Origin of the sequence: Ancylobacter dichloromethanicus (assembly GCF_018390645.1) — a bacterium.
In the GTDB taxonomy this organism is placed as follows: Bacteria; Pseudomonadota; Alphaproteobacteria; order Rhizobiales; family Xanthobacteraceae; genus Ancylobacter; species Ancylobacter dichloromethanicus.
Genome location: NZ_JAHBGC010000009.1, coordinates 1 through 54979 on the forward strand (window position 1 = coordinate 1; position 54979 = coordinate 54979).

The 54979-nt window shown below is 67.9% G+C and carries 55 protein-coding genes and 1 tRNA gene (1 of these 56 cut by a window edge); 31 read left to right on the plus strand and 25 right to left on the minus strand.

Translation table 11 applies throughout. The features are described from left to right. Positions 1–80: 80 nt before the first annotated feature. The 3 genes from KHC23_RS04860 to KHC23_RS04870 form a co-directional block, all read right to left on the minus strand. On the minus strand, positions 81–866 hold the full coding sequence (locus tag KHC23_RS04860) for a site-specific integrase (protein WP_213370071.1): 786 nt from the start codon (positions 864–866) through the stop codon (positions 81–83). Positions 867–1515: 649 nt separating this feature from the next. Then, complete coding sequence (locus tag KHC23_RS04865) at positions 1516–2298, minus strand: NAD(P)H-dependent oxidoreductase (protein WP_213370073.1); 783 nt, start codon at positions 2296–2298, stop codon at positions 1516–1518. A gap of 29 nt (positions 2299–2327) precedes the next feature. Next, a complete protein-coding gene (locus KHC23_RS04870; protein WP_246544222.1) occupies positions 2328–2546 on the minus strand; it encodes a zinc-binding dehydrogenase in 219 nt (72 codons plus the stop codon). Between the two features lie 81 nt (positions 2547–2627). Here KHC23_RS04870 and KHC23_RS04875 point away from each other — a divergent pair, with 81 nt between their 5' ends. Continuing rightward, positions 2628–3572, plus strand: coding sequence for a LysR family transcriptional regulator (locus tag KHC23_RS04875; protein WP_246544224.1), 945 nt, complete (start codon positions 2628–2630; stop codon positions 3570–3572). A 272-nt stretch (positions 3573–3844) separates the two neighbouring features. On the opposite strand, the gene KHC23_RS04880 is transcribed toward KHC23_RS04875, so the two are convergent. Beyond that, positions 3845–4426, minus strand: a complete 582-nt coding sequence (locus KHC23_RS04880) for a helix-turn-helix domain-containing protein (protein WP_213370075.1) — start codon at positions 4424–4426, stop codon at positions 3845–3847. Positions 4427–4759: 333 nt separating this feature from the next. Here KHC23_RS04880 and KHC23_RS04885 point away from each other — a divergent pair, with 333 nt between their 5' ends. From KHC23_RS04885 to KHC23_RS04930, 10 genes are all read left to right on the plus strand, one after another. Then, positions 4760–5812 carry a TRAP transporter substrate-binding protein gene (locus KHC23_RS04885; RefSeq protein ID WP_213370077.1) on the plus strand — a complete coding sequence of 351 codons (1053 nt, stop codon included), beginning with the start codon at positions 4760–4762 and terminating at the stop codon, positions 5810–5812. A gap of 4 nt (positions 5813–5816) precedes the next feature. Continuing rightward, complete coding sequence (locus tag KHC23_RS04890) at positions 5817–6368, plus strand: TRAP transporter small permease subunit (protein ID WP_213370078.1); 552 nt, start codon at positions 5817–5819, stop codon at positions 6366–6368. Further along, complete coding sequence (locus tag KHC23_RS04895) at positions 6365–7729, plus strand: TRAP transporter large permease (RefSeq protein ID WP_271188576.1); 1365 nt, start codon at positions 6365–6367, stop codon at positions 7727–7729. Before KHC23_RS04890 ends, KHC23_RS04895 begins: the two co-directional genes overlap by 4 nt. Positions 7730–7760: 31 nt before the next feature. Beyond that, the gene (locus KHC23_RS04900; protein ID WP_213370080.1) at positions 7761–8144 is read left to right on the plus strand and encodes a RidA family protein; all 384 of its coding nucleotides are present in this window, start codon (positions 7761–7763) and stop codon (positions 8142–8144) included. Between the two features lie 7 nt (positions 8145–8151). After that, on the plus strand, positions 8152–8721 hold the full coding sequence (locus KHC23_RS04905) for an MOSC domain-containing protein (protein ID WP_213370082.1): 570 nt from the start codon (positions 8152–8154) through the stop codon (positions 8719–8721). 21 nt (positions 8722–8742) lie between these two features. Further along, positions 8743–9669: a PDR/VanB family oxidoreductase gene (locus KHC23_RS04910; RefSeq protein ID WP_246544235.1), complete on the plus strand. Its 927-nt coding sequence runs from the start codon at positions 8743–8745 to the stop codon at positions 9667–9669. 534 nt (positions 9670–10203) lie between these two features. Then, positions 10204–10386 (plus strand): hypothetical protein, encoded by a 183-nt coding sequence (locus tag KHC23_RS04915; RefSeq protein ID WP_213370086.1) that lies wholly within the window; start codon positions 10204–10206, stop codon positions 10384–10386. Between the two features lie 6 nt (positions 10387–10392). Further along, the gene (locus KHC23_RS04920; RefSeq protein WP_213370088.1) at positions 10393–11970 is read left to right on the plus strand and encodes a hypothetical protein; all 1578 of its coding nucleotides are present in this window, start codon (positions 10393–10395) and stop codon (positions 11968–11970) included. 128 nt (positions 11971–12098) lie between these two features. Continuing rightward, entirely contained in the window at positions 12099–13100 is a 1002-nt protein-coding gene (dusA, locus tag KHC23_RS04925) for a tRNA dihydrouridine(20/20a) synthase DusA (protein ID WP_213370090.1), read from the plus strand. Positions 13101–13150: 50 nt separating this feature from the next. Then, complete coding sequence (locus KHC23_RS04930; RefSeq protein WP_213370217.1) at positions 13151–13987, plus strand: sulfite exporter TauE/SafE family protein; 837 nt, start codon at positions 13151–13153, stop codon at positions 13985–13987. A gap of 9 nt (positions 13988–13996) precedes the next feature. Here the strand turns inward: KHC23_RS04930 and KHC23_RS04935 are convergent, their stop codons facing one another. From KHC23_RS04935 to bluB, 4 genes are all read right to left on the minus strand, one after another. Then, positions 13997–14722 carry a TIGR02281 family clan AA aspartic protease gene (locus KHC23_RS04935; RefSeq protein ID WP_213370092.1) on the minus strand — a complete coding sequence of 242 codons (726 nt, stop codon included), beginning with the start codon at positions 14720–14722 and terminating at the stop codon, positions 13997–13999. Further along, on the minus strand, positions 14719–14901 hold the full coding sequence (locus KHC23_RS04940) for a DUF1289 domain-containing protein (RefSeq protein WP_213370094.1): 183 nt from the start codon (positions 14899–14901) through the stop codon (positions 14719–14721). The genes KHC23_RS04935 and KHC23_RS04940 overlap by 4 nt, the downstream gene beginning before the upstream one ends. A 77-nt stretch (positions 14902–14978) precedes the next feature. After that, on the minus strand, positions 14979–15761 hold the full coding sequence (locus KHC23_RS04945; protein ID WP_213370096.1) for an adenosylcobinamide-GDP ribazoletransferase: 783 nt from the start codon (positions 15759–15761) through the stop codon (positions 14979–14981). A 14-nt stretch (positions 15762–15775) separates the two neighbouring features. Next, positions 15776–16462 carry a 5,6-dimethylbenzimidazole synthase gene (gene bluB, locus KHC23_RS04950; RefSeq protein ID WP_213370219.1) on the minus strand — a complete coding sequence of 229 codons (687 nt, stop codon included), beginning with the start codon at positions 16460–16462 and terminating at the stop codon, positions 15776–15778. Positions 16463–16611: 149 nt separating this feature from the next. Here bluB and cobT point away from each other — a divergent pair, with 149 nt between their 5' ends. The 3 genes from cobT to KHC23_RS04965 all read left to right on the plus strand — a co-directional run bounded on the left by cobT (position 16612) and on the right by KHC23_RS04965 (position 18854). Beyond that, positions 16612–17634 (plus strand): nicotinate-nucleotide--dimethylbenzimidazole phosphoribosyltransferase, encoded by a 1023-nt coding sequence (cobT, locus tag KHC23_RS04955; protein ID WP_213370221.1) that lies wholly within the window; start codon positions 16612–16614, stop codon positions 17632–17634. Beyond that, complete coding sequence (locus KHC23_RS04960; protein ID WP_271188577.1) at positions 17631–18152, plus strand: thermonuclease family protein; 522 nt, start codon at positions 17631–17633, stop codon at positions 18150–18152. Before cobT ends, KHC23_RS04960 begins: the two co-directional genes overlap by 4 nt. A gap of 66 nt (positions 18153–18218) precedes the next feature. Further along, positions 18219–18854: a uracil-DNA glycosylase family protein gene (locus tag KHC23_RS04965; RefSeq protein ID WP_213370225.1), complete on the plus strand. Its 636-nt coding sequence runs from the start codon at positions 18219–18221 to the stop codon at positions 18852–18854. 169 nt (positions 18855–19023) lie between these two features. On the opposite strand, the gene KHC23_RS04970 is transcribed toward KHC23_RS04965, so the two are convergent. The 3 genes from KHC23_RS04970 to KHC23_RS04980 all read right to left on the minus strand — a co-directional run bounded on the left by KHC23_RS04970 (position 19024) and on the right by KHC23_RS04980 (position 21350). Next, a complete protein-coding gene (locus tag KHC23_RS04970) occupies positions 19024–19773 on the minus strand; it encodes an ABC transporter permease (RefSeq protein WP_213370098.1) in 750 nt (249 codons plus the stop codon). After that, entirely contained in the window at positions 19773–20495 is a 723-nt protein-coding gene (locus tag KHC23_RS04975; protein ID WP_213370100.1) for an ABC transporter permease, read from the minus strand. Before KHC23_RS04975 ends, KHC23_RS04970 begins: the two co-directional genes overlap by 1 nt. Positions 20496–20573: 78 nt before the next feature. Further along, entirely contained in the window at positions 20574–21350 is a 777-nt protein-coding gene (locus KHC23_RS04980) for an ABC transporter substrate-binding protein (protein WP_213370102.1), read from the minus strand. A 261-nt stretch (positions 21351–21611) separates the two neighbouring features. Between KHC23_RS04980 and KHC23_RS04985 the strand changes: the two genes are divergently transcribed. Continuing rightward, a complete protein-coding gene (locus KHC23_RS04985) occupies positions 21612–22802 on the plus strand; it encodes an Mrp/NBP35 family ATP-binding protein (protein ID WP_213370104.1) in 1191 nt (396 codons plus the stop codon). Positions 22803–22824: 22 nt separating this feature from the next. Here KHC23_RS04985 and KHC23_RS04990 read toward each other — a convergent pair whose 3' ends face one another. Then, positions 22825–23664, minus strand: coding sequence for an isocitrate lyase/PEP mutase family protein (locus KHC23_RS04990; protein WP_213370106.1), 840 nt, complete (start codon positions 23662–23664; stop codon positions 22825–22827). A 213-nt stretch (positions 23665–23877) separates the two neighbouring features. On the opposite strand from KHC23_RS04990, the gene KHC23_RS04995 reads away from it, so the two are divergent. From KHC23_RS04995 to KHC23_RS05005, 3 genes are all read left to right on the plus strand, one after another. Then, positions 23878–24966, plus strand: a complete 1089-nt coding sequence (locus KHC23_RS04995; RefSeq protein ID WP_213370108.1) for a TRAP transporter substrate-binding protein — start codon at positions 23878–23880, stop codon at positions 24964–24966. Between the two features lie 59 nt (positions 24967–25025). Continuing rightward, on the plus strand, positions 25026–26132 hold the full coding sequence (locus KHC23_RS05000; RefSeq protein WP_213370110.1) for a TRAP transporter substrate-binding protein: 1107 nt from the start codon (positions 25026–25028) through the stop codon (positions 26130–26132). A gap of 98 nt (positions 26133–26230) precedes the next feature. Continuing rightward, positions 26231–26746 carry an ester cyclase gene (locus tag KHC23_RS05005; protein WP_213370112.1) on the plus strand — a complete coding sequence of 172 codons (516 nt, stop codon included), beginning with the start codon at positions 26231–26233 and terminating at the stop codon, positions 26744–26746. On the opposite strand, the gene KHC23_RS05010 is transcribed toward KHC23_RS05005, so the two are convergent. The 3 genes from KHC23_RS05010 to moaA all read right to left on the minus strand — a co-directional run bounded on the left by KHC23_RS05010 (position 26743) and on the right by moaA (position 30136). Continuing rightward, entirely contained in the window at positions 26743–27642 is a 900-nt protein-coding gene (locus KHC23_RS05010; RefSeq protein ID WP_213370114.1) for a DMT family transporter, read from the minus strand. The two genes, KHC23_RS05005 and KHC23_RS05010, sit on opposite strands and share 4 nt — an antisense overlap. A gap of 106 nt (positions 27643–27748) precedes the next feature. Next, positions 27749–28948 carry an MFS transporter gene (locus KHC23_RS05015; RefSeq protein WP_213370116.1) on the minus strand — a complete coding sequence of 400 codons (1200 nt, stop codon included), beginning with the start codon at positions 28946–28948 and terminating at the stop codon, positions 27749–27751. Positions 28949–29089: 141 nt separating this feature from the next. Continuing rightward, positions 29090–30136, minus strand: a complete 1047-nt coding sequence (gene moaA / locus KHC23_RS05020; RefSeq protein ID WP_213370117.1) for a GTP 3',8-cyclase MoaA — start codon at positions 30134–30136, stop codon at positions 29090–29092. A gap of 209 nt (positions 30137–30345) precedes the next feature. On the opposite strand from moaA, the gene KHC23_RS05025 reads away from it, so the two are divergent. Then, positions 30346–30732 (plus strand): gamma-butyrobetaine hydroxylase family protein, encoded by a 387-nt coding sequence (locus tag KHC23_RS05025; protein ID WP_213370119.1) that lies wholly within the window; start codon positions 30346–30348, stop codon positions 30730–30732. Positions 30733–30802: 70 nt separating this feature from the next. Here KHC23_RS05025 and KHC23_RS05030 read toward each other — a convergent pair whose 3' ends face one another. From KHC23_RS05030 to KHC23_RS05055, 6 genes are all read right to left on the minus strand, one after another. After that, positions 30803–31408 (minus strand): L,D-transpeptidase, encoded by a 606-nt coding sequence (locus KHC23_RS05030; protein ID WP_213370121.1) that lies wholly within the window; start codon positions 31406–31408, stop codon positions 30803–30805. A gap of 174 nt (positions 31409–31582) precedes the next feature. Continuing rightward, positions 31583–33496, minus strand: a complete 1914-nt coding sequence (locus tag KHC23_RS05035) for an acyltransferase family protein (protein ID WP_213370123.1) — start codon at positions 33494–33496, stop codon at positions 31583–31585. A 143-nt stretch (positions 33497–33639) separates the two neighbouring features. After that, the gene (locus KHC23_RS05040; protein ID WP_213370125.1) at positions 33640–35541 is read right to left on the minus strand and encodes an acyltransferase family protein; all 1902 of its coding nucleotides are present in this window, start codon (positions 35539–35541) and stop codon (positions 33640–33642) included. Between the two features lie 69 nt (positions 35542–35610). After that, positions 35611–36342: an SOS response-associated peptidase gene (locus tag KHC23_RS05045; protein WP_213370127.1), complete on the minus strand. Its 732-nt coding sequence runs from the start codon at positions 36340–36342 to the stop codon at positions 35611–35613. 60 nt (positions 36343–36402) lie between these two features. Beyond that, a tRNA-Val gene (locus KHC23_RS05050) sits at positions 36403–36477 on the minus strand. 89 nt (positions 36478–36566) lie between these two features. Continuing rightward, a complete protein-coding gene (locus tag KHC23_RS05055; protein ID WP_213370129.1) occupies positions 36567–37253 on the minus strand; it encodes an HAD family hydrolase in 687 nt (228 codons plus the stop codon). 186 nt (positions 37254–37439) lie between these two features. Here KHC23_RS05055 and KHC23_RS05060 point away from each other — a divergent pair, with 186 nt between their 5' ends. The 3 genes from KHC23_RS05060 (at position 37440) to KHC23_RS05070 (ending at position 39415) form a co-directional block, all read left to right on the plus strand. Further along, positions 37440–38015 (plus strand): hypothetical protein, encoded by a 576-nt coding sequence (locus KHC23_RS05060; RefSeq protein WP_213370131.1) that lies wholly within the window; start codon positions 37440–37442, stop codon positions 38013–38015. Positions 38016–38126: 111 nt separating this feature from the next. Then, positions 38127–38828, plus strand: coding sequence for a ribose-5-phosphate isomerase RpiA (gene rpiA / locus KHC23_RS05065; RefSeq protein ID WP_213370133.1), 702 nt, complete (start codon positions 38127–38129; stop codon positions 38826–38828). A 23-nt stretch (positions 38829–38851) separates the two neighbouring features. Further along, positions 38852–39415, plus strand: coding sequence for a DUF2059 domain-containing protein (locus KHC23_RS05070; RefSeq protein WP_213370135.1), 564 nt, complete (start codon positions 38852–38854; stop codon positions 39413–39415). 85 nt (positions 39416–39500) lie between these two features. On the opposite strand, the gene KHC23_RS05075 is transcribed toward KHC23_RS05070, so the two are convergent. From KHC23_RS05075 to KHC23_RS05085, 3 genes are all read right to left on the minus strand, one after another. After that, complete coding sequence (locus KHC23_RS05075) at positions 39501–41012, minus strand: tripartite tricarboxylate transporter permease (protein WP_213370137.1); 1512 nt, start codon at positions 41010–41012, stop codon at positions 39501–39503. A 10-nt stretch (positions 41013–41022) separates the two neighbouring features. Further along, positions 41023–41508: a tripartite tricarboxylate transporter TctB family protein gene (locus KHC23_RS05080; RefSeq protein WP_213370139.1), complete on the minus strand. Its 486-nt coding sequence runs from the start codon at positions 41506–41508 to the stop codon at positions 41023–41025. 82 nt (positions 41509–41590) lie between these two features. Continuing rightward, complete coding sequence (locus KHC23_RS05085; protein WP_213370141.1) at positions 41591–42556, minus strand: Bug family tripartite tricarboxylate transporter substrate binding protein; 966 nt, start codon at positions 42554–42556, stop codon at positions 41591–41593. A gap of 208 nt (positions 42557–42764) precedes the next feature. On the opposite strand from KHC23_RS05085, the gene gor reads away from it, so the two are divergent. The 5 genes from gor to KHC23_RS05110 all read left to right on the plus strand — a co-directional run bounded on the left by gor (position 42765) and on the right by KHC23_RS05110 (position 48392). Further along, positions 42765–44171: a glutathione-disulfide reductase gene (gor, locus tag KHC23_RS05090; protein ID WP_213370143.1), complete on the plus strand. Its 1407-nt coding sequence runs from the start codon at positions 42765–42767 to the stop codon at positions 44169–44171. A 138-nt stretch (positions 44172–44309) separates the two neighbouring features. Beyond that, positions 44310–45695: a class II 3-deoxy-7-phosphoheptulonate synthase gene (locus KHC23_RS05095; protein WP_213370145.1), complete on the plus strand. Its 1386-nt coding sequence runs from the start codon at positions 44310–44312 to the stop codon at positions 45693–45695. A gap of 104 nt (positions 45696–45799) precedes the next feature. Further along, a complete protein-coding gene (locus KHC23_RS05100) occupies positions 45800–46582 on the plus strand; it encodes an alpha/beta hydrolase (RefSeq protein WP_213370146.1) in 783 nt (260 codons plus the stop codon). Between the two features lie 150 nt (positions 46583–46732). Continuing rightward, positions 46733–47551, plus strand: coding sequence for an alpha/beta hydrolase (locus KHC23_RS05105; protein WP_213370148.1), 819 nt, complete (start codon positions 46733–46735; stop codon positions 47549–47551). A 10-nt stretch (positions 47552–47561) separates the two neighbouring features. Beyond that, positions 47562–48392, plus strand: a complete 831-nt coding sequence (locus tag KHC23_RS05110; protein ID WP_213370150.1) for an alpha/beta fold hydrolase — start codon at positions 47562–47564, stop codon at positions 48390–48392. Between the two features lie 10 nt (positions 48393–48402). On the opposite strand, the gene KHC23_RS05115 is transcribed toward KHC23_RS05110, so the two are convergent. After that, positions 48403–49416: a zinc-binding alcohol dehydrogenase family protein gene (locus KHC23_RS05115; RefSeq protein WP_213370152.1), complete on the minus strand. Its 1014-nt coding sequence runs from the start codon at positions 49414–49416 to the stop codon at positions 48403–48405. A 185-nt stretch (positions 49417–49601) separates the two neighbouring features. Between KHC23_RS05115 and KHC23_RS05120 the strand changes: the two genes are divergently transcribed. From KHC23_RS05120 to KHC23_RS05135, 4 genes are all read left to right on the plus strand, one after another. Beyond that, positions 49602–49952, plus strand: coding sequence for a winged helix-turn-helix transcriptional regulator (locus KHC23_RS05120; RefSeq protein WP_213370153.1), 351 nt, complete (start codon positions 49602–49604; stop codon positions 49950–49952). A gap of 134 nt (positions 49953–50086) precedes the next feature. Next, a complete protein-coding gene (locus KHC23_RS05125; RefSeq protein ID WP_213370156.1) occupies positions 50087–52051 on the plus strand; it encodes a rhamnan synthesis F family protein in 1965 nt (654 codons plus the stop codon). 55 nt (positions 52052–52106) lie between these two features. Next, positions 52107–53795, plus strand: coding sequence for an NAD+ synthase (locus KHC23_RS05130; RefSeq protein WP_213370158.1), 1689 nt, complete (start codon positions 52107–52109; stop codon positions 53793–53795). Positions 53796–53800: 5 nt separating this feature from the next. Further along, a protein-coding gene (locus tag KHC23_RS05135; protein ID WP_213370160.1) for a glutamate--tRNA ligase crosses the window boundary here: on the plus strand, positions 53801–54979 show its 5' portion. 171 nt of this gene lie beyond the right edge of the window; the window shows 1179 of its 1350 coding nt (coding positions 1–1179); the start codon lies at positions 53801–53803; its stop codon lies beyond the right edge, outside the window.

Sequence of the window (54979 nt, forward strand, 5' to 3'; positions counted from 1 at the left end):
AGGCCTCCTTCTCGGAGACCGTGAATCACATCTCAAACAGAATTAACAGGTCCTGAGCCTAGTTGTTCGGTCCCAACATGTCATGGCTTGGTTGACGAACGAACAGCTCCGGCTTTTCGGCGCTGATGAGCTTGAGCGCTTCGAGCGGCGTCCTGAACCGAAGCACCTTGAGCTGCTTTGCGTAGTTGTAGGCGAGCAGCCGGTCCCGCACATGGCGTCGCAGGTCGTTGATCGAGGCGTAGTGAAAGGCGCTGATCGTTGCCGTCCTTCCTGCGCGGGTCCTTGCGGTTCCGAATGAGCAGCATCCGCGTTCTCGGATCGAAGTCGCGCCATTCGACGCGGCAGATTTCTTCCTGACGCATGGCCGTGGCCACGGCAAAGCGCACGATCCTTCCGACGGGAATGCTCTGCCGAGGATTCTGGTCCAACGCCGTGATGATGCGATCAAGCTCATCCTGAGTCGGTCGGCGATCCCGCTCCTTGCCTTTCCCGATCAGGCCGAGCCGCTCCAGGGCGATGCGCGCGAGATCGACGGGTTCGGTCGAGAGGGTCACGCCGTGGACCGCCGCAGCGTGGGAGAGCACGGTCTTGATATATTCGAAGTCCATGCCGATCGTGACCGGGCCAGCCCCTTCCTTCGCACGGTCCTTGCCGTATTTGATGAGGCGCTCGCGGTCGAGATCGGCGATCTCCAGGGCGCCGAGCCTCTCGTCGAGGGCGGTGAGGCCGAAGTCCTTGGAACGGCCGATCCTCATCCCCACTTCCGCCATGTCCTGGCGATGGAGAGCCACGAGATCGCGGAAGCGCTTCACGTCACGCGACTTGCGTGTAACGGCGGGCTCCCGTCGTTCGATGCGGGGCTCCATGCCGGGCGCCCGTGCCTCGGCATCCCTGCGGCGCCGGAACGTCTCGCCGACATGCGGACCGTTCCGACGGATCCGGGCTCTCCAGGAGCCGGATTTTAGTTTAGGAAGGTGGCCCCTCCGTGTGCGCGGCGTGTGCATTCGCGCGTCGCAAAATCGGAAACCGGGGCGTATCGTGGCGAATGCCGACCGCGCACGATACGACCCGACGCTTTGAAGTCACAAGAATAATGCCGAAATATCAATCATTTAGATTCTCCGTGGCCCCTATGATGGATGGCAGAAATTTTCTTTATTTTTCAATGATTTGAGCGGTGGGCGTGTGCAATTTCTGTGCACTTGGGGCGCGCTTCTTCGCGCTTTTCTTTTGTGCTCTATGCCGTCCGTGACCCCTATCATACTGTCAATGCGCGTGCCGCCGCCACCTTATTGTTTCGGTTCCTTGCCTTTGGGTAGTTCGAATCCCTCTAGCTCCGCCGCTTCGGCCGATTTCCCTCTACGACCCGAGATTGCCGCCGATCACCGCACACCACCGTGCGGATTATGAACCGCCTCCTCTACGCTATTGTCCCATACTTGCGTGCCCGGGCGGCCGAGCGTCGGTACGTGCGGGCGCGCCGTCGCGACGACCAACTGACATCGGTGTTACTCTTTATGGGTCGACCAGATCGGCAACGTGCGCGTCGAGGCCGGTTTGGCCCGGCGCAACGTGGTCGGCCATGGTGTGGCGATCGGGGAAGTCGCCGCCGTTTTGCGACCGGAAGGGAATTGGCGTGTCGGTGAATAGACCGGCGAGACGCACACGCCATGCTGCCTTGATCGCCTCTACTTCCTCCGCCGTGGAAACGTGACCCGCGCCATAGACCGCGTGCGTCGGGAGCACGTCCATGCCAGGGTAAAACAGCGCGCCATGGGTCAGCGGGAACAGCAGTTGCTCGATAGGCCCGTTGATACCCCGCGGGCCATAGTCGGCCACTGGGCCGCCTGCCTGCACATTGACCAGCGCTCGCTTGCCCTTGAGTATGCCTTCGCCAAAGCGGAACTGGTTGGAGCCGTTTTGATAGCCGTAGGCAAAGCCGAAGGCATAGACCCGCTCTATCCAGCCTTTTAGAATTGCTGGCACGCCGTACCACCACAGCGGGAATTGCAGGACCACAGCATCGGCCGCGAGCAGCTTCTGCTGTTCGGCGATCACGTCGGGCGTCTGATGCCCGTTTCCGTAAGCATGGCCTGACTCCATGATGAACGACAGCCGTTCAGGGTTGTCGCGCACTGGAAAGTCATCGGCGTCGTACACCGCCTTCCACTTCATGCCGTAGAGGTCGGAATGGATCACGGTGTGTCCCGCTGCCGACAACGCCTCAGCGGTCACGTCGACCAACTGCCGTGTCAGCGAAGTGGGTTCAGGGTGCGCGTAAACAATGAGAACCTTCATGATGGCTCACTCCTGATGGTTGGGATTTGTCAGTATTCGACGACGATCTTGCCGAAGCGGCCGCCAGTCTCCTGGAGCCGGAAGGCATCGGCGAGTTCGGCGAGCGGGAAGGATCGATCTATCATCGAGTGTCCGTGGACGGCGTCGATGCTGCGGATCAGCTCCATTTGATGCCGGCGACTGCCGACGATCAGCCCCTGGAGACGATGCGAAGGGCGATGCGGTTCGAGGGCGAGGGCTTCGGGCAACCTGCTATCCGTGTTCTCGATGGAGGCTCCATGATTTGAAGCCCGCTTGGAATATTGCGCTTCACGTTATGTTATTGAAATATGATGTTGAAATCGAACCTTCTGCCTGCTGTTATCGAACAGATGGATACCAAGAACCTCGATCTCGGCCTGCTTGTCACGCTCGAAGCCCTTTTGGCGGAAGGGAACGTCACACGTGCCGCCCGGCGCCTGAACCTGAGCCAGCCTGCTTTGTCGGCACGGTTGGCGCGGCTTCGCGACGCCCTCGGCGATCCCCTCCTCATTCCGGCACAGCGCGGGATGGTCCTGACCCAGCGCGCAGTCGAGCTTCAGCAGCCATTGCATGAGGCGCTGGAGGGTATCCGCAGGGTTGTGGCAGATGGAGCACCGTTCGACCCGGCGACCATGCAGGCCACCCTGGTCATCGCCGCGAGCGACTACCAGCAGTATGCGCTGCTCACCCGGTTCTCGGTCGCGCTCAGGACCGAGGCGCCTATGGTCCGCATCGCTTGGCGTGCCCTTGACGTGCTGGCGCTCGCCGCACAGTTGGAGCGCGGCGAGGTCGACCTAGCTCTGGCAACTCCGGACCATGCACCGGCGGCCATGCGCCAACGTCAACTCTATTGTGAGGATTACACGGTGATTGCCCGGCTGGGACACCCGGCCGTACAGGGATGTGTCAGCTTGGACGTGTTCTGTGCTTTGGAGCACGTTGTGGTGTCTCCCCAGGGCGGCGGGTTCTCGGGCGCTACCGATGCGGCACTAGAGGCCGTCGGCCGCCGCCGCACCGTAGCCCTGTCCACGTCGGGGTTCCTGATCGTGCCGGAGGTCGTGTCGCGGTCCGACATGATTGCGCTGGTTCCTCGGCGTGTTGCCGATGGCTGGTCGGATCGGGTGCAGGTGCTGGACCCGCCGCTCACCATCCCTGGCTTTACCATCGTGAGTGTCTGGCACGACCGGGCCACTTACCATCCGGCACAACGCTGGCTGCGTGAACGGCTGACGACGTTGGCCGCCGAAGGGTAATACCGACTGAACTGAATGCTGCGCACGGCGCTTCCCGTAAAACCATCGTTTTAGGAAAAGCTCGTGGTGATCGCGAATGGCAGCCTATCGCCGTTCTGCTCCGAAAGCTGACCGGAAGCTTCCCACCCCGTTTTGGACGTTTGCCCACTGCCTCGTTTAGAGGGCTATGGCGTACACATAGTTCTCTTCTTGATCACTCGCGGCCCCTCACATGCGCGTTGCGTCTTAAATGCCTTGGCGATGCGACGACGCAGAGAGCGTCCGGCAGCTACTCAGGGGCCGTAGACAGAAATCAGCACGCAGCTGTTATCGGTCAGCCGGCGGACCTTATGGCGAAGCACTCCGGGAAACTGAACGGAATCGCCCTTGTTCAGCACCAGCTTCTGATCGGCAAAACCCACCTCCACCTGGCCCTGGACCACAAACAGTACTTCTTCGCCGCGGTGGGTCGCTTCTGGCTCGTTGGCGAACTCCGCCGGCGGATACATGAGGAAGACCTCCAGCCCTGAGCTGTCGGCGCCCTGGGTCAACACTTCCATGTGGTAGTTGCCGTCATCGGCGGTCAGCGCGTCGCGATCGCCCGCGCGCGTGACGAAAATCAGTTGATGGTTCTCCGCCGCGCCAAACAGCTGCGCTGCGGAAACCTCCAGCGCCGTGGAAATCCGCAGGACGATGGCGACCGACGGGACTTTCAGCCCGCGCTCCACCCGCGAGAGATAGCCCTTGTCCAGAGCCGCGGCCAGCGCGAGCTGCGACAGCGACAGACCGCGCGCGACGCGCAACGCGCGTATGGCGCGCCCCAGGCTCACATCGGTGGTCGCCTTCATCGTCGCGGGGGCTGCAAGCGTGACCATAGGGCTCTCATACTCCTGCGTTTTTCCGGCACGCCGAGACCGCTCGAACCGCATCCTGGCCGGGCCAACTCCCAAATCGAATGGCCCGGGGACGCCAGCACAATTTCCCCACTCGGGTGCCGATTGCAAGTGGGCAGTTGTGCCGCAGTACAATGTTGGCCATTGGGCAACGGCTGAGATGATACCCCACAACGCTGTCACTCAGTGATTTGGCATGGGCATTGCTACGTAACGCTTTGGAAGCTCGAATCATTGGTTCGAGGAACTGAAAATGGTTGCTTAATAGGCAACGTTGTCTAATTTCTGGTCGGCAACAATCGAAGGGATTGCCCCATGAATCTCGCCAAACGCCTGCGCCAGGCCGCGTTGGTCATGATGGTTGCGGCCCTGCCCATGTCCGGGGCAGCGGCGGCGGACAGCACGGTCAAGTGGAAGATGGCCGCGACCTTCCCGAGTTCGCTGCCGCAGCTCGGCACTCTCGGAAAGCGCCTGGAGGATCAGATCGGCAAGGTCTCGGGCGGCAATATCGAGATCCGCTTTTATGAGCCCAACGCACTGGTCCCGCCGCTGGAGGTGTTCGACGCCGTGGCCATGGGCGCGGTCGACGCGGCGTTTTCCACTCCCGGCTTCTGGGGCGGGAAGGTGCCGGCCCTCCAGGTCTTCGCCGCCCTGCCGTTCGGCCCCGCCGCGCCTGAGTACATGGCGTGGTTCTATTTCGGCGGCGGCAAGCAGATCTTCGACGAGATCTATGCCAAGTACGGCATCAAGTCGATCATGTGCGGCATGCTCGCACCTGAGGGCTCAGGCTGGTTCAAGAAGGAAATCCTGAGCGTCGACGACCTCAACGGCATGAAGCTGCGCTTTTTCGGCCTTGGCGCCAAGGCGCTTGGCAAGTTCGGCGTCTCCGCCCAGTTGCTTGCCGCCCCGGACGTCTATCCCGCCCTTGATCGCGGCGTCATCGACGGCCTGGAATTCGTGCAGCCCGCCATCGATCTGAAGATGGGCTTCTGGCAGATCGCCAAATTCTACTATTTCCCAGGCTGGCACCAGCAGTCGACCTTCTTCGACCTGATGATCAACAAAGCCAAGTGGGACAAATTGAGCCCGACCCAGCAGGCGCAGATCGAGAGCGTGTGCGGCGACAATGTGCGCTACGGCATTGCCGAGGGTGAGGCGATCCAGCTTCCCGCACTCAAGGAGCTGCAGGCGAAGGGTGTCACCATCAAGAAGTGGTCCGACGAGGACCTGAAGAAGCTCCGTGTCGCCGTGGACGAGGTGATCGCCGAGCAGGTCGCCGCCGACCCCGATTTCGCGCGGGCCTATGCCAGCTTTTCCGGGTTCCGCAAGGATTACGCGACCTGGAAAGACATCGGGTATTTGAAGTGATCCCATGACCTTTTTGCTGGTCGCGTCAAACCTCCTGAAGGCGAGCGCACGACGGGTGGGGCAGGTGGCGGCGTGGTGCGTCGTCGCCCTCATCCTCACCGTCATGCTCGATGTCATCACCCGCCGCTTCATCGTGCTCGGCTCGACGAAGCTGCAGGATCTGGAGTGGCATTTGCATGCCGCTCTGTTCCTGCTTTGCCTCGGCTACGCCTATGTGGAGGGAGAGCACGTCCGCATCGACGTGCTCCATTCCCGCTTCGGGGCGAAGACCGCTGCAGCCATCGAGCTGATCGGCGCCGCCTTCTTCCTGGTGCCGTTCTGCGTGGCGGTGCTCTACTACGGATGGGGCTTCGTGGCCCATTCCTTCCGGCTGGACGAGGGCTCCCCCTCGCTGACGGGCCTGCCTCACCGCTGGATCATCAAATCCGCGCTCGTCATCGGCTTCACCACCCTGCTTCTTTCCGCCCTCGGCGCCATAACCGGCGCTCTGGCGACGCTTCTGGGCGCCGCCCCGCCCCGGGGCCATCACGACGCGCACCAGGAGGTGGGGCTGTGAGCGTGTTCGAAACCGCCTTGCCGCTGACCATGATGGCCGTGCTGGTGCTGGTGCTGTTCTCCGGCTTTCCCGTGGCGTTCTGCCTGGCGGGCGTGGGGCTGGTCTTCGCCTTGGTCGGCGGCCTGCTCGACATGTTCGTGCCGGCGCAACTCTTCCTGATCGTCAGCCGCATCTGGGGCTCGATCGCCGATAATCTGGTCCTCGTCGCCATTCCCATGTTCATCTTCATGGGCATCATGCTCGAGCGCAGCGGGGTGGCGCGGCATCTTCTGGAAATCCTGTCCGTCCTGATGCGGCGCGTGCCCGGCGGTCTCGCGCTTTCGGTCGTGCTCATGGGCACGATCATGGCGGCGACCACGGGCATCGTCGGTGCATCGGTGGTGATGCTGGCGCTGCTTGCCCTCCCGGTGATGATGGAGCGGGGTTACGACAAGGGCATCACCGCCGGCGTCATATCAGCCTCGGGTACGCTGGGTATCCTCATCCCCCCGTCCATCATGCTGGTCATCATGGGCGACCTCCTGGCCATCCCCGTCGGCGACCTGTTTACCGGCGCCGTCATCCCCGGCTTCATGTTGTCCGGCCTGTACCTCGTCTACATCGTCGTCATGGCGCTGCTGAAGCCGGAGCGCATGCCCCGGCTTGAAAAGACTCCTCTCGACGAAGGGCAGCGCTTCGTCGTGCTGCTGTTGAAGGGCTTCCTGCCACCCACCGCGCTGGTGGTCATGGTTCTGGGCTCAATCATCGGCGGCTTCGCCACCCCCACCGAGGCGGCGGGCGTGGGGGCGTTTGGGGCGACGATGTTGGCCATGGTGAACCGCACATTCTCGTTCCGGCTGCTGAAGGACGTGGTGCAGGGCACGGCGCTCACCAACGCCATGATCTTTGGCATCTTCTGCGGTGCGACCCTGTTCTCCTACGTGTTCCGCGAGCTGGGAGGGGATGACGCCATCGTCCATTTGATCGAGCTGCTCGATCTGCACGACTGGACGCTGCTGCTCCTGCTCATGGTCATTATCTTCCTGCTGGGCTTCTTCTTCGACTGGCTGGAGATCACGCTGATCATCCTGCCCGTGTTCCGACCGATCGTAATGGCGCTGGACTTCGGCGACGCCGTTCCCAAGGACAAGATCCTCCTGTGGTTCGCCATCGCTGTGGCGGTGAACCTGCAGACTTCCTACCTCACGCCGCCCTTTGGTCCGGCCCTGTTCTACCTGCGTCAAGCTGGGCAGGGATATCTGACGCTGGGCGAGATCTACAAGGGTATCATTCCCTTTACGTTGCTTCAGCTCACCGGGCTTTTGCTGTGTCTTCTTTTTCCGGCCCTGGTGCTGTGGTTGCCGAGTTATCTCGGTTACTGAGCTGAACATTTCAACATCAATGGAGATTGATATGTCACGCAATGTGATCACGACCGGGGACGCCGCCCCGGCGGCCGGTCCCTATTCCCAGGGAATCGTGTTTGGCGATCTCGTTTTCGTCTCGGGCCAGTTGCCCGTCGACCTTACCACCGGGGAATTGGCGGAAGGCATCGAGGCGCAGACCAGGGCGTCGCTGGCCAATCTGGAAGCGGTGCTGGCGGCAGGCGGGGCGAGCCTCGCCAGTGTGGTGAAAACCACCGTGTTTCTGAAGAACATGGATGACTTCACCGCCATGAACGCGATCTACGCCACCGCCTTTCCCGGCAGCGCACCGGCCCGCTCCACGATCGAGGTGGCGCGACTGCCCAAGGGCGCGCTGGTCGAGATCGAAGCCATCGCGGCGCGGATCGACTGAGGGCGTCATGACGGACAAAACCAGCGTGAAACAAATCGAGCCCTTCGCCCATCCCGCCGCGCAGGCGGCGATCGGCGTTGAGGGCGGCACTACGGGCTGGAAGGGCGAACTGCTCCACATCCATATCGCCCCCGCCGCCAGTTACGAGATGGAGGAACTCAGCAAGGCGACATGCGTCGCCGGGCGCGGCATCGAGGGGGACCGTTACTTTCTGGGGACCGGCACCTATTCACCCCGGCCGGATGTGCGCGAGATCACGCTTATCGAGCAAGAGGCGCTCGACGCCCTTGCGCGCAACGATCCGCCCCTTCAGGAGGGCCCGGTGGTGCTGGCACCGGAGGAACATCGCCGCAATCTCACCGTGCGCGGGGTGCCGCTTAACCATCTGGTGGGCCGGCGCTTTCGCGTCGGCGAGGTGATCCTGCGCGGGGGGCGCCTCAATTTTCCCTGCAAATATCTCGAAAACCTGCTCGATCGCCCGCTCTTCCTGCCGCTTTACAACCGCTCCGGCCTCAATTGCGGCATCGAGAAGGGGGGCACGATCCAGCCGGGTGATGTTATCGAGTTATTGGACTAGGTGATGAGTGACCGTCTAATCATGAAATTGCGGGTTGTCGGCGCAAAGCTGACGACCCCGGACGTTCTGGTGCTTGACCTGCGGCATCCCAAGCGGCCGGCGCTTCCAGCATGGACGGCCGGCGCCCATGTGGACGTCATGGTGCCGGGCGGTGTCCGCCAGTATTCTCTCTGGGGAGACCCGGAAGATCGCAGCCGTTACCGTATCGCGGTCAAGCGCGAGACGGCCGGGCGTGGCGGCTCGAAATGGCTCCATGAGCACGCGACAGAGGGCCTGGAGCTTCACGTCTCCGCTCCCCGCAATCATTTCGATCTTGATGGGCAGGTCAGGCCATGTGTGCTGGTGGCCGGCGGGATCGGCATAACGCCGATCTTCGCCATGGCCCGCGCGCTAGCAGCCGTCGGGGCGGATTTCACCCTTCACTACTGCGCCAGGAGCGCGGCTGAGGCGCCGCTTCTCGACGACGTCAGGTCGGTGTGTGGCGACCGTCTGACGACATGGTTCTCGCAGGAGGGCCGGCGCCTCGATGTGAACGCGCTTCTCGCCCAGTCGGCCGGCGCCGAGCTTTACGTCTGCGGCCCGTTAGGCCTGACGGCGGCGGTGGAGACCGCGATCGACGCCCAGGGCTTTCCCGTGGAGCGCTACCATCGGGAACATTTCGCCGCCCCGTCGGGTGCCGGCTTCGTCCCGGAGGCTTTCGAGGCGATCATCGCCTCCACCGGCCGCACGCTCCATGTTCCCGCCCACCGCACCTTGCTTGAGGTGCTCCGGGACAATCACGTCGTGCGTGGTTCCTCCTGCGAGATCGGCGTCTGTGGTTCGTGTGAGTGCGACTACCTCAGCGGCGACGTGATCCATCGCGACGCGGTCCTTGGCCTGAAGGCCCGAGGCGCGCGCCTCATGCCTTGCGTCTCTCGGGCCAGAGGTGTCTTGATACTCAATCTCTGATCAGGCGGAGCGTCCTTTGAGCGGACAGGAGCCGCGGTTGGCGGGTGATTGTTCGGACCTGCTGCCGCGCATCCGCCGCACGCGGGCGGCCTGAGGTTGCTGATGCTGCCGGCGGCCGCATTGCCAATCACGATGCGCCGTGCACACGAGGTGGGCGGCCGGGGTGATGCGAGTGACATCCAGTGCTGTCGCCCATCGATCAATTTCCTAAGCGTACGGCAAAGCCCACGCGACGAGTGACGGCGCATTCCGGCGGCTCGGACGGATTGGTGATTTCCACGTTTGATACGCCCAGTTCCGCAGGTTCGCCGGCGCAGCTACAATCTATCGGTGCTATCTTCCTGCCCACAGGCGCGGATCGTCCGCGAGCATGGGAGCTGTTCATGCTGGTCGATTCCCTTTTGTCGCAGGTGCTGATCGCCTTGGGGGGGCGGGGCGGCCGCGGAGCTTCTGCATTGGTATGCTCTGTCCCGCAAACCAGGCGAGGTCGAGAAGTACAAAGTCCATCCGATCTACTGGATCACCACCGCCGGCATGGTCGTTCTCGGCGGGTTAATGCCCGTTTTGTACCTGGAGGGTGCGGCCTCTGCCCTGCTCTGCTTCCATCTCGGTGCCGCCACTCCGGTGATCGTGCAGAAGCTCATCGCCAACGTTCCGGAAGCAGCGGCCAGACAGGGTCCGGGCGAACCGACCCTGCGGCGCTTCTTTCGCTGGTAGCTCGCCATGGAGCAGCTGGGCAGCGTGCTGTTCATCGCCTTGGACGGCGATCCGCCGGCCGGGCTGGATCTCGATCAGTTGCCAGACGTATCGGCGGTCGCCGCGAGGGTCAAGGCGGCCTTCGAATCCTTCATGGCTCCGTCAGCGACCTTCGCTGCCGGCTGTGACGGTGAGGTCATCCCGCCGGAGGCTGGGCTATTCCTCGTCTACGCCTTCGGTCATGCATGGCTGTCGGCGGGCGAGCCGCAGACGGCGATCAAGGCCGGCTCCGGAAGCCGGCTGCTCGTGGCGGATGAACTCCTCCGGTGGCTCGTGCCGGCGGCGGCTGCCGATCGCACGATCCTTTTTCTTGATTGCTGCCATTCCGCGGCATTCGACAGTTATGTCGCGGAACCCCACATTCCCCGCCTCATCGTCTATGCCTGCGGGCGCGACGAGAAGGCCATCTCGCTGCATGGTGATCAGGCGAGCCGGCTCAGCTTGGCCCTTGGGCGCGAGTTGACGCCGCGCGCGGCGCCCCTGTTCAGACCGCAGCTGTCCCGATCGACGCCGGTCGACCTCGTTCATGCCGTCGGCGAGGTCGCGAGGTATCTCGATCGGAATACGGTGCTGACCGGCCAGACGGTCGACTACCGCATGAATGGCCGCGCGATCCTCCTAGGTCGAAGCCATCATGCTGCGGCAGGCGGCCGTGAAGGAGCTGTTGCCAAGATCCGCGGCATCCTGATTGCCGGCGGGGCCACGGCAGCGATCGTGCTGGTGGGTCTTGGCTGGTTCTATTGGAGCCATGTGCTCATCGAGATCGACCTCGCTGGCCTGCCAACAATCGCGAAGGATATCCGCGTCGCCGCGAGCGAGGAAGATCCCTCCACCAACGGCAGCCGGGTGTTTGACGAACGCGGAGTCAGCGGCAACCGCGTGCGCGTGTGGGCCCCGGCTTCAAATGTGCTGATACGAATCGAAGGTCAGTATGCGGACGGCAGCGACCGTGCTTTGGCCTTTCATCTGGATGTACAGCGGGGCTTCGATCCACGCACGAAGATGGTGTCGCTGGCCCTGCCACCCGCGACCGCCGTCACCGCCCATCCGGGGATGGCCTTCGTTCCGGCAACCACCTGGTTCCATGGATTGGACAGCGAATCCCAAGCAAACGAGAGCTCCTATTGGATCGATATCCGCCCACCGACGGTTGCCTCCTACCTCGATGTCGCTCGACGACTTATGAGCGAAGGCAAGATGGAACCGTATGATTCCTATATTCTGCAGGCAATCGACCATCGGCTACGTCAGCCCGATCGAGTTCGAGCGGGAGGTGGGATTAGCTTAACTGCGCGTCCACGAAACCGGCAGCAGGCCAGAGCGGCCGATCCTCATCCCCGCTTCCGCCATGTCCTGGCGATGGAGAGCCACGAGATCGCGGAAGCGCTTCACGTCACGCGACTTGCGTGTAACGGCGGGCTCCCGTCGTTCGATGCGGGGCTCCATGCGGGGCGCCCGTGCCTCGGCATCCCTGCGGCGCCGGAACGTCTCGCCGACATGCGGACCGTTCCGACGGATCCGGGCTCTCCAGGAGCCGGATTTTAGTTTAGGAAGGTGGCCCCTCCGTGTGCGCGGCGTGTGCATTCGCGCGTCGCAAAATCGGAAACCGGGGCGTATCGTGGCGAATGCCGACCGCGCACGATACGACCCGACGCTTTGAAGTCACAAAAATAATGTCGAAAAATCAATCATTTAGATTCTCCGTAGCGCCTATGATGGACTGGACCGACCGGCATTGCCGGGCGTTCCACAGGGTGCTCTCGCGCCGGGCGCTGCTCTATACCGAGATGGTGACGGCGAATGCGGTGATCTTCGGCGACCGCGAGCGGCTGCTGGGTTTCTCGCCGGCCGAGCATACGCTGGCGGTGCAGCTCGGCGGCTCCGACCCGGCGGCGCTGGCGAAGGCGGCGGCGATCTGCGCCGAATGGGGCTATGACGAGATCAACCTCAATGTCGGCTGCCCCTCGGACCGCGTGCAGGGCGGCAATTTCGGCGCCTGCCTGATGCGCGACCCGGCGCTGGTGGCGGCCTGCGTGGCGGCGATGAAGGCGGCGGTGGCGCTCCCCGTCACCGTCAAATGCCGCATCGGCGTCGACGAGCAGGACCCGGAGATCGCGCTCGACGCGCTGGCCGACGGCGTGCTGGCGGCGGGCGCGGACGCGCTCATCGTCCATGCCCGCAAGGCGTGGCTGGAAGGGCTGTCGCCGAAGGAGAACCGCGACATTCCCCCGCTCGACTATGACCGCGTGCACCGCCTGAAAGCCCGGCTGCCCGGCGTGCCGGTCAGCCTCAATGGCGGCATCGCCACGCTGGAGGCGGCCACGGCCCAACTCGCCCATGTCGACGGCGTCATGCTGGGGCGCGCCGCCTACCAGCAGCCGGAACTGCTGCTGCGCGTGGACAGCCTGTTCTTCCGTGAGCAAGACCCGCACGCGGACGCCTTCGCGGCGGTCGTGGCGTTCGAGCCCTATGTCGCCGCCCATCTCGCGACCGGCGGCCGGCTGCACGACATCACCCGCCACATGCTCGGCCTGTTCACCGGCCGTCCCGGTGCGCGGGCCTACCGGCGCCACCTCGCGACCGAGGGCGTGAAGCCGGAGGCCGGCCTCGACGTGCTGCGCGCGGCCGTCGACGAGGTGCGCAGGGCCGAGGAGCGGCGCGCGCTGGTGGCATGAAACGGGGCCATCACCCGGTGGCCCGGAGCGAAGGTGCAGGCGGTGGCGTGATGGTGCAGGCAATTCCCCTTGAACAACTGTTGTGGCTGTCCGGCGTGCTGCTGGTGGCCGGCCTCGCCACCGGCATTCTCGCCGGCCTGTTCGGCATCGGCGGCGGGGCGATCGTGGTGCCGGTGCTCTACGAGGTGTTCGGCGCGGTGCATGTGGACGATTCCGAGCGCATGCACCTCTCCGTGGGCACGGCGCTGGCCATCATCGTGCCGACGGCGCTGCGCTCCTATTTCGCGCACCGGCGGCGCATCAAGGTCGACAACAGCGTGCTGCGGCAATGGGCGGCGCCGTTGATGCTGGGGGTGGTCGCCGGGTCGGTCCTGGCGGCGGTGTCGCCGGACGTGGTGCTGAAGATCGCCTTCGTGCTGTTCGCGGCGCTGATGTCGTCCAAGCTGCTGTTCGGCCGCGACAGCTGGGTGCTGGCGGACACGCTGCCCGGCCGCGTGCCGATGACGCTCTACGGCTTCGGCATCGGCGCCTCGGCGCCGCTGATCGGCATTTCCGGCGGCGGCATCGCCACCGTGGTGCTGACCCTCTACCGGGTGCCGATCCACACCGCCATCGCCACCTCGGCCGGGCTCGGGGCGCTGATCGCGGTGCCGGGGACGATCGGCTACATCATCAGCGGCATCCCCCATCTCGACGCCTTGCCGCCGTTCTCGCTCGGCTATGTCTCGCTGCCGGGGCTGCTGCTGGTGGGCGGCATCGCGACATTCGCCGCCCCGCTCGGGGCGCGCCTCGCGCACGGCTTCACCAAACGGCAGCTGGAAGTGGGGTTCGGGCTCTATCTGCTGATCGTCGGCCTGCGCTTCGTGGTGGCGCTGATCGCCGAGTGAGGCGGCGGGCTATTCGACCACCTTCGCCCGCATCACCAGCTTCTCGCCGCGAATCTCGAAGCTGGCGAGGCGGGAGAGGAAGGTCATGCCGAGCAGGCTGTGCTTGAGCGTGCCGGGGCTGGCGATCAGCGCCGGCACGTCGCGCTCCTCGATCGAGCCGGCGATGCCGATGCGGTCCAGCACCACCGCCGCCGCGCGGGCGCGCCCATTGGCGGTGTCGATGGGGATGTCGTAGCGCAGGAACTCGATCGGCAGGCCGACCGCGACCGCATCCTCGGGCGTCAGCACGACGCTGGAGGCGCCGGTGTCGACCAGCATCGGAATGCGGTTGCCGTTCACCTCCACCCGCACGTTGAAATCGCCGTCGCGGGCACGCGCCACCTCGACCGCCGGGCCGCCATCCCTGGCCAGCGGCACGGCATAGCCCGGCGCCAGCTCGGCCAGCACGCGATAGGCGACCGCGTGCAATTCGTAGCGGTAGGTGTAGCCGACCGCCAGCACGGCGAAGATGGCGAGCCACAGCACGGCGGCCCGCAGCGCCTCGCCGAGCCGGCCGGTGAAGGTGGCGAACACGCTGGCACCGACCACCATGAGCAGCGAGCCGTAGAAGACAAGCTGCGCCAGATCATTGGCGCCGAGGCCGGCGATGTCGCCGAATCGCGAGGCCCAGAAGATCAGGCCGATCCCGCCGGCAAGGCCGATGACCACGGTCCACATCAGGCGGTCGGCGTTCATCGCACGGCTCCCGCGATGCGGCGGACGGTCAGGCGCGCCATGATGGCGCGTCGCTCGGTTTCGCTGAGCGTTGCCCACGCGCCGATCTCCTCCACGGTACGGCCGCAGCCAAGGCAGGTCCGTCCGGCGGCATCCAGCGCGCAGACGGAAATACAGGGGGTGGATATGGCAACGGGCATTGATTCTGTACGCTCAGGACGGCTGAACCTGCCGCATTTTCCTGTCGATCCGGTTAAGCCGCCGGACGGGAAACGCGTCAGCGCGCGAAGATAAGCAGACCGATCAGGAAGGCAATCTCGACCAGAAGGGTCGCGGCTCCGGCAACATCGCCGGTCTGCCCGCCGAATTGGGCGCGCGCAAGGCGGACCACGAGGCGGAAGGCGGCGATGCCGGCCAGCACGCCGCCGACCAGCGCCGGCAGTCCGACCGTGGGGATAACCAGCAGGGCGGCGATCACAAATCCGATGCCGAGCGCGCCGCATCGGCTCGCGCCACCCGGCACCCCCGCGCTGCGGGCGAGGCCGTCGGCGCGGGCGAAGGGCAGGGCGGCGAGCATCCACAGGCCGGCGAGGCGCGAGGCGCCGGCGGCGGCCATGAGGCCGGCGGCCGCCGCCAGCGGGCCGAACGCCAGCAGCCCCGCCAGCGCGCCGATGCGCAGGGCGAAGGCGAGGATGAGGGCGCAGACGCCGAAGGCGCCGACCCGGCTGTCCTTCATGATCTCCAGCCGCCGCGCCACGTCCGCGCCGCCGAGGGCATCGGCAACGTCGGACATCCCGTCCTCGTGCAGCGCGCCCGATATCGCCACCAGCGTGGCGACGGCCAGCGTGGCGGCGAGGAAGTCGCCGAGGCCGAGCCGATGGGCGATGACCAGCACCAGGGCGCCGATCAGCCCGAGCAGCGCGCCGGCCAGCGGCAGGGCCGGGCCCAGGCGGTCGAGGTCGGGCGGGCCGTCCGTCGCGGGTTCGGAAGGCAGGCGCACCGGCAGGCGCGAGAGAAAGCGCAGCGCGGCCGGCACGTCGGGCAGCACGGGGAGGGGCATGTGGCGTTTTCCGTTCAGCGCTCGACCAGCACGTTGGCCATGGGCAGCCGACGTTCCCAGCCGGCGCGCTCCAGTTCGGGCACCTGTGAGGCCTCGGCGGGGTAGCCGATGCAGAGATAGCCGACCAGGCGCCAGCGCGCCGGCACCTCCAGCGCGTGCGCGGCCGCCTGCGGGTCGAGGATCGACACCCAGCCGACCCCGATGCCGCGCGCGGCGGCGGCCAGCCACAGCGTGTGGATGGCGAGCACGGCGGAATAGGCGACCGTTTCCGGCATGGTGGCGCGGCCGAGCCCGTGGCCGGTCTCCGGCTCCGGCTCGACGAACACGGCGAGATGCTCGGGCGCGTCGTCGAGCCCGGCGAGCTTCAGCCGGGCATAAAGGCCGGCGCGTTCCGCCGGCTGCAGCGCCAGCGCCGCGGCGTTCGAGGCCTCGAAATTGGCGCGGATGGCGGCGCGGCGGCCGGCCTCGCGCACCCGCACCAGCCGCCAGGGCTGGCTGAGGCCGACGCTCGGCGCGCGGCAGGCGGCGGCCAGCAGCGCGGCGTATTCCGCCGCGTCGAGCGGCGTGGTGCGGAAGCAGCGCACATCCCGCCGCCACGCGAACAGCGCGTCCAGCGCGTCGCGGAAGGCGGCGTCGAAGGCCGGCGGTGCGCCCGGCACATCGGCCGGGCGGGCGCCTGTCGGGGCTGAGGGAAAGGCCATGCGGGCTCCCATGAAGGCTCTCACGCGTGCGTCTCGGGGCGCGCTGCGGGGGCAGAGGGTTGCGCGTCCGTCATTGAGGGTCTACCCCGCCCTCGCGCCCGAGGCGACTTTCTTGCGTGTCCGTCGCCGTTTTGCTGCTTGAGGCTTCCATGCTGCGCTCCGCCACCGGCCTTCCCTTCGACGATATCCGCAACCTCGTCGCCCAGATGCCGGGGCCGGACGCGCCCGCGCGCGCCGCCGCCGCCGCCCGGCAGGGACAACTGGTCAAGCCGCCGGGCGCGCTGGGACGGCTGGAAGAGATCGCGATTTTCATCGCCGGCTGGCAGGGGCGGGAGATTCCGCAGTTGAACCGGCCGACCGTCGCGGTGTTCGCCGCGACCCATGGCGTGGCGGGGCGCGGCGTGTCGCCCTACCCCTCCGAGGTGACCAAGCAGATGGTCGCCACCTTCACCGCGGGAAAGGCGGCGGTGAACCAGATTTGCGGCGTGTTCGGCGCCGGCCTCAGGGTGTTCGACCTCGCGCTCGACCTGCCGACGCCGGATATTGTCGAGCGCGACGCGCTGACCGAGGCCGAATGCGCCGCCACCATGGCCTTCGGCATGGAGGCGCTGGCCGGCGAGCCGGACCTTTTGTGCCTCGGCGAGATGGGCATCGGCAACACCACGGTGGCGGCCGCCATCTTCCACGGCCTCTATGGCGGCGAGGCCGGAGACTGGGTCGGCCCCGGCACCGGCGCCACCGGCGAGGTGCTGGGGCGCAAGGTGGAGGCGGTGCGGGCGGCGGTGGCGCGGGCGAAGGGCCATCTCGACGACCCGCTGGAGGTGCTGCGCAAGCTCGGCGGGCGCGAGGTGGCGGCGATCGCCGGGGCTATCCTCGCCGCGCGGCTGCAGCGCGTGCCGGTGGTGCTCGACGGCTATGTGGTGACCGCCGCCGCCGCCGTGCTGAAGGCGCTCGACCCCGCCGCGCTCGACCATTGCCTCGCCGGCCATGTCTCGGCCGAGCCGGCGCATCGCGCGGTGCTGGAGCGGCTGGGGCTGCGCCCGCTGCTCGACCTCGACATGCGGCTCGGCGAGGGCTCCGGCGCGGCGCTTTCCATCGGCATCGTCAAATCGGCGCTGGCCTGCCATGGCGGCATGGCGACCTTCGCTGAAGCCGGCGTGGCGGGTGCGTGAGGGGCCGGTCGGCTCGCCCACGCGGCTGGCGGCCGCAGACCCTGCGCGGCATCCTGGTCGCCGTGGGGCTGATCGTCGTGGCGCTGGTGGTGGAACGGGTCATCCCCCCGCTCACCGGCGCGGTGCGGGTGGCGGATGGCGACAGCCTGGAAGTGGCGGGCGAGCGGGTGCGGCTCGACGGCGTCGACGCGCCGGAACTCCACCAGAGCTGCGGCGAGGGGGCGAAGGAGTGGCCCTGCGGCGCCGAGGCCAGGGCGGCGCTGGAGGCGCTGGTCGCCCGGGGTGCGGTGAGCTGCCGGCCGGTGGACGAGGACCGCTATGGCCGCGCCGTCTCGGTCTGTTCGGTCGACGGCGCGGATATCGGCGCCGCGCTGGTGCGGCAGGGCTGGGCGGTGGCGCTGGGGCTGGCCTACCGGGCCGAGGAGCGCGCGGCGCAGGCGGCCGGCGCCGGCATCTGGTCCGGCCGGTTCGAAAGGCCGGCGGAGTGGCGGGCGCGCCATCCACGGCCGGCGGAGTGAGGACCGGTGATGTCGTCCCGGCCGGCCGGGGATGGCGGACGGGCCGCGCGCGCCTATCTAACGCCCATGCCGCCGGACGATCTCGACAGCCTGCTCGCCGCCATCCGCGCCTGCCGCTTCTGCGTGGAGACGCCGCGCGGAAAGCCGCTGCCGCACCCGCCGCGCCCGGTGCTGCATGTCGGGCCGAGGGCGCGCATCCTCATTGCCGGGCAGGCCCCGGGCACCAAGGTGCACGCCTCCGGCCAGTCCTTCACCGACGCCTCCGGCGACCGGCTGCGCGCCTGGCTGGGCATCGACCGCGCGACCTTCTACGACCCCGACCGGATCGCCGTCGCCGCCATGGGCTTCTGCTTTCCCGGGCAGGACGCCAAGGGCGGCGACCTGCCGCCGCGCCGGGAATGCGCCGGCCTGTGGCACGACCGGCTGTTCGCGGCGCGGGCGCCGTTCGACCTCGTGGTGGCGGTGGGGGCGGCCTCGCAGGCCTACCATCTGAAGCGGCTGGGGCTGGAGCGCTTCGCGCGCGGCGGGCTGACCGGGCGGGTGGAGCGCTGGCGCGAGATTTTCGCCGCCCGCGCCGCGCCCCGGCTGTTGCCGCTGCCGCACCCTTCCTGGCGCAACACCGGCTGGCTGAAGCGTCATCCCTGGTTCGAGGCGGAACTGCTGCCGGTGCTGCGCGCCGAGGTGGCGCGGCTGCTTGATTGAGCCTCCCTCATGGATTGAGCCTCCCTCATGCCCGGGCTTGACCCGGGCACCCAGCGACCGGGCGCGCCGATTTCGCTGGGTCCGCGGGTCAAGCCCGCGGATGAGGGGTGGTGATGAAGGTGGAGCGATCCCGGATCGGCCTGCGGCGTCCGGGAGGATGTCACCTCGTTCAGCGCGACACCATGAGATGCCGGTTGAGCCGACGCTCGATGACGTTCCATACCCGGCGGATGATCTCGACCATCAGGAGATACAGCACCGCCGCCCAGAGATAGACCTCCATGTCGTAGGAGCGCGAGAAGGCGAGGCGGGTGACGCCCATCAGATCGTAGACGGTGATCACCGAGGCGATGGCGCTGGCCTTGATCATCAGCACCAGCTCGTTGCCGAGCGGGCGCAGGCCGATGGCGATGGCCTGCGGCAGGATGATCTTGCGATAGGCCAGCACGCGGTGGAGGCCGAGCGCCTGCGCCGCCTCCATCTGCCCGGCCGCCAGGGTCTGGATGCCGCCGCGCAGGATCTCCGACTGGTAGGCGGCGGTGTTGAGGGTGAAGGTGAACACCGCGCAGTTGAAGGCGTCGCGGAAGAACCACCACAGGCCGATATCGGTCAACTGCTCGCGGAACTGGCCGGCGCCGTAATAGATGAGGAAGGTCTGCGCCAGCAGCGGCGTGCCGCGGAAGAAATAGGAATAGGTGAAGGCCGCGCGGGACAGGAACTTGCCGCCTTCCACCCGCGCGATCGCCAGCGGCAGGGCGAGCGCGAGGCCGAGGAAGACCGACAGCCCGACCAGTTGCAGCGTCACCCACACGCCGTCGAGAAAGCGCAGGCCGTAGCGCGACATCAGGTCGGCGTTGAGGCCGATCAGGCCCATGAGCCAGAGAAAGCCGCCACCGAGCGAGGCGAGGAACGGGTCCATCAGTGGCCTCCCACGCGCCTGAAGCCGCGCGAGGCCCGGTTCTCCAGCACGGTGAACACGATGCTCGAAAGGCCGGAGAAGACGAGGTAGATGAGGCAGGCGACGAGGTAGAAGAAGAAGGGCTGCTTGGTCACGCCCACCGCGATCGAGGTCTGGCGCATCAGGTCGCTGATGGCGATCACCGACACCAGCGAGGTGTCCTTCAACAGCACCATCCAGTTGTTGGAGAGGCCGGGCAGGGCGACGCGCCAGAGCTGGGGAAAGGTCACCAGCCGGAAGGTGCGCCAGCCCGACAGGCCGAGCGCCGAGGCAGCCTCCTTCTGGCCCTTGGGCACGGCGCGGATCGCGGCCAGCAGCACCTCGCTGGAAAAGGCGCCGAGCACGAGGCCGAGCGCCACCACGCCGGCGACGAACTGGTTCACCTCGATATGGGCGCCCTCGACCACATAGTCGGCCAGGCGGGTGAGCAGCATCTGCCCGCCATAATAGACGATGAACAGGGTGAGCAGTTCCGGCAGGCCGCGGAACACCGTGGTGTAGAGGTCGCCCACCGCCCGCAGCACCCGCGAGCGTGAATCCTTGGCCACCGCCACGGCGAGGCCGATGACGATGCCGACCGGCAGGGTGACCAGCGCAAGCTCGATGGTGAGCAGCGCGCCCTGGGCGATTTCGTCTCCCCAGCCATGCGGGCCGAAGGACAGCAGCTCAAGGAGATCCAGCATGTCGGACGGCGCCCCCCGGGGTCATCGACGAGAGGGCGCCGCCCCGGCCCCCGCCGGAACGGCGCCGCGGCGGGGGCGTCAGTAGACGCTGAAGGGGAAGTACTTGTCGTTGATGGTCTTGTAGGTGCCGTCGGCGACGATCTCGTCGATCGCCTTGTTGAACATGGCGACGAGGTCGGTGTCGTCCTTGCGGATGCCGACGCCGACGCCCTCGCCGAAATATTTCGGGTCCTTGTATTCGGCGCCGGTGAACTTGCAGCATTTGCCCTCGTCGGTGCCGAGCCATTCCAGCAGCACCACCTTGTCGGCGAGCACGGCATCGAGCCGGCCATTGGCGAGATCGAGATTGGCCTCGTCCTGCTTGCCGTAGAGCTTCACCTCGGCGCCGGCCTTGGCGTACACGTCTTCGAGATAGTTGGAATGGATGGTGGAGCCCTGCGCGCCCAGCACCTTGCCCTTCAGCGCCTCGGGCGAGGTCTCGGTGATGGGGGAATCCTTCGGCACCACGAAGGTGGCGGGGGTGTTGTAGTATTTCTTCGAAAAATTGATCTGCTGCTGGCGCTCCTCGGTGATCGACATCGAGGCGACGATGGCGTCGTATTTGCCGGCCAGCAGCGCGGGAATGATGCCGTCCCAGTCCTGCGCGGTAAAGGTGCATTCCACCTTCATCTTGGCGCACAACGCCTTGGCGATATCGATGTCGAAGCCCTTCAGTTCGCCATTCTCGATATAGTTGAAGGGCGGGTAGGCGCCTTCGGTGCCGATGCGGACGGTCTTCCACTCCTTGGCGGAAGCGCTGCCCGCCATCGCGGCGACGAGAAGGGCCGCAGCCGCTATCCGGGTGACGAGGCTCATTGATGTTCCCCTCTGAAAGGTTGGCCCTGGGCCGGCTGTTCTGTGCGTTCCGGCAACCCATGCTGGCATTATTTCCGAATGTAGCGCAACGGGCCTGCCGCATCCCTAGTCAGAAAGTCGAACTGACCCATTTGTGTGCAATGCAGCGCCATAAGCGCCGCCGATCAGGCGACGGGGTGGCATGGGTTGACGCCCTCGCCGCGCTGGTGTCTCACCACAACCCACGTCCCCTAACCGACGTCCATTGAGGAGGAGCGCGCGATGGCCACGGCAGACGATGTGAAGGCAAGGCTGGCGCAGGTTTCCGCCCCGGACGGGCGTCCGGTGACCGAGGCCGGCGTGCTGTCGGAGATCCTGGTTTCGGACGGCAAGGTCTACATGTCGATCACCGTCGACGCCGGCGAGGCGCAGGCCTGGGAGCCGGTGCGCGCCGCGGTGGAGCGCACCGTGCGCGGCACGCCGGGCGTGACCTCGGCGCTGGTGGCGCTGACCGCCGAGCGCAAGGCCGGGGCCGCCCCGGCGGGCGGCGCGCAGCCGGTGCGCGTCTCCGGGCAGGGCGGCGGCCATTCTCACGCCGGGCACGCCCATGCGGGCCATTCCCATGCCGCTCCCGGCCAGCCGCCGGCCGATCCGCAGAAGGAGACGCCGGGCCTGCCGGGCGTCGGCGCCATCATCGCCGTGGCATCCGGCAAGGGCGGCGTGGGCAAGTCGACGCTGGCGGCCAATCTCGCGCTCGGCCTCGCCGCCTCCGGGCTAAGGATCGGCCTGCTCGACGCCGACATTTACGGCCCCTCTGTGCCCCGCCTGATGGGGCTTAAGGGCCGCCCGGAGGTCAACGGCCGGATGATCACCCCGATGCAGGCCTTCGGGCTGAAGGTGATGTCGATCGGCTTCCTGGTCGAGGAAGAGACGCCGATGATCTGGCGCGGGCCGATGGTGATGTCGGCGATCAGCCAGATGCTGAAGGAAGTGAACTGGGCGCCGCTCGACATCCTCGTCGTCGACATGCCGCCCGGCACCGGCGACGCGCAGCTCACCATGGCGCAGCAGGTTCCGCTGGCCGGCGCGGTCATCGTCTCCACCCCGCAGGACCTCGCGCTGATCGACGCGCGGCGCGGCATCGCCATGTTCCAGAAGGTGAACGTGCCGGTGCTCGGCGTGGTCGAGAACATGAGCTACTTCATGTGCCCGCACTGCGGCACCCGCTCCGACGTGTTCGGCCATGGCGGCGCGCGGCACGAGGCGCAGCGGCTCGGCGTGCCCTTCCTGGGCGAGGTGCCGCTGCAGATGTCGATCCGCGAGACCTCGGACGCCGGCCTGCCGGTGGTGGCGACAAGGCCGGACAGCCCGGAGGCGGGCATCTATCGCGGCATCGCGGCAGCAGTGCGCGACTCGCTCGCCGGCCGCCGCGGCACCGCCCGCGCCGCCCCGCGCATCGTCATGGAGGGGTGAGGCGCGCGAGCCGCCTTCGCGTCTATCTTGGCTGAAGGTCCTGCGCCTCGAACGGGGTGAAGAAGCTCTCGATCTCGGCGAAGCCCATCGCTTCGTCGAGGAAGTCGAAGCGCCCGTCGCGCTGCATCGCCTGCGCCGCGCGGGCGACCGCGCCATAGGCAAGGCGGGCGAGGCTGGAGCCGATGCTGATGCGCCGCACCCCGGCTTCGCCCAGTTCGTCGCGGGTGAAGCGCGTCCCGCCAATGCCGATGACCACGTTCACCGGCCGCGAGAGCGCCGAACAGACCGTGCGCACCGCCTCGATGTCCGGCAGGCCGGGGGCGTAGAGCACGTCGGCGCCCGCCGCCTCGAAGGCCTGGAGCCGGCGGATGGTGTCGTCGAGATCGGGCCGCTCCCACAGGAAGTTTTCTGCCCGCGCGGTCAGCACGAAATCGCCCTTGAGGCTTTGGCGCGCCTCCACCGCCGCCTCGATGCGCTCGACGGCGAGGGCGTGATCGTAGATCGGCGCCTCGGGCCGGCCGCTATGGTCCTCGATCGAGCCGCCCGCCAGCCCCACCGCGGCGGCGGCGCGGATGGTGTCGGCCACCGCCTCCGGCGTGTCGCCGAAGCCGTTCTCCAGATCGGCCGAAACCGGCAGCGCGGTGGCGCCGACGATCAGCGCGCAATGGGCCAGCATCTGGTCCCGGCCGGTGCCGCCATCGCGCACGCCGCGCGCGAAGGCCATGCCGGCGCTGGTGGTGGCCAGCGCGGGATAGCCCGAGGCGGCGAGGATGCGGGCGGTTCCCGCGTCCCACGGATTGGGCAGGATGAACGCGCCGGGTCCCTCGTGCAGGGCGCGGAAACGGGCGGCCTTGTCGTCCATGCGGCGGGTCTCCCACGTGGCGTGGCTTGCGTCGCCAAGCCTTCCCCGAAGCTAGCGGTGGTTCATGAACAAATCAAGAACACGATGCCCGCGGCCGAGGGTCGGCATCGGTGCCGCCGGGGTGCCGCCGGTGGGCGCCGGGCGGGAAAGCCGGTTGCCCTGGGCGCCGGGTTGCGGCAATCATCGCCGCCCGTAGCGAAGGGATGCCTGCCCATGAAGCGCCGCGACTTTCTCCGCACCGCCGCCCTCGCGGCGCCCGCCGCCACGCTGGCGGCGCCCGCGCTGGCGCAGGGTGCGCCGCAGGTGCGCTGGCGGCTCACCTCGTCGGTGCCGAAGGTGCTGGACGCCATTTTCGGCGCCAATGAGCTGGTGTCGAAATATGTGAGCGAGGTGACCGAGGGCCGCTTCGTCATCCAGAACTTCGCCGCCGGCGAGATCGTGCCGGGGCTTCAGGCGCTCGACGCGGTGCAGAACGGCACGGTGGAGGTCGCCCAGACCCCGCTCTACTACTACACCGGAAAGGACCCGTCCTTCGCCTGCTTCACCACCATGCCGTTCGGCCTGAACGCGCGCATGCAGAACGCGTGGTTCTACCATGGCGGCGGGCGCGAACTGCAGGACGAGTTCCTCGCCGGGTACGACCTCGTCGGCTTTCTCGGCGGCAATACCGGCACCCAGATGGGCGGCTGGTTCCGCAAGGAGGTGAAGGACCTCGCCGACTTCAAGGGGCTCAAATTCCGCATCGGCGGCATTGCCGGGCAGGTGGTGGCCAAGCTCGGCGTGGTGCCGCAGCAGATCGCGCCCGGCGACATCTATGCCGCGCTGGAAAAGGGCACCATCGACGCCTGCGAATGGGTCGGGCCCTATGATGACGAGAAGCTCGGGCTTAATCGGGTGGCGCCCTATTACTACTATCCCGGCTGGTGGGATGGCGGGCCGACCATGAATGTCGTCGTCAACCGCACCAAATGGAACACCCTGCCCAAGAGCTACCAGGCGGCGTTCGAGGCGGCGGTGGCCTATGCCAATGCCGACATGCTGGCGAAATACGACGCCTTCAACCCGGCGGCGCTGCGCCGGCTGGCGGCGGCGGGGGCGCAGCTACGCACCTTCCCGCAGGTCTTTCTCGACGCCTCCTGGCAGGCCTCGAACGAACTGATCGCCGAAATCGGGGCGAAGAACCCCGGCTTCAAGAAGATCATGGACGCGCAGATCGCCTTCCGCAACGAGGAGTATCTGTGGTGGCAGGTTGGCGAATACCCCTATGACGGCTACATGATCCGCGCCCGAACGCGGGGGTGAGGGGGCTACTCCCTCTCCCCGTCGGGGAGAGGAAAGCAAGAAACACAGAGGAAACGCCGATGCCGAGTTCCACCTCCCGCCGGGGCCTGATCAGGGGCGCCGGCCTTGCCACCGTCGCCGCCGCCTCGACATTGGCGGCCCCCGCGCTCGCCCAGACCCTGCCGACGCTGCGCTGGCGGCTGACGTCGAGCTACCCCAAATCGCTCGACACCATCTATGGCGCCGCCACCCTGCTGTCGAAATATGTCGGCGAGGCCACGGACGGGCGCTTCACCATCGACGTGTTCGCGCCCGGCGAGATCGTGCCCGGCCTGCAGGCGCTGGACGCGGTGCAGAACCGCACGGTCGAGGTCTCGCAGACCGCGCTGTATTACTACATCGGCAAGAACCCGGCCTTCGCCCCGTTCACCACGCTGCCCTTCGGGCTGAATGCGCGCATGCAGACGGCGTGGCTCTACCATGGCGGCGGCACCGAATTGCAGAACGCGTTCCTCGCCAAGAGCAACGTCATCGGCTTCGCCGGCGGCAATACCGGGGCGCAGATGGGCGGCTGGTTCCGCAAGGAGATCAAGACCGTCACCGACCTGAAGGGCCTGAAGATGCGCATTCCCGGCATTGCCGGGCAGGTGCTGGCGCGGCTCGGGCTGGTGCCGCAGAATCTCGCCGGCGGCGACATCTACCCGGCGCTGGAGAAGGGCACCATCGACGCCGCCGAGTTCGTCGGACCGGTGGATGACGAGAAGCTCGGCTTCAACCGCGTCGCGCCCTACTACTACTATCCCGGCTGGTGGGAGGGCGGCCCGACCATCCATTTCGTCGCCAATCTGCCGGCATGGAACGAACTGCCGAAGGCCTACCAGGCGGCGTTCGAGGCGGCCTCCGCCTATGCCAATGCCGACATGCTGGCGAAATACGACGCCCGCAACCCGGCGGCGCTGCGCCGGCTGGTGGCCGGCGGGGCACAGCTTCGCCCGTTCCCGCAGGAGGTGATGGACGCCGCCTACAGGGAGAACACCGCGCTGATGGCGGAAATCTCCGCCAGGAACCCGGAGTTCAAGACCATCTACGACTCGATGCTGGCCTTCCGCAACGAGGAGTACCTGTGGTGGCAGGTCGGCGAGTACCCCTATGATGGCTACATGATCCGCGCCCGTACCCGGGGATAGGGCTGCGCGGGAACGGCGGGGCGGCGACGTGTCGCCTCGCTCCTCAGGGCCGTGTCTTTCGGGCGTGAGTCGCGCGGATTCTTCAGAGGGGAGCGGAAATGACCACGAACAGGAAGATCGAAGCGTTTCAGAGGCATGTCGCCGCCGAGCTGGCGGGCGACCTAGAGACCACCATGGCGACGATGTCGGACGAGCCGCACCTCAACAGCGTGCCGACGATGGCGGGGGGCGTCGGCCGCGAGGGCGTCCGCCAGTTCTACGCCAACCACCTCGTCGGCAAGTTCTTTCCGCCGGACATGGTGATGAGGGATGTCTCGACCACGGTCGACGAGCATCAACTGGTTCTGGAACAGGTGGTCAGCTTCACCCACACCACGACGATCGACTGGCTGCTGCCGGGCCTCGCGCCCACCGGCAAGCCGGTCGAGGTGGCCCTCGTGGTGATCGTCGGATTCAAGGACGACAAGGTTTCGCACGAGCACATCTATTGGGACCAGGCGAGCGTGCTGGTGCAGCTCGGGCTGCTCGATCCCACCGGGCTTCCGGTGGGCGGCGCCGAGGTCGCCCGCAGGGTGCTCGACCCGAAGCTGCCGCCCCGCGTGTTCGCGGATTAGCCCCCGGACGCCAGCCGGGCGGCGGGGGTGACCTTCGGCGCGCTCATGTGGTGGTGCATGGTGTAGAGCCCCGCCGCCATGATCAGCGCCATGCCGCAGATCGAGATGAGATCGGGCATGTCGTGGAACAGCAGGGCGGAAAGCCCCACCGCGCAGACCACGGCGGCGTAGCGGAACGGGGAGACCAGCGCGGTGTCCGCCGCCCGGAAGGCGGCGATGGTCAGCATGTGGCCGACCACCAGCGAGACGCTGCCCGCCACCAGATAGCCGAAGGTCGCCGCGTCGATGCCGTGCCACGGCTCGACCGAGCTGCCGGCGAAGCCGAAGCCCATGCCCACCACCGTGGTGCCGAAGGTGACCACCAGTGTCGGCACATGGGCGCCGATGCGGCCGGTGATGAAATCGCGGAACGCCATCAGCAGCGCCGCGCCGAGCGGCAGCAGCGCCATGGCGTCGAAGGCGGAACTGGCCGGCTTCACGATCAGCATCACGCCGGCGAAGCCGACCGCGACCGCCAGCCACTGGCGCCAGCCGATTCGCGCGCCGAAGAACAGCACCGCCACCACCATGGTGGCCAGCGGGGTGACCTGGAGGATGGCGGTCGCGTCGGCGATCGACATCTTGGTGATGGCGGTGATGAACAACATCGCCACGCAGGCCTCGGCCACCGCCCGCGCCATCACCCGCCAGTCGGCGACGAAGCGCAGCGCCGGCAACTGCCCCTTCCAGCCCAGCACCGCGATGAGGAACAGCGCCGCCATGACGCCGCGCACCGCCAGTATCTGCGAGGGCGGTATGTGCTCCAGCGCGAGCTTGGAGAAGGCGTCATTGGTGGAGAAGATCGACGAGCCGGCGATCATCAGCAGGATGCCGCGCTTGGCGCTGGGGGCGTGCATGGGAGAAGGTCCGGAACAGAGAAGGCCCCTGGCCACCCGATCGCGACGCAATCGCGGCCGGGCAGGAGGGTTTGGGAAAAATGTTTGTCTTCAAACGAGGGCGGGCTCAGCCTTCCTCGCAGGCGACCTCGCCGACCATGCCATCGGCCTCGACCAGCCCGCCGGTGCGGCGCTCCAGTGCCTGCGAGGCGACGCACAGGCCGAGCGCGCCGACGGCCAGCGCCGCGCCTACCCAGGGCAGGTCGGCATAGCCGATGCCGAAGGTGATGGCCGCGCCGCCGATCCAGGCGCCGGCGGCATTGCCGAGATTGAACGCGCCCTGGTTCAGCGTCGAGGCGAGGTTCGGCGCGCCCACCGCCGCGTCGACGACGCGCATCTGGATCGGCGCGACGACGGCGAAGACGAGGATGCCCCAGACAAAGACGGTGGCCACCGCGGCGGTGGCGAACGGGCTGAGGAACACGAAGGCGACCAGCACCGCGGCGAGGCCGACGAAGGTGCCCATCAGCGAGGGCATCAGCCGCCAGTCGGCGAGCTTGCCGCCCAGCAGGTTGCCGATGGTGATGCCGACGCCGAACAGCAGCAGCACATAGGTGACGGCGTGCGGGGTGAAGCCGGTGACGTCGCGCAGCAGCGGCGCGATATAGGTGAACACCGAGAACAGGCTGGCCGAGGCGAGCACGCTCATCAGCATGGTGAGGATCACCTGCGTGCGCTTCAGCACCGCGAATTCGCGGATGATGTTGCCCGAGGAATGGGGAATGTTCCGCGGCACCCACAGCGCGATGGCGGTGACCGCCAGCAGGCCGATCAGCACCACCGCCCAGAAGGTGGAGCGCCAGCCCGCCGCCTGGCCGAGCGCGGTGCCCAGCGGCACGCCCAGCACATTGGCCAGCGTCAGCCCGGCGAACATCAGCGCGATGGCGCTGGCCCGCTGCTTCGGCGGCACGAGGCTCGCCGCCACCACCGCGCCGATGCCGAAAAAGGCGCCGTGGCAGAAGGCGGTGACGACGCGCGCGCCCATCAGGAACCAGTAGTCGGGGGCGATGGCGCAGAGGAAATTGCCCACCACGAACATGCTGGCGAGGCCGATCAGCGTGCCCTTGCGCGGCAGCGAATTGGTGATGATGGCGACGATCGGCGCGCCGATCACCACCCCCAGCGCATAGCCGGTGACCAGCAGCCCGGCGGCGGGGATGGTCACCGAGAGATCGGCGGCGACCTCCGGCAGCAGGCCCATGATGACGAATTCGGTCGTGCCAATGCCGAAGGAGGCCATGGCGAGGGCCAACAGCGGAAGCTGCATCGCGGATGCTCTATGATCGAAGGACGTGGTCGCTGCAGCATTAGCAGCGCGATTCACCACAGCATATGCACGTTGCGTTGCAGCGCAGCAATAAAGCCGGGCGCGCGGCAGCCATGCGGCAGCCTCGCAGCGGAGGTAAGCTCAGCCGCCGGTCATGCTCATATGGCGGCGCACGGCGGGGGCCTGGCCGGGGCGGTCGATGACGAAATCATGCCCCTTGGGCTTGCGGAAGATGGCGTCGTCGAGTGCCGCGTGCAGCCTCTCGTCGCTCTCGGAAGCGCGCAGGGGCGCGCGCAGATCCGCCGCGTCGTCCTGGCCCAGGCACATATAGAGCGTGCCGGTGCAGGTCACGCGCACGCGGTTACAGCCCTCGCAGAAATTATGCGTCAGCGGGGTGATGAGGCCGAGCCGGCCGCCGGTCTCCTTGATCGACACGTAGCGCGCCGGGCCGCCGGTGCGGAACGGAATGTCCTCCAGCGTCCAGCGCTCGGCGAGGCGCGCACGCACGGTGGAGAGCGGCAGGTACTGGTCGAGGCGCTCGGCCCCGGTCTCGCCCAGCGGCATCACCTCGATCAGCGAGAGGTCCATGCCCCGCCCATGCGCCCATTCGATCAGCGAAGGGATCTCGTCCTCGTTCTCGCCGGCCAGCGCCACCGCGTTGAGCTTCACATGGAGCCCGGCCCGCTGCGCCGCGTCGATACCGGCGAGCACCTTGTTGAGGTCGCCCCAGCGGGTCAGCGCGCGGAAGCGGTCGGCATCCAGCGTGTCGAGCGAGACGTTGATACGCTTCACGCCGCAGGCGGCGAGGTCGCCGGCGAAGCGGGCGAGCTGCGAGCCGTTGGTGGTCAGCGTCAGCTCCTCCAGTGCGCCCGAATCGAGGTGGCGCGAGAGCGAGCGGAACAGGGTCATCACGTCGCGGCGCACCAGCGGCTCGCCGCCGGTGAGGCGCAGCTTGCTGACGCCGCGGGCGACGAACGCCGAGCACAGCCGGTCGAGTTCCTCCAGCGTCAGCAGTTCGGGCTTGGGCAGGAAGGTCATGTGCTCGGCCATGCAGTACACGCAGCGGAAGTCGCAGCGGTCGGTGACCGAGACGCGCAGATAGGTAACGGCGCGGCCGAACGTGTCGACCAGCGCAGGACGGGGCGCCCGTTGCTGGATCCGGTCGATGGCGGCTTCGCTGGTGCTCACCTGGATGCTCCCGCGCCGAAGGGCGCTGTTTCTTCCCTCTATTTCTAATCGCCGCCCCGCCGCGTGCCAAGGCGCACGGCCCTATCGGCCGATAGCCTAACCCATTCGTGACGTGGGCATTCGCGACCTCGGCCTTTCGCGCCGCCGGCGCTTGGCGAAAGCGGCTTGCCTGTCTATGTGGGGATGAACGAGATGAGAGGAAGACGCCCGTGACCGACGCCGCCATCTGGCCGACCGAGATCAAGGTGCACAAGGACCGCCGTGCGCTGACCATCGCCTTCGAGGGCGGGGCGAGCTACATCCTGCCGGCCGAGCTTCTCCGGGTGGAAAGCCCTTCCGCCGAGGTGCAGGGCCATTCGCCGGCAGACCGCCAGCTGGTGGCGGGCAAGCGCGAGGTGCGCATCGACGAGGCGATCCCGATCGGCAATTACGCCGTGCGGCTGATTTTCGACGACGGCCATTCCACCGGCATCTACACCTGGGAACTGCTGCACGAACTCGGGCACGACCAGGATGCGCGCTGGACGCGCTATCTGCAGGAACTGGCCGCGAAGAACCTGTCGCGCGACGCGCCGGGCGCGGTGCGCCGCCATTGAGGCGCGCGCCTCCCGGATCGGCCGTATGGCCGTTCGGGAGCCGCGATCGCCTCAGTGCGGCGCCGCCGACTCAGTTCAGCACGACGACCTGCGTGCCGACGCGGACCCGGTTGTAGAGGTCGGTCACGTCGTCATTGGTCATGCGGAAGCAGCCCGAGGACACCGCCTGGCCGATCGTCTCGGGCTCGTTGGAGCCGTGGATGCGGTAGAGCGTCGAGCCGAGATAGAGCGCGCGGGCGCCGAGCGGGTTGTCGATGCCGCCGGGCATGTAGCGCGGCAGGTCGGGACGGCGCTTGAGCATCTGCGGCGGCGGCGTCCAGCCCGGCCACTCGGCCTTGCGGGTAATGGTCTTGATGCCGCCCCAGCGGAAGCCGTCGCGGCCGACGCCGATGCCGTATTTGAGCGCGGTGCCATTGTCCTGCACCAGGTAGAGCCGGCGCTCGGCGGTGTTCACCACCACGGTGCCGGGCTTGTACTTGCCGCTATAGGGCACGACCTGCCGGCGGACCGAGGAATAGCCCTTCACCGGCCCGTTGCCGAAATTGGACGGGCGCGGGAAGAAGCTGAAGAAGGAGGGTGTCGTCGAACTCTGCGCCATGGCGGGCGCGGTGCCTGCCAGCGTCACTGCAGCCAGCGCCAGGGCGGCCATTGTCTTCAGTCGCATCGTAAGCCCCATTGGAATGCCCCTTTCCGCCCGCACCCTGCGGGTGGAAAGCTCCGCCGGACCGGCGCACACGCGCCGGAGGCCGTGTCCGTCAGTATGCGGCTAAAATTCGAAACATATCCACATCATGGTATGAAAAGGTAAATTTGCCCACCGCTATGGCAATGAGGCCACAGCGGCGTGGGCTCACGGCGCCACTGTGGCCGCCGGCGGCGCCGTAGCGGTCGGCGGGCCGCCGAAGATGAGCGCGCTGACCGGCCGGCCGAAGAACTTCGCCCCCGCCTGGGTGAAGTGCGAGGAGTCGAACTGCAGCGGCTCGCCCTCCGCCATCAGCGGACAGTCGGAACCGCCGCAGGCGGCGTCGAACACCGAGATATAGGTGACGTGGGGGTTGCCCGCGAAATGCGCGCGCAGCGCCTGGTCGGCCTGGCGCGCGCCGGGAACGGCGTCGCTGCCGGCGTCTGTCCCGGTGTTGCCGGCCGAGACGCGGCGGGCAAGGAGCTTGGGCACCGCGTCGCGGTAGAGCGGCACCGGGCCGATCACGACCACCCGGATGCCCTCGCGGGCGAAGCGCGCGATCGCCTCGTCGATCTCGGGCGTCGCGAAGATGATGCCGCCGAGGACAAGGATGTCCGGCTTGTGGTCGCGCACCCACTCCCGCGCGAAGATGTTCATGTCCCGGCAATACGGCAAGAACCTGGAATATCGCTCATTGAGTGGAGGGCATGCCGCGCCGGTGATCTGGCCGACGACATAGCCATGTGCCTGGCCGGCCTCGACGATGGCATTGATGAAGTGCGCCACATGGCTGTTGCCCCAGACGAGCACGGAGGGGTGTCCGGTCGGCAGGCATTCCGGCTTGAACACGGGCATAGCGTAGAACAGCGGAAAGAAGCATCGATCCTTCCGCAGGACCGCATCGGCATCGTAGAATTCATAGGCAGCGAGGCGCTGGGCCTCGGGTGAGAACCGCTGCGGCAGGCCGCGCGTGACGATTGCGGCCAGGCCGAACGCGCCCAGGGTGACCGTACCCGCCAGCAGGCCGCCGACGAGGACCCTGGGCGTAAAGAGGTTGCGATTGCGCCGCACGGGTTGTTCGACGAATCGGTAGGACAGATAGCCCAGCAGGATCGAGAGCGTTACGCCGCCGACAAGGAAGGGCAGAGGCGCGACCGGCCCCAGCCATTCCCTGCCGAGGGTAACGATCGGCCAGTGAACGAGATAAAGCGAGTAGGAGATCTTGCCGACGAAGACCATCAAGGGGCTGCCGAGCAGCCGCGTCGGCAGGGTCCGCACGCCTTCGCCGCCCCAGATCACCAATGCGGCGCCGATGCAGGGGGTGAGCGCGCGCAGGCCCGGGAAGGGCGTGGTCGATTTGAGAATGAGCATGGTGCCGAGGATCATCGCGCAGCCGCCCGTCACCGCCGCGATACATTCGGCCGGTTTTCGCGAGAAGCGCGCGCCAGGCAGCGCCAGCGCGGAGCCGATGAGCATTTCGAAGGCACGAAAGGGCAGCAGGAAATAGGCCGCCGGCGGGTTCAGCGCCAGCATCACCTGGCTCGCAGCCAGCGAGGCGACGAAGAGGACAAGCACCGCCCAGCCAAGCGCGCGTGAGCCGAAACGACGGCAGGCGAGTACAAGGGCGGGAAAGGCGAGGTAGAACTGCTCCTCCACCCCCAGCGACCAATAGTGCAGCAGCGGCATTTCGCGCGCGGCCGGGCTGAAATAGTCCGTTTCCTGGAAGAAATAGATGTTGCCGGCGCCGAACACCGACCACAGCACCGAGTGGGCGAAGTTCACCATCTGGTACGGCAGCAGGACCAGCGCGGCGAAGGCGGCGGTGACGGCGGTGACCACCAGGAAGGCCGGGGCGATGCGCCGTATGCGCCGCTCATAGAAGCCGGCCAGCGAGAAGCGGCCCTCGCTCACATCGGCATAGATCGACTTGGAAATCAGATAGCCGGAGATGACGAAGAACACGTCGACCCCGACGAAGCCGCCCGGCAGCCAGGTTGCGCCGAAATGATAGAGCACGACGCCCAGGACGGCGACGGCACGCAGGCCGTCAATATGGGCGCGATAGCGCAGGTGATGATGCACGTCAGACCGCAGGCTGGTTGAGAAATGAGCGCCGTCATTATGAACGCTGCCGGCAGTGCGGGCACCTCCCCGGGCCGGGACCCCGTCCGTCAGGGCCGATTCGGGCGGCGGTGTGGCTGGCGGGCCATAGCGCTCCGGCACGCTCATGGGAGGCCGGTCGGAGCGGGCGAGCCGCCGAAGATCAGGGCGCCGAGCTTGCCGCCATAATAGGCGACACCCTCGCGGGTGAAGTGGGTATGGTCGAACTCCAGCGGCGTGCCGTCGATCATCATCGGGCAGTTCGCGTCCGGGCACATGGTGCCGAGGATCGACACGAACTCGACATCCGGATTGGCCGCGAAATGCTCGGCCATCAGGCGGTCCGAGCGTCGTATGTCGTCGCTCAGGTCGTCATCGGCGCGGGTGCTGGGGTTGCCGCGATACATGCGCTCGGCGAGAAGTTCCGGCGGCGGCCGCCTGTAGTAGGGCACCGGGCCCAGCAGCACCACGCGGATGCCGGCCGCATGGAGCCGGGCGAAATCCGAATCCAGCTGTCGGAATTGCTCGGGTGAGAACAGCGCGTCGCCGCCGATGACGACGACGGTCGGCTTGTGTTCCAGCAGCCAGTCGAAGGCGAAGCGGTTCAGCGTGTCGCACATCGGCGAGACGCTGGTCTGCACCAGCGGCATGCAGGCGGCGCCGGTGATCTGGCCGACGGCATAGCCTTGCGTCCTGGCGATCGGCTCCAGCGCGCCGATGAACTGCGCCACGTGGCTGCTGCCCCACAGCACCAGGCTCGGATGGCTCTCCGGCAGGCATTCCGGCGTCGGCCGGGGCCTGGGTCGGCGGTTGTTGATGAAGCAGGTGCCGTCGCGCACCACGTCGCGGAAAGGATAGCGGGAGAAGGCGAGCACGCGCTGGATTTCCGGGTCGAGCCGCCCGGGAAAGCCGCGCGTGTCCGAGGCCAGCGTGCCGAAGGCGATCAGCAGCGCCCCGCCCGCGGCTGCGCCGCCATAGACCCGTCCGCGCGAGAACAGGTGGCGGTTCAGCCGCACCGGCTGCTCGACAAGGCGCCAGGACAGCCAGCCGAGCAGCGTGGACGCTGCGACGCCGCCGAGAAGGAAGGACGGCGCCGGCAGTTCCGGCAGCAGGAGGCGGGCGAACACCAGTATCGGCCAGTGCACCAGGTAGAGCGAATAGGAAATGGCGCCGAAGAACACCAGCGGCCGCAGGCCGAGCAGGCGCGCCGGCAGGCTGTCCGTCCGCTCGCCGCCCCAGATCGCCAGCGCCGTGCCCAGGCACGGCACCAGCGCCAGCATGCCGGGGAAAGGCGCATGCGCGGTGATCGCCAGCATGCCGGCGAGGATGAGCGCGAAGCCCGCCGCCACCGCGACCCCGCCCGCCCTGCGGCCCTGCGGAAACCACAGGCCGGGCAGGGCGAGCGCGGCGCCGATCAGCAGCTCGAAGGCGCGGAACGGCAGCAGGTAGAAGGCCGCCGCCGGGTTCAGCGGGCGGATCATCTCGCAGGCGGCGAGCGAGGCCACCAGCAGGCCGAGCACCACCTGCCCGCGCGCCTTCGGGAAGAAGCGCGCGCACAGCAGGATCAGCGCCGGGAACAGGAAATAGAACTGCTCCTCGACCCCGAGCGACCAGTAGTGCAGCAGCGGCGTCTCCTCGGCGGCGGGGCCGAAATAGTCGGTGCGCAGGTAGGAATAGACATTGCCGAACGCCAGCACCGCCCAGATCAGCGAGCGGCCATAGGTCATCAGCTGGTTGGGAAAGAAGATCAGGAAGGCGCAGACGCTGGTCAGCGCCGTGACCACGAAGAAGGCCGGCGCGATGCGCCGCATGCGCCGCTCATAGAAGCCGAGAATCGAGAAATTGCCGGCGTCGAGGTCGGCATAGATCGACTTGGCGATCAGGAAGCCGGAAATGACGAAGAACACGTCGACGCCGATGAAGCCGCCCGGCAGCCAGTCGGCGCCGAAATGGAACAGCACGACGCCGAGCACGGCGATCGCCCGCAATCCGTCGATATGGGCGCGATAGCGCAGGGGATGATGCACGGCGCGCAGGCTCTTTCAGGTGAAGGACGGGGCGGCGAGGGCGCCCGGCAGGGAGGAAAGGCGCGGGGCTCAGAACAGGCTGCCCTGACGCGGCGTTGTAGCCGATTGCGGCGCCTCGCGCAGGGGGGAGGGCAGCGGGGCGGAAGCCGGGTCCTCCTTCGCCGCGCCGCGCGCGACGATGACGAGGCTCTCGTCCGGCAGCGGGCGCTGCAACGCCCGCGCCTCGCTCCACGGCGCGCGCAGCCACATCTCGCGTTCCTCGGCGGTGGTGAGAATCACCGGCATCGCCTTGGGGTGGACCGGTTCCACCACGCCGTTGGGGGCGCAGGTGAGGAAGCCGAAAAGCTCGTGCTGGCCCTCCACCGGCGCCGCCTTCGTCCCGCGCGTGCCGGTCCAGCGCGTCCACAGCCCGGCGAAGAAGCCGAGTGGGCGTTCCGCGCCGAGCGCGAACCACACCACGTCCTTGCGGCCGGTCGCCGGGTTCGGCGCGGGCGCGTATTCGGAGAAGCTGGTGAACGGCACCAGGCAGCGATGCGCCGGCCCGCTCCACGCCGTCCAGTGCGGCGAAGCGAGGTTGCGGATATTGGTCACCGGCGGCCCGCCGATCCGCGGCGGCGAGGGCATACCCCAGCGCGCCAGCGCCAGTTCGCGCCCGCCCTCGGCATCCGTGCGCACGATGGGGGCGGGGAAATCGGGGAAGATGCCGGCCTGCGGCGGCAGGTTGCCGGCGAGGTTGTTCAGCGCGCCGACGAGATCGGCGATCGCCCGCAGATTGGAATTATGGCTGTAGAGATTGCACATGCGGCGCCCCGTCGGCGCATCGGCCGCGACGGTTGTCCTCTGCGGACAGGGAAGCGACGATGGTGGGCGATGCAGGGATTGAACCTGCGACCCCTCCCGTGTGAAGGGAGTGCTCTCCCGCTGAGCTAATCGCCCGTCGGCCCCGGCGGGTTTCCCCGAGGGCCAGCGCCATCGCGGCGGGATGTAGTGTGTCCACGGCCCGGGTGTCAAGCGGGCTCGCGCCGTCACCCACGGGAGAGAAGATGCTCCACCGTGTCCACCAGCCGGTCGAAATGGTCGATGAAGGCGTCGCCGCCCAGTTCCTCGGCGGGAATCTCGGTATAGCCGAACGGCACCACGATCGAGGGCACGCGGGCGTTCTTGGCGGTCAGCACGTCGGTCATGCTGTCGCCCACCATGATGGCGCGGCCGGGCAGGCCGCCGGCCCGCTCGATGGTGCCGAGGAGGTGCCCGGCATCCGGCTTGTGGACCGCGAAGGTATCCGCGCCGGCGATCACGGCGAAGCGGTCGGAAAGTTCCAGCCGGTCCAGCAGCCGCCGCGAGAGGTATTCCAGCTTGTTGGTGCAGACCGCCAGCACATGGCCGCGGGCCGACAGCTCGTCGAGCGCCGCGAGGAGGCCGGGGAAGGGGCGGGAGGAATCGGCGATATGGGCGGCGTAGTGTTCGAGGAACCGCTCATAGAGCTTGTCGAATTCCGGCGGCGCGACGGCGATGCCGGCGGCGGTGAGGCCGCGATTGACCAGCGCCCTGGCGCCGGCGCCGATCATCTTGCGGGTCTCTTCGCGGGGCAGGCGGGCGGCGCCGACCTCGTCGAGCACGGTGTCGAGCGTGTCGAGAAGGTCGGGGGCGGTGTCGACCAGCGTGCCGTCGAGGTCGAACGCGATCACGGCGGGAGGCGGGGAGGCTGTCATGACAATTTCCGTGGATGGTGACGGGAAACGGCGCCCGCCCGCCGCCGCGAGACGGGCTTGCAGGTTAGGCCTACAATCCTGCCGCTTTTGCTGTCCAGCGTGCCGCGTCCATCGGGCGCACGCTGGCGAGATGAATCGGGCGGCGACGCGATGGTAACCAAGGCCGCAAGTTGAGGTGTTCCGGGAATGAAAGTGATGATGCAGGGCTGGCTGGCGACGGCGGCGGGCGCCGCCTTGATGCTGGGCGTGCTGGCGGGCGTGCCGGCACGGGCACAGGAAAATCCCCAGGCGCCGGAAGCGCAGACCCCGAACGCACAGGAGCAGACGCCGACGGGCGACACGGGGCAGGACGAGACGACACAGGACGACACGAAGCCGGGCGAGGCGAAGCCGTCTGAAACCGGCGCCGATGTCGCCGCGGCCGGGCCCACCGGACCCTATGTGTTCGCCTCGCCGCCCTCCGCGCAGGCCAACCGCCTTTATTCGGTCAATGTGCGCAATGGCGAGGTCAATGCCTGCCAGTTCGAGCGCCCGGAGGGCAGCCTGGTCGGCGTCACCCGCTGCTTCCGCCGCGACGCCAGCGCCCAGGCCGGCCCGCCGGCCAGCTACGACATCCTGTCGACCCGCTATTCCGGCGAGACCGGTGTGTTCCGTGTCAACGCGCTGACCGGCCAGATGAGCGTGTGCTATGTGCGCGACATGCCCAAGGAGGGCGGCGGCGTCGAGCCGGCAGTCGTCTGCACGGCGCCTTCCAGCCAATGATCGCCGGGGCGGCGCAGGGGGCGGCGGGGGTTGGCGGGGTTGTCCGCGCGGCCCAACGGCGCTACGCACGACGACACGCTGGAAGTGTTTGAAAGCCGGGGCCACGCGATCATGTCCGACGCAGACAACCTCAAGAGACAGGCCGCCGCGCAGGCGTTGGAATATGTGCGCTCGGGCATGAAGCTCGGCCTCGGCACCGGTTCGACCGCGAAGCATCTGGTCGATCTGCTCGCCGCGCGGGTGAATGAAGGCCTGGAGGTGGTCGGCGTGCCGACCTCCGAGGCCACCCGCGCCCAGGCGGAGAGCCTCGGCATTCCGCTCGGCACGCTCGACGAGCATCCGGTGCTCGACCTGTGCATCGACGGCGCCGATGAGGTCGGGCCGGACCTTACCCTGATCAAGGGCGGCGGCGGCGCGCTGCTGCGCGAGAAGATCGTCGCCTCGGCGGCCAGGCAGATGTTCGTCATCGCCGATGCCTCGAAGAAGGTGGGGGTGCTCGGCACCTTCCCGCTGCCCATCGAGGTGGTCGATTTCGGCGTCGCCGCCATCCGCCGCGGCATCGACCGCGCCGCCCGCGCCGCCGGCTGCCAGGGCCTGCTGACGCTGCGCCGCCGGCCCGACGGTCATGTTTTCGTCACGGATCAGGGACACCTGATCCTCGATGCGGCCTATCACAGCATCACCAACCCGGCCGCACTGGCCGCCGAACTCTCCAACGTGCCGGGCGTTGTCGAGCACGGCCTCTTCATCAATCTGGCAAGCCGCGTCATTCTCGCGGGCGCCGGCGGCGTGACGGTCATTGATCGCGCGTGAGCACAGTTCGCAGGGAGACTTTCATGCAGCTTGATATTGCAGCAGCGCTTGCAGCCCGGTTTGCAGGCGTGGCGCTGGCGGCGGGCGTGCTCGCCGCGGTCCCGGCGCGGGCGCAGGAGCCGCCGCCGTTCCAGGTCGCGCAGGCCGCCACCGCCACGGCGCCGGAGCCGAGCGCCGAGCAGATGAAGCTCGCCAATGATCTGCTGGTCGCCAATGGCGAGGCCAGCAGCTTCGACGCGGTGATTCCCAATGTGGTGGAACAGACGGCGGCCAGCTTCGTGCAGGCCAATCCGGACCTCATTCGCGATCTGCGCGAGGTGGCCAAGCAGCTTTCCACCGAGTATGAAAGCCGCCGCAGCGAGATCGTGGAGATCCTCGCCAAGATCTACGCCACCGAGTTCACCACCCAGGAACTCAAGGATCTGCTGGCGTTCTATCGCTCGGAAGCGGGCAAGAAGCTGGTGGCCAAACGCGAGGATCTGCTCAAGGCCGGCTTCAGCAGCATCCAGGCCTGGAGCGCTCTGTTCGCGCGCGAAATGGAAGGTCGGGTGCGCGAGGAGATGAAGAAGCGGGGCTTCACCATCTGAGCCTTTCCGCCCCGGCACTGAAATGAGAAATGCCCGGCTCGCGCCGGGCATTTTCGTTCAAGCGCCTGAGCCGGCGAGGTGTTCCCTAGTCCTCGTCGGCACCGACCGGCGCCTTGCGACCGGTGATGACGTAGAACAGCAGCGGCCCGAACAGCGCCAGCGCGGAGAGCACGTAGAGCGTCAGCGCCACCGGGCTCTGGAACAGCACCAGCGGATCGCCGACGCTGATGGCGAGCGCGCGGCGCAACTGCTGCTCGGCCAGCGGGCCGAGGATGAGGCCGACCACCACGGGCGCGATCGGGTAGTCGTAGCGGCGCAGCACATAGCCGAGCAGGCCGAAGACCAGAAGCATGCCGAGTTCGACCAGCGACGGGTTGGCCCCCAGCGTGCCGAGCGTGGCGAAGACCAGGATGCCGCCATAGAGCCAGGGGCGCGGGATGGCCAGCAGCCGCACCCACAGCCCGACGAGGGGCAGGTTCAGCACCAGCAGCATGCCGTTGGCGATGAACAGGCTGGCGATCAGACCCCAGACGAGGTCCGGATTGGTGGCGAACAGCAGCGGGCCGGGATTCATGCCGTATTGCTGGAAGCCGGCGAGCATGATGGCGGCGGTCGCCGAGGTCGGCAGCCCCAGGGTGAGCAGCGGCACCAGCACGCCGGCGGCCGCCGCGTTGTTCGCCGCCTCCGGCCCGGCAACGCCCTCGATGGCGCCATTGCCGAACTCGCCCGGCTTCCGGCACAGCCGCTTTTCCAGCGCATAGGACAGGAAGGTGGGGATTTCCGCCCCGCCGGCCGGCATGGCGCCGATGGGGAAACCGAGGAAGGTGCCGCGCAGCCACGGCTTCCAGGAGCGTTTCCAGTCCTCCCGGTTCATGAACACCGAGCCCTTCACCGGCTCGATGATCTCGTCGGCGCGCGCGCCCGCCGCCACGACGGAGAGCGTTTCGCCGATGGCGAACAGCGCGACCGCGAGCGTGGTTACTTCCACGCCGTCGAGCAGGTCCGGCACGCCGAAGGACAGGCGGGCCTGCCCGCTCTGCAGGTCGATGCCGATCAGGCCGAGCGACAGGCCGATGAACAGGCTGGTGAGGCCGCGCGTCACCGAGGAGCCGAAAGCGGCCGACACCGTGGTGAAGGCCAGCACCATCAGCGCGAAATAATCCTCCGGGCCGAAGGAGATGGCGAGGTCGACGATGGTCGGGGCGATAAGCGCGAGGCCGATGGTGGCGATGGTGCCGGCGACGAAGGAGCCGATGGCGGCGGTGGCGAGCGCCGGCCCGCCGCGCCCGGCGCGGGCCATCTTGTTGCCTTCCAGCGCCGTGACGATGGAGGCGCTTTCCCCCGGCGTGTTGAGCAGGATCGAGGCGGTGGAGCCGCCATACATGCCGCCATAATAGATGCCGGCGAACATGATCAGCGAGCCGGCCGGGTCGAGCTTGAAGGTGATCGGCAGCAGCAGCGCGACGGTCAGCGCCGGACCGATGCCGGGCAGCACGCCCACCGCGGTGCCGAGCATGACGCCGACAAAGGCGAAGAGCAGGTTCATCGGCTGCAGGGCGACCATCACGCCCTGGCTGAGGGCGGCAAACGTGTCCATCGGGGGCTCCTCAGATCAGCCGTTCGAGCGGGCCGGCCGGCAGCGCGAGCTGCAGCCCCTTGGCGAAGACGACGTAGATGACGAAGCACATCGCCGCGCCGGCGAGGAAATGCCCCCACAGCGGCCCGCGCCCGAAGCCCTTGGCGGTGGCGGCGAACAGCCAGCCGGTGGCGATGGCGAAGCCGGCGCCGAAGGCCAGCAGCACGATCTGGCCGATCAGCCCCGCCAGCACCCAGGCCATCGGCCCCGCTTCGTCGCGCGGGCGGTCCTGCGCGCCCTCGCGCACCGCCTCGACGGCATTGGCCAGCGCCAGAAGCGCGAGCCCGGCGGCGATGATGGCGGGAAACGCTTCCGGTCCAACGGCCGAATAGGTGTTGATTCCAGACAGCCGCCACGCATCCCAGCCAACCACGAGGGCCAGCACGGCGAGGGCGAAGGCAATGACGAAGCGGGCCTTGTCGGGCCCGGCGGTGGAAGTGGGGCGGGAATCGCTCATCGGTGGGCTCCGGGGCGGTCGGAACGAAAGACTCCCCCGCGGCATGCCGCGAGGGAGCGTTGGAGAGATCCGGGATGCGCCCTTACTGGGCGAGGCCGATGTCCTTCAGGATGGTCTGTGTGGCGGCGATGTCCTTGGCGAGTTGGGCATCGAACGCCGCGCCCGACAGATAGGTGTTGGCCCAGCCCTTCTGCGCCAGCATCTCGGTCCACGCCTTCGACTTCACCATCTTCTCGATGGTCTGCGAAAGTTCCTGCTTCTGCTCCGCCGTGATGCCCGGCGCGGCAGCGATCATGCGCCAGTTCTGGATCTCGACATCGATGCCGGCCTCCTTGAAGGTCGGCACGTCGGGCGCTTCCGGCAGGCGCTCGGCGCTGGACACGCCGAGGATGCGCAGCTTGCCGGCCTTCGCCTGCGCGTCATATTCCGACAGGCTGGAAATGCCGACCGTCACCTTGCCGCCGAGAATCGAGGCCAGCGATTCGCCGCCGCCGGAGAAGGCGATGTAGTTCACCTTGCGCGGATCGATGCCGATGGCCTTGGTGAACAGGCCGGCGGTGATGTGGTCGGTGCCGCCGGCCGAACCGCCGGCCCAGGACACCTTCTGCGGGTCGGCCTTCAGCGCCGCGACCAGATCGGCCAGCGACTTCAGCGGCGAATTCGCCGGCACCGCGATGGCCTCGTACTCGCCGGTGAGGCGGGCGATCGGGGTCACCTCGGCAAGGGTCACCGGCGACCTGTTGGTAATGATGGCGCCGACCATGACATAGCCGCCGACGATCATCACATTCGGGTCGCCCTTGCTGGAATTCACGAACTGGGCGAGGCCGATGGTGCCGCCGGCGCCGGGCACGTTCAGCACCTGGACGTTCTCGACCAGCTTGTCGGACTGCAGCACGTGCTGGATCGAGCGGGCGGTCTGGTCCCAGCCGCCGCCGGGCGCGGCCGGGGCGATGATCTTCAGTTCGTTGATTTCGGCAAACGCCGCGCCGAACGGGGCGACGGCGACGGCGGTGGCGAGCAGCGCCCCGCTGAACAGATGCTTCATGGTTTCCTCCCAGGAACAGGGCGGCGGCACGTTCGACGCTGGCCGCCGCTTGCAACGCGGAGTGCGAAGCTAAAGCGGGGGCACCCCTCGTGTCGAGTTCGCCGGAAGGATGAGAGTTTGCGCACCCCAGCCATGCACCGTCTTGACGCGCGCGGCTGGCGGGGCGACATGCCTGAGGCAATCGGCAACGCAGCGGGGGAAGCCTCTCATGGACCAGTTCGACGTCGACCTGTTCGTCATCGGCGGCGGCTCGGGCGGGGTGCGCGCCGCGCGCATCGCGGCGGGCCATGGGGCGAAGGTGCGGATCGCCGAGGAATACCGCATGGGCGGCACCTGCGTCATTCGCGGCTGCGTGCCCAAGAAGCTGTTCGTCTATGCCGCCCGCTTCGCCCATGAGTTCGAGGACGCCGCCGGCTTCGGCTGGAGCGTGGAGGGCGCGCGCTTCGACTGGGCAACGCTGGTGGCCAACAAGGACAAGGAGATCACCCGGCTGGAAGGCGCCTACAGCGCCAATCTCGACCGCTCCGGCGTCGAGATCGTGCGCCAGCGGGCCACCGTGGAAGGACCGCACGCGGTGCGCCTTGCCGACGGGACTGAGGTCACGGCGCGTTTCATCCTCATCGCCACCGGCGGGCGGCCCAATCGCGGGCTCGACTTCCCCGGCTGCGAATTGGGTATCACCTCGAACGAGATCTTCCATCTCGAACGCTTCCCGGAACGCATCGTCATCCAGGGGGCGGGCTATATCGCGCTGGAGTTCGCCAGCCTGCTGGCCGGTCTCGGCGCGAAGGTCACGGTGGTTCACCGCGGCGACAAGCTGCTGCGCGGCTTCGACGAGGACATCCGCGACCGCATCGTCGACGAGATGGCGCAGAACGGGGTGGAGTTCGAATTCGGCGTCACCATCGAGAGCATCCACGCGGAAGCCTCGGAGAAGCGCGTGCGCCTGAATGACGGGCGCGACCTGTTCGCCGACGAGGTGATGCTGGCCATCGGCCGGGTGCCGAACACGATCGGCCTCGGCCTCGATACGGTGGGCGTGCATCTCGACGAGGCCGGCGCCATCGCCGTCGACGGCCTCTCGCGCACCAACATTCCCTCGATCTACGCGGTCGGCGACGTGACCAACCGGGCGAACCTGACCCCCGTCGCCATCCGCGAGGGCCATGCCTTCGCCGACACCGTGTTCGGCAAGCACCCCTGGCATGTCACCTATGACAACATTCCCACCGCCGTGTTCGCCGAGCCGGAGATCGGCACGGTCGGGCTGAGCGAGCAGGAAGCACGGGCACAGGGCCGGCGGCTCGACATCTACCAGACCGATTTCCGCCCGCTGAAGGCGACGCTTTCGGGCCGCACCTCGCGCGTCTTCATGAAGATCGTGGTCGACCAGGCCGACGACCGGGTGCTCGGCGTGCACCTCATTGGCGAGGGCTCGGGCGAGATGGTGCAGATGGCGGCGATCGCGATGAATGTCGGCGCCACCAAGACCGATTTCGACCGCACCATGGCGCTGCACCCCTCCAGCGCCGAGGAACTGGTGACGCTGCGGGCCAAGCACGCCACCAGCGACCCGCTGCCCGAAGCCTCCGCCGAGGCGACACCGGCGCTGTAGGCCGCAAAGGGGGGAGGGCGCGGCTGCAATGACGCACCGCTCGCCGCCTCTGGTCTTGCCGGGATGCTTGGGTGTATAAGGCCCGCCTTTCCGCCGGGGACGAGCCCCGGCGACGTGTTGAGCTCGTTGGAGGCCGTCATGTCTGATCGCTGGACGCCGGATAGCTGGAGGGCACTGCCCGTTCAGCAGGTGCCGGATTATCCGGACGCCGGAGCCCTGGCTTCGGTGGAGCGTCAGCTCGCCTCCTTTCCCCCGCTCGTCTTCGCCGGCGAGGCGCGGCGGCTGAAGCGCCAGCTCGCCAAGGTCGCCAATGGCGAAGCCTTCCTGCTGCAGGGCGGCGACTGCGCCGAGAGCTTCGCCGAGCATTCGGCCGACAACATCCGCGATTTCTTCCGCGTCTTCCTGCAGATGGCGGTGGTGCTGACCTATGCCGGCGCCTCGCCGGTGGTGAAGGTCGGGCGCATCGCCGGCCAGTTCGCCAAGCCGCGCTCGGCGCCGATGGAGACCGTGGACGGGGTGGAACTGCCGTCCTATCGCGGCGACATCGTCAACGACATCGAGTTCACGCCGGAAGCGCGCATTCCCGATCCGCGCCGCCAGATCGAGGCGTACCGCCAGTCGGCGGCGACGCTGAACCTGCTGCGCGCCTTCGCCAATGGCGGCTATGCCAGCCTCGGCAACGCGCATCAGTGGATGCTCGGCTTCATCAAGGACTCACCGCAGTCCGGCCGCTACCAGGCGCTGGCCGACCGCATCACCGAGGCGCTCGACTTCATGCGCGCCATCGGGCTCGACGCGGAAAGCCACCAGGAGATGCGCACCACCGATTTCTTCACCAGCCACGAGGCGCTGCTGCTCGGCTATGAGCAGGCGCTGACGCGGGTGGATTCCACCACCGGCGACTGGTACGCGACCTCCGGCCACATGATCTGGATCGGCGACCGCACCCGCCAGGCGGACCATGCGCATATCGAATACTGCCGCGGCGTGAAGAACCCGATCGGGCTGAAGTGCGGCCCTTCGCTGAAGCCGGACGATCTCATCAACCTGATCGACCTGCTGAACCCGGAAAACGAGCCGGGACGGCTGACGCTGATCGCCCGCTTCGGCGCCGACAAGGTGTTCGACAATCTCCCCGGGCTGGTGCGCGCGGTGAAGCGCGAGGGGCGCTCCGTGGTGTGGTCGTGCGACCCGATGCACGGCAACACGATCAAGGCCGGCTCGGGCTACAAGACCCGCCCGTTCGACAAGATACTGAGCGAGGTGAAGGACTTCTTCGCCGTCCACGCCGCCGAGGGCACCTATGCCGGCGGCGTGCATCTGGAGATGACCGGCAAGAACGTCACCGAATGCACCGGCGGCGCGCGGGCGATCTCGGATGCGGACCTCAAGGACCGCTACCACACCTATTGCGACCCGCGCCTCAATGCCGAGCAGGCGATCGAGATGGCCTTCCTCGTCGCCGAACTGCTCAAGCAGGAGCGCTCGGGCCGGGTGCGCCCGGCCTTCGAGGCGGCCGAGTAAGGCGGGCGGGCTCCTTTACACGGGGGCTTTGCCGACCGCGCGAGAGAAACCAGAAAACACCGCGACCTGTGGGCCGCGGTGTTTTCATTCGGGAGGTAGCCCGCGTGCCGCAGGGCCAGGCCGGACGCCAGATTTTCCTCGACACCGAGAATGTCCGCGTGGTGCGCACGAACGGCACGCGCAGCGACGTGGTGTTCGTCACCTTCGAGGCGCATCAGCTCGACCATGACCCGGACCGCGCGGGCTTCGCCGAGAAGTTCCTGCAGGACAACGGCTTCCCGGCCTACCACTTTCTCGCCAACGACAATTTCTGGTTCCAGTACCCGGAGATGGAGCAGGTGCTGGCGGCGGTGCGGGCCGATATCGCCCCCGGCACGCACATCGTCGCCTACAGCGTCAGCATGGGCGGCTATGCCGCGATCCGCTTCGCCGGGCTGCTGGGCGTCTCGCGCATCCTCACCTTCTCGCCGCAATACAGCATCGACCCCCGGATCGTGCCCTGGGAGAAGAGGTGGGACCGGCTGTTCGACCGGCCGCGCCAGATCCTGTGGGAACACCTGATGGCGCCGCGCGGGGTGCCGATCATTCTGTTCTACGACCCGCATAATCGCGACCGCCACCATGTCCGGCTGTTCGAACGCGTGGCCGATGTGGTGCGGGTGCGCGTTCCCTATGCCGGGCACGCCTCCGTCACCGTGCTGATGCAGTGCGGGCTGCTCGGCCGCGCGGTGCTCGACGTCGCCGAGAACCGTTTCGAGGCCGGTGCCTTCCAGCGGGAACTGGCCGCCCGCCTCGATCGTTCGGCGCTCTACCGCGACAAGCGCGCCCGCAAGCGCGGCCGGCTGTTCCGGCGCATCGTCGCCGACATCGTGGATCGGTTCGGATAGAGGGGAAGCCTTCGGCAAGGTTGCGACCGATTTGCCGCAATCGGGCGCGAATTCCGCAATCTTCGGAAATTGTGATTGTCCGCTGACCTCACGGCTCGGTAGTTTGGCCGCTCGCAAGAGGGCCGCCCCGCGGCCAGCGGGAGTTGCGGCGTGCGTCAGGTCATCTTCGAGAGCGAGAACCTCAAGGTCGTCAAGGTTCCTGGCCGGAGCGACGACACGGTTTTCGTGACCTTCGAATCGCTGCGGCCCGACCGGCCGGACGACCGGCTGGCGTTCGGCGAGTCGTTCTTCGAGACGCGCGGGCGCACCGCCTACCATTTCATGCCGGCCGGCAATTGCTGGTATCAATACCCGGAAATGCCGGAAGCGCTGGCCCGCGTGCGGGCCGACATCGCGGAGGGCGCGCGCGTCGTCACCTATGGCATGAGCATGGGTGGCTATGCCGCCTATCGCTTCTCCGAACCGCTGCGCGCCGACGCGGTGATCGCCTTCTCGCCGCAGTACAGCATCGACCGCTGGCGGGTGTGGTGGGAGCGGCGCTGGGGCTCGGAGAGCCGCTCGGTGATCTGGGACCGCCAGAAGCCGCGCAAGGAGGCGGTGAAATACATCTTCTACGACCCGCTGAACCAGGACCGCCGGCATATTCGCGGCCTCGCGCGCGAGGCCGATCTCGACCTCGTGCGCATTTATTTCAGCGGCCATGCCTCCATTTCCTATGTGAATGAATGCGGCCTGCTGGACAGCGCCGTGCTCGATATCGCGGAAGGCCGGTTCGACGCCGCGCGGTTCGAGCGCCGCATCTGGCAGCACCGCCTGAACTCGGCGACCTACGCGAAGATAAGGCGCCGCAAGGCCACCGGCCTGTTCCGTCGCCTGCGCTATGTGCTGATCGAGCACCTGCTCGAACGCCGGCTCGGCGCGGGCGGCACCGACAACGCGGCGGGGCTGGCGCCCGACCGCGCCGTGTGAGGGCGTAGCGGTGCGGCAGGCTATCTTCGAATCCGACAACCTTCAGGTGGTGAAGGTGCCGGGGCGGCCCGGCGGCCCCGTTTTCGTCACCTTCGAACCGATGCTGAATGTCCGGGAGCCGGCGCGACACGGTTTTGGCGAGGCGTTTTTCGACAAGCGCGGCCATACCGCCTACCATGTCATGTGCCGGGCCAATGACTGGTACCAATACCCGGAGATGCAGGCGGCGGTGGCACAGATACGTGCCGACATCCCGCAGGCGACCCGGGTTGTCGCCTACGGGTCCAGCATGGGCGGCTATGCCGCGCTGCGGTTCTCCAGCTGGCTCGGCGCTGACACCGTAATCGCGCTTTCCCCGCAGGCGAGCATCGATCCTGCGCGCGCGGGGTGGGAGAAGCGTTGGGCGCCCGACAATCCGGCCCTGGTCTGGGACAGGCTGGCCCCGCGCCGGGAGGCGACCTGCTACGTGGTCTACGATCCCTACAACACGGATCGGAGGCATGTGGAATTGCTGCGCCGGGAAGTGGCTATCGTTCCCCTGTACAGCTATTTCAGCGACCACCACGTCACTGAATATGTTCAGGAAAGTGGGCTGCTCGAGGCGTTGATCCTGGGTGCCGCGCGGGGCGATTTCGATGCGCCTACTTGGCAGGCCGAGCTGTGGCGCCGCCGGTCGGCAATCTCCTATTACCGCAATCTGCGCCCCCGCAAGTGCAGAGGGCTCCTGCGTCGGCTGCGCTACGGTCTCATCGAGCGGGTGCTCGACCTCCGGTACATGCGGTTCGCCAGCCCCTACCGCCTGCCGGCGATCTCCCCGGAGCCGGTGGCCCGGGGAGAATGAGCGCCGAGCCTCAGTCCCAGCCTTCCAGCACGATCTTGCCGATCGAGCGCGCACTTTCCAGACGCGCGTGGGCGCGGGTGAGATTGGCGGCGTTGATGGAGCCGAAATGCTCGCCCAGCGTGGTGCGCAGCGTGCCGGCGTCGACAAGCCGGGCGACCTCGTTCAGAATCTCGTGCTGACGGATCATGTCCGGGGTCTGGAACAGCGAGCGGGTGAACATCAGTTCCCAGTGCAGCGACAGGCTCTTGCCCTTCAGCGGCAGGGCATCGAGCGTCGCCGGATCGTCGATGATGGCGATGCGGCCCTGCGGTTTGGCGGCCTTGATGATTTCCGCCCAGTGCGTGTCGGTGTGGGTAAGGGTGTAGGTGTAGTCGACCAGCCCGAGGCCGGCCGCGTCGAGTTCCTCGCTCAGCGGACGGGAATGGTCGATCACCGCATGGGCGCCGAGGCCTTCCACCCAGGCGCGGCTCTCCGCCCGCGAGGCGGTGCCGATGACGGTGACGCGGCTCAACTGGCGGGCGAGTTGCACCGCCAGCGAGCCGACCCCGCCGGCCGCGCCGATGACGAGCAGGCTGGCGCCGTCGCCGCCGCCCAATGGCACCTGCAGCCGGTCGAACAGGCCTTCCCACGCGGTGAGCGAGGTCAGCGGCAGCGCGGCGGCCTCGGCAAAGCCGAGGGAGGTCGGCTTGTGGCCGACGAGGCGCTCGTCCACGAGGTGAAGCTCGGCATTGGTGCCGGGACGGTTGAGGTCGCCGGCATAGAACACCTCGTCGCCGGCCTTGAACAGCGTGACCTCGGCGCCGACCGCCTCGACCACGCCGGCGGCGTCCCAGCCGAGGATGACCGGCGCGCCCTCGCTGCCGGCGCGGCGCATCCGCACCTTGGTGTCGACCGGGTTGACCGAGACCGCCTTCACCCGCACCAGCAGGTCGCGCGGGCCGGGGGCGGGGGCCTCGGCCTCGAAATCGAACAGTGCCCGCTCTTCGGTGATCGGAAGCGACTTTATATAGCCGACGGCTTTCATGATGGTCTCCCGCGCCGCGCCCGGAGCGCGCGCCAATTCGCGTTGCTATTCCGGCTCCAGATGTCGCGATGCCGGCCGCCAGCGCAAGAACGCACGAAATTGTCGGCAGGTATCGAAAATGTAAGTCCCTTTCACCAAGGCGCCGGACGACCTAGATTTCAAGGTGCCCGAAGCGGAGACCGGCCATGGCGAGGCGCCATCAGGATTATGTGTGCGGTGAGGGCTGCCCGGTCGAGGCGGCGCTGGAGATCATCGGCGCCAAATGGAAGGGCGGCATCGTCTATCACCTCTTGTCGGGCGAGCTGCGCTTCAACGAGCTGCGCCGGCGCATGCCCAACGTCACCGCGCGCATCCTCGCCAAGGCGCTGCGCGAGCTGGAGGCGGATGGCGTGATTTCGCGCACGGTCTACCCCACCGTGCCGCCGCAGGTCGGTTACCGCCTCACCGCCGAGGGCGAGGGGCTGCGCGCCGCAGTTCTGGAACTTCACCGCTGGGGAAGCCGGCCGCGCAAGGTCTTCGACATCGCGGCGGAGTGAGTTTGCCGGTCGAGGTACTGGCCTTCGCCGGCGCGGCTCAGTAGAACTCCGGGAGCGTTCTCCGCCGGCCGCGCCCCTGCCGGAAGGCCCGGCGGAGAACACGAGATCTTCCGCATCGGCCCGCCCGGAGTGTCATGACCCGTCCCGACATCCCTCTGCCGGAACCGGCATCTCCCGTACCGGGCCCGGCTCGCCGCCCGCGCGGGCGCGCCTATTTCGTGCCGAAGCAGCGCAGCAAACTGCGGCGCTGGATCACGGCCACCAGCCAGAAGACCGGTCGTCTCCTGGGCCGCCTGCTGTTCGACGCCGAAGGGCGGCCGCGCGCGCTGCTTCGTTCGCTGCTGTTCGATGCCTATCAGCGTCCGCGGCCCGGCATGGAGGGCATCGTCTTCAAGGAACCGGGCCGCCCCCGGCGCTCCTTCGCCGCCTGGCTCGAACAGGCGGACGCCAACCTGCCGCCGCTCGTCGCCGACCTGCCGTTCCCTGCGCCGCCGACGGATGGCAGGCGTCGGGTTTTCGTGGTGGCCGAGCGGGGCGTGGCTATGGCGCCGCCGCTGATCGCCCGCCTGGCGCGCGACCATGCGGTAGCGGTTCTGCTGCTCGACGGCGAAGCGGGCGGCGAACTTCCCGCCCCGGTGGTGCCGGTGGATGTTGCCGGCGCGCCGGCTTCCCGGGCGGTGCTGCTCGACGCGCTGGCGCTGCGGGCGGCGGACGACCGGCCGCTCTTCGCCGTCACTCTGGGGCTGGGGGCGGCCGACGCGGCGGATGCGATGGAACAGCGCAATATCCCGGTGGTCGCGGTGGTCGATCCGGCCGACGCCGAGGCTTCCCGGAACGGGGCCGCCGGACTGGTCTTGGAACGGGTGCTGGAGCGCGCAAGCGCCATCGTCTTTCCTTCGTCCGCCGCACGCGAAGCCGCCCTGGTGGCCATGCCGCGCTTCGCCGCACGCCGCCGGATGCTCGCCATCGAGGCACCGCGGGATGCAGGCGCGGAGAAGGTGGCCGCCATCGGCCGCGAGATCGGCGAGGAGGTGGACAACGAGCTTGCGATCATCCTGGCCACCAGATCGGAGCGGCTGGAACTCCTGACGATCCCTCGCTACGACGACCCGCCCGGCGAGGTCGGTGCCGAACAGAAGCTGGAAGAGCGGATCACCATGTGGCGGCGGATGACGCTTCTGAAGCGTCGCCTGAACCGGCAACTGGTACTGCGTCCCTATTCCGGCTTCCATCCGCTGATCTATGCCGAGCACCATCCGGTGGCGTGCTTCGATCAGCGGCGCTACCCGCTCTCGCACTGGATCGCGAGCGGCATGCCGCCGGGACCGTGGGCGGTGCCCGTGGTCGGGCCGCTGCAGGCACCGGCCGCCAGCCGGCTGAAGGTCGGCCTGCACAGCCACTTCTTCTACCCGGACCTGCTGCCGGAGATGCTCGACCGGATCCGGGTCAACGCCTCGCGGCCGGACCTTTTCCTCACCACCGACACGCCGGCCAAGGCCGGCGAGCTGCGCGCCATGACGGCGGACTATCCCGCCGCTGTCCGCATCGACGTGGTGCCCAATCTCGGCCGTGACGTCGGCCCCTTCCTGACAGGGCTGCGCGACGTGCTGACGGAGGGGGGCTACGACGTGTTCTTCCATGTCCACGGCAAGAAGACCAAGGGACGCCGCCGTGCCATCGGCGACCCCTGGCGGACGTTCCTGTGGGAGAACCTCATCGGCGGCGGCCATCCCATGCTCGACACGGTGCTCGCCCATCTGGAGGCGCATTCGGATGTCGGCCTCGTCTATCCCGAGGATTCGCACCTGGTTAACTGGGCGCGTAACGACCGCATCGTCGAACAATTGCGGGCTGATCTGGCGCTGACCGAGCCGCCCGGCACCTATGTCGACTTCCCCGTCGGCAACATGTTCGCCATTCGCCCGGCGGCGATGGCGGGCTATCTCGGGCTCGATCTGGGCTGGGAGGACTATCCCGCCGAACCGATCCCCGACGACGGCACCCTGATGCACGGGCTGGAACGGCTGTTGCCGATGGCGGTGCGCAAGGAAGGCTTCCTCACCGCCGCCGTTCGTGTGCCCGGCGTGGATTGGGACTGAGCGTCGCCGGCTAGCGGCGATTGCGGCGGATCGAGCGGAAGGCTACATCACGCCCATGTCGATCGCATCCTCCCCGACGGCCCCCGCCGACCAGCTTCTCATCGCCTTCGCGCAACTCGACCCGGTGGTCGGCGACATCGCCGGCAATACGCTGAAGGTCCGGGAGGCGCGGGCGCTGGCGGCCGGGCAGGGGGCCGAACTCGTCGTCTTCACCGAGCTGTTCCTGTCCGGCTATCCGCCCGAGGATCTCGTGCTCAAGCCGTCCTTCCAGGCCGCCTGCCGGCGGGCGGTGGAGCAACTGGCGGCCGAGACCGCCGATGGCGGGCCCGCGCTGCTTCTCGGCGCGCCGTGGCTGGCCGGCGGCAAGCTCCACAACGCCGTGCTGCTGCTCGACGCCGGCCGGGTCGCCGGCGCGCGCTACAAGGTGGACCTGCCCAATTATGGCGTGTTCGACGAGAAGCGGGTGTTCGCTCCCGGCCCGATGCCGGGGCCGATCGCCTTTCGCGGCGTGCGGCTCGGCGTGCCGGTGTGCGAGGACGTCTGGTCGCAGGACGTGATCGAGTGCCTCGCCGAGACCGGCGCGGAAATCCTGCTGATCCCGAATGGCTCGCCCTATCGGCGCGGCGTGCAGGACGAGCGGCTGAACGTCGCCGTGGCGCGGGTGGTCGAGAGCGGGCTGCCGCTCGCCTATGTCAACCAGGTCGGCGGGCAGGATGAACTGGTGTTCGACGGCGGCTCCTTCGTGCTCAATGCCGACCGTTCGCTGGCGGTGCAACTGCCCAATTTCCAGCAGCGCACGCGCCTCACCCGCTGGGAGCGCTGGGCCGATGGCTGGCGCTGCGAGGAGGGCGCGCGCGCGCCGCTGCTGCAGGGCGACGAGGCCGACTATGCCGCCTGCGTGCTGGGCCTGCGCGACTATGTCGAGAACAACGGCTTTCCCGGCGTGGTGCTGGGCCTGTCCGGCGGCATCGATTCCGCCCTCGCCGCCGCCATGGCGGTCGATGCGCTGGGGCCGGAGCGCGTGCACTGCGTGATGCTGCCCTATCGCTTCACGTCCGAGGAATCGCTCGCCGACGCGGCCGGCGTCGCGCAGGCGCTGGGCGTGCGCTACGACATACTCCCCATCGCCGAAGGCGTGGAGGCGCTGGAGACGGTGCTGGCGCCGCTGTTCGAGGGCACGGCGCGCGACGTGACCGAGGAGAACCTGCAGTCGCGCGTGCGCGGCACGCTGCTGATGTCGCTGTCCAACAAGTTCGGCGCCATGGTCGTGACCACCGGCAACAAGTCGGAGATGTCGACCGGCTATGCCACGCTCTATGGCGACATGAATGGCGGCTACAATCCGCTGAAGGACCTCTACAAGACGCAGGTGTTCCGGCTCTGCGAACTGCGCAACCGCTGGAAGCCGGCCGAGGCGCTCGGCCCATCCGGCACCGTGATCCCCGCGAACATCATCGCCAAGCCGCCCACCGCCGAATTGCGCGACAATCAGACCGACCAGGATAGCCTGCCGCCCTATGAGGTGCTGGACGCCGTACTGGAGCGGCTGGTGGAGCGCGACATGCCGCTCGCCGACATCGTCGCCGAGGGCTTCGAGCCGGCGCTGGTGGCGCGGGTGGAGCGGCTGCTCGCCCTCGCCGAGTACAAGCGCCGGCAGGCAGCCCCCGGGGTGAAGGTGACGGCGCGCCATTTCGGCCGCGACCGCCGTTATCCGATCACCAACCGGTTTCGCGAGACGGTGTGACGATCATGAGCACCCCTCCCGTCCTGCGTTTCGCCCCGTCGCCGACCGGCCTGCTGCATGTCGGCAATGCGCGGACCGCGCTCTACAATGCCCTGTTCGCGTGGCGCGAGGGCGGCACCTTCATCCTGCGCTATGACGACACCGACACGGCGCGCTCCAGCGAAGCCTTCGCCGAGGCCATCGCGCAGGACGTCGCCTGGCTCGGCCTCGCCCCGGACCGGGTCGAGCACCAGTCGCGGCGGCTGGATCGCTACGACGCGGCGGTGGCCCGGCTGAAGGCGCTCGGCCGGCTCTATCCCGCCTACGAGACCGAGGCGGAGCTGGAGGCGATGCGCCAGTCGCGGCGCCGGCGCGGCCTGCCGCCGATCTATGACCGCGCGGCGCTGAAGCTCACCGGCGAGGCCCGCGCGGCGTGGGAGGCCGAGGGCCGCCGGCCGCACTGGCGCTTCAAGCTCGACGGGCGGCAGGTGGTGTGGGACGACATGGTGCGCGGCCGGCAGGGCGTCGACACCGCGACCCTCTCCGACCCCGTGCTGGTGCGCGAGGACGGCTCCTATCTCTACACGCTGACCTCGGTGGTCGACGATATCGAGATGGGCGTGACCCATGTCGTGCGCGGCGAGGACCACGTCACCAATAGCGGCGTCCAGATCGAGATCATCGAGGCGTTGGGCGGGCCGGTGCCGCGCTTCGGCCACCACAACCTGCTGGTCCTGCCGAGCGGAGAGGGGCTTTCCAAGCGGCTCGGCCATCTCTCCCTGCGCGCGCTGCGCGAGGAAGGCGAGGAATCCCTCGCCGTGGCGGCGCTCGCCGTGCTCACCGGCACCTCGCTGGCAGTGGAGCCGGTGGCCGGGCTCGACGCGCTGGCGGCGAAGATCGACTTCACGAAGATATCCCGCGCCCCGGCCCGGTTCGACCCGGCCGAACTGTCCGCGCTCACCGCGGCGACGCTGCACCACCTGCCGTTCGAGGCGGTGGCCGGGCGGCTGGCGGCGCTCGGTGTCGGGGGCGGCGATGATTTCTGGCGCGCGGTGCGCGGCAATCTCAATCGGCTGGCGGATGCCGCCGACTGGTGGCGCGTGGTGGACGGGCCGGTCGACCCGGCGGTCGTGCCGGAGAATACGGTGTTCCTCGAACAGGCGGCCGCGCTGCTGCCGCAAACGCCATGGGACGGCGAGGTCTAT

Excerpts from the sequence above, each read along its gene's own strand:
- KHC23_RS04860 (WP_213370071.1), bottom strand. The coding sequence starts at position 866 with ATGGAGCCCCGCATCGAACGACGGGAGCCCGCCGTTACACGCAAGTCG.
- KHC23_RS04865 (WP_213370073.1), bottom strand. The coding sequence starts at position 2,298 with ATGAAGGTTCTCATTGTTTACGCGCACCCTGAACCCACTTCGCTGACA.
- KHC23_RS04875 (WP_246544224.1), top strand. The coding sequence starts at position 2,628 with ATGATGTTGAAATCGAACCTTCTGCCTGCTGTTATCGAACAGATGGAT.
- KHC23_RS04880 (WP_213370075.1), bottom strand. The coding sequence starts at position 4,426 with ATGGTCACGCTTGCAGCCCCCGCGACGATGAAGGCGACCACCGATGTG.
- KHC23_RS04885 (WP_213370077.1), top strand. The coding sequence starts at position 4,760 with ATGAATCTCGCCAAACGCCTGCGCCAGGCCGCGTTGGTCATGATGGTT.
- KHC23_RS04890 (WP_213370078.1), top strand. The coding sequence starts at position 5,817 with ATGACCTTTTTGCTGGTCGCGTCAAACCTCCTGAAGGCGAGCGCACGA.
- KHC23_RS04900 (WP_213370080.1), top strand. The coding sequence starts at position 7,761 with ATGTCACGCAATGTGATCACGACCGGGGACGCCGCCCCGGCGGCCGGT.
- KHC23_RS04905 (WP_213370082.1), top strand. The coding sequence starts at position 8,152 with ATGACGGACAAAACCAGCGTGAAACAAATCGAGCCCTTCGCCCATCCC.
- KHC23_RS04910 (WP_246544235.1), top strand. The coding sequence starts at position 8,743 with ATGAAATTGCGGGTTGTCGGCGCAAAGCTGACGACCCCGGACGTTCTG.
- KHC23_RS04915 (WP_213370086.1), top strand. The coding sequence starts at position 10,204 with ATGGTCGTTCTCGGCGGGTTAATGCCCGTTTTGTACCTGGAGGGTGCG.
- KHC23_RS04920 (WP_213370088.1), top strand. The coding sequence starts at position 10,393 with ATGGAGCAGCTGGGCAGCGTGCTGTTCATCGCCTTGGACGGCGATCCG.
- dusA (WP_213370090.1), top strand. The coding sequence starts at position 12,099 with ATGTCGAAAAATCAATCATTTAGATTCTCCGTAGCGCCTATGATGGAC.
- KHC23_RS04930 (WP_213370217.1), top strand. The coding sequence starts at position 13,151 with ATGGTGCAGGCAATTCCCCTTGAACAACTGTTGTGGCTGTCCGGCGTG.
- KHC23_RS04935 (WP_213370092.1), bottom strand. The coding sequence starts at position 14,722 with ATGAACGCCGACCGCCTGATGTGGACCGTGGTCATCGGCCTTGCCGGC.
- KHC23_RS04940 (WP_213370094.1), bottom strand. The coding sequence starts at position 14,901 with ATGCCCGTTGCCATATCCACCCCCTGTATTTCCGTCTGCGCGCTGGAT.
- KHC23_RS04945 (WP_213370096.1), bottom strand. The coding sequence starts at position 15,761 with ATGCCCCTCCCCGTGCTGCCCGACGTGCCGGCCGCGCTGCGCTTTCTC.
- bluB (WP_213370219.1), bottom strand. The coding sequence starts at position 16,462 with ATGGCCTTTCCCTCAGCCCCGACAGGCGCCCGCCCGGCCGATGTGCCG.
- cobT (WP_213370221.1), top strand. The coding sequence starts at position 16,612 with ATGCTGCGCTCCGCCACCGGCCTTCCCTTCGACGATATCCGCAACCTC.
- KHC23_RS04965 (WP_213370225.1), top strand. The coding sequence starts at position 18,219 with ATGCCGCCGGACGATCTCGACAGCCTGCTCGCCGCCATCCGCGCCTGC.
- KHC23_RS04970 (WP_213370098.1), bottom strand. The coding sequence starts at position 19,773 with ATGGACCCGTTCCTCGCCTCGCTCGGTGGCGGCTTTCTCTGGCTCATG.
- KHC23_RS04975 (WP_213370100.1), bottom strand. The coding sequence starts at position 20,495 with ATGCTGGATCTCCTTGAGCTGCTGTCCTTCGGCCCGCATGGCTGGGGA.
- KHC23_RS04980 (WP_213370102.1), bottom strand. The coding sequence starts at position 21,350 with ATGAGCCTCGTCACCCGGATAGCGGCTGCGGCCCTTCTCGTCGCCGCG.
- KHC23_RS04985 (WP_213370104.1), top strand. The coding sequence starts at position 21,612 with ATGGCCACGGCAGACGATGTGAAGGCAAGGCTGGCGCAGGTTTCCGCC.
- KHC23_RS04990 (WP_213370106.1), bottom strand. The coding sequence starts at position 23,664 with ATGGACGACAAGGCCGCCCGTTTCCGCGCCCTGCACGAGGGACCCGGC.
- KHC23_RS04995 (WP_213370108.1), top strand. The coding sequence starts at position 23,878 with ATGAAGCGCCGCGACTTTCTCCGCACCGCCGCCCTCGCGGCGCCCGCC.
- KHC23_RS05000 (WP_213370110.1), top strand. The coding sequence starts at position 25,026 with ATGCCGAGTTCCACCTCCCGCCGGGGCCTGATCAGGGGCGCCGGCCTT.
- KHC23_RS05005 (WP_213370112.1), top strand. The coding sequence starts at position 26,231 with ATGACCACGAACAGGAAGATCGAAGCGTTTCAGAGGCATGTCGCCGCC.
- KHC23_RS05010 (WP_213370114.1), bottom strand. The coding sequence starts at position 27,642 with ATGCACGCCCCCAGCGCCAAGCGCGGCATCCTGCTGATGATCGCCGGC.
- KHC23_RS05015 (WP_213370116.1), bottom strand. The coding sequence starts at position 28,948 with ATGCAGCTTCCGCTGTTGGCCCTCGCCATGGCCTCCTTCGGCATTGGC.
- KHC23_RS05030 (WP_213370121.1), bottom strand. The coding sequence starts at position 31,408 with ATGGGGCTTACGATGCGACTGAAGACAATGGCCGCCCTGGCGCTGGCT.
- KHC23_RS05045 (WP_213370127.1), bottom strand. The coding sequence starts at position 36,342 with ATGTGCAATCTCTACAGCCATAATTCCAATCTGCGGGCGATCGCCGAT.
- KHC23_RS05055 (WP_213370129.1), bottom strand. The coding sequence starts at position 37,253 with ATGACAGCCTCCCCGCCTCCCGCCGTGATCGCGTTCGACCTCGACGGC.
- KHC23_RS05060 (WP_213370131.1), top strand. The coding sequence starts at position 37,440 with ATGAAAGTGATGATGCAGGGCTGGCTGGCGACGGCGGCGGGCGCCGCC.
- rpiA (WP_213370133.1), top strand. The coding sequence starts at position 38,127 with ATGTCCGACGCAGACAACCTCAAGAGACAGGCCGCCGCGCAGGCGTTG.
- KHC23_RS05070 (WP_213370135.1), top strand. The coding sequence starts at position 38,852 with ATGCAGCTTGATATTGCAGCAGCGCTTGCAGCCCGGTTTGCAGGCGTG.
- KHC23_RS05075 (WP_213370137.1), bottom strand. The coding sequence starts at position 41,012 with ATGGACACGTTTGCCGCCCTCAGCCAGGGCGTGATGGTCGCCCTGCAG.
- KHC23_RS05080 (WP_213370139.1), bottom strand. The coding sequence starts at position 41,508 with ATGAGCGATTCCCGCCCCACTTCCACCGCCGGGCCCGACAAGGCCCGC.
- KHC23_RS05085 (WP_213370141.1), bottom strand. The coding sequence starts at position 42,556 with ATGAAGCATCTGTTCAGCGGGGCGCTGCTCGCCACCGCCGTCGCCGTC.
- gor (WP_213370143.1), top strand. The coding sequence starts at position 42,765 with ATGGACCAGTTCGACGTCGACCTGTTCGTCATCGGCGGCGGCTCGGGC.
- KHC23_RS05095 (WP_213370145.1), top strand. The coding sequence starts at position 44,310 with ATGTCTGATCGCTGGACGCCGGATAGCTGGAGGGCACTGCCCGTTCAG.
- KHC23_RS05115 (WP_213370152.1), bottom strand. The coding sequence starts at position 49,416 with ATGAAAGCCGTCGGCTATATAAAGTCGCTTCCGATCACCGAAGAGCGG.
- KHC23_RS05120 (WP_213370153.1), top strand. The coding sequence starts at position 49,602 with ATGGCGAGGCGCCATCAGGATTATGTGTGCGGTGAGGGCTGCCCGGTC.
- KHC23_RS05125 (WP_213370156.1), top strand. The coding sequence starts at position 50,087 with ATGACCCGTCCCGACATCCCTCTGCCGGAACCGGCATCTCCCGTACCG.
- KHC23_RS05130 (WP_213370158.1), top strand. The coding sequence starts at position 52,107 with ATGTCGATCGCATCCTCCCCGACGGCCCCCGCCGACCAGCTTCTCATC.